Annotated in this window: 44 protein-coding genes; 15 read left to right on the top strand and 29 right to left on the bottom strand. The window is 68.5% G+C overall.

Annotation, left to right across the window (positions count from 1 at the left end; genetic code table 11):
* The 5 genes from AC07ZS_RS10655 to AC07ZS_RS10635 form a co-directional block, all read right to left on the bottom strand.
* A partial coding sequence (locus tag AC07ZS_RS10655) for a cupin domain-containing protein (RefSeq protein ID WP_494798572.1) occupies positions 1-463 on the bottom strand: 463 nt, incomplete at its 3' end.
* A gap of 122 nt (positions 464-585) precedes the next feature.
* A complete protein-coding gene (locus AC07ZS_RS10650; protein ID WP_494798570.1) occupies positions 586-1,338 on the bottom strand; it encodes an SDR family oxidoreductase in 753 nt (250 codons plus the stop codon).
* Positions 1,339-1,346: 8 nt separating this feature from the next.
* Positions 1,347-2,132: an ABC transporter permease gene (locus AC07ZS_RS10645; RefSeq protein ID WP_494798569.1), complete on the bottom strand. Its 786-nt coding sequence runs from the start codon at positions 2,130-2,132 to the stop codon at positions 1,347-1,349.
* A gap of 37 nt (positions 2,133-2,169) precedes the next feature.
* On the bottom strand, positions 2,170-3,171 hold the full coding sequence (locus tag AC07ZS_RS10640) for an ABC transporter substrate-binding protein (protein WP_494798568.1): 1,002 nt from the start codon (positions 3,169-3,171) through the stop codon (positions 2,170-2,172).
* A 46-nt stretch (positions 3,172-3,217) separates the two neighbouring features.
* Positions 3,218-4,054 (bottom strand): ABC transporter ATP-binding protein, encoded by an 837-nt coding sequence (locus AC07ZS_RS10635; protein ID WP_494798567.1) that lies wholly within the window; start codon positions 4,052-4,054, stop codon positions 3,218-3,220.
* Positions 4,055-4,280: 226 nt separating this feature from the next.
* Here AC07ZS_RS10635 and AC07ZS_RS10630 point away from each other — a divergent pair, with 226 nt between their 5' ends.
* The 5 genes from AC07ZS_RS10630 (at position 4,281) to AC07ZS_RS10610 (ending at position 9,567) form a co-directional block, all read left to right on the top strand.
* Positions 4,281-4,451 (top strand): hypothetical protein, encoded by a 171-nt coding sequence (locus AC07ZS_RS10630; RefSeq protein WP_171020127.1) that lies wholly within the window; start codon positions 4,281-4,283, stop codon positions 4,449-4,451.
* A 149-nt stretch (positions 4,452-4,600) separates the two neighbouring features.
* Positions 4,601-5,083 carry a MarR family winged helix-turn-helix transcriptional regulator gene (locus tag AC07ZS_RS10625; RefSeq protein WP_494798566.1) on the top strand — a complete coding sequence of 161 codons (483 nt, stop codon included), beginning with the start codon at positions 4,601-4,603 and terminating at the stop codon, positions 5,081-5,083.
* 98 nt (positions 5,084-5,181) lie between these two features.
* Positions 5,182-6,594 (top strand): efflux transporter outer membrane subunit, encoded by a 1,413-nt coding sequence (locus AC07ZS_RS10620; protein ID WP_494798565.1) that lies wholly within the window; start codon positions 5,182-5,184, stop codon positions 6,592-6,594.
* A gap of 43 nt (positions 6,595-6,637) precedes the next feature.
* Entirely contained in the window at positions 6,638-7,933 is a 1,296-nt protein-coding gene (locus AC07ZS_RS10615) for an HlyD family secretion protein (RefSeq protein WP_494798564.1), read from the top strand.
* Positions 7,934-7,950: 17 nt separating this feature from the next.
* Positions 7,951-9,567 (top strand): DHA2 family efflux MFS transporter permease subunit, encoded by a 1,617-nt coding sequence (locus AC07ZS_RS10610; protein ID WP_494798563.1) that lies wholly within the window; start codon positions 7,951-7,953, stop codon positions 9,565-9,567.
* Positions 9,568-9,580: 13 nt separating this feature from the next.
* Here AC07ZS_RS10610 and AC07ZS_RS10605 read toward each other — a convergent pair whose 3' ends face one another.
* Complete coding sequence (locus AC07ZS_RS10605; protein WP_494798562.1) at positions 9,581-10,243, bottom strand: class I SAM-dependent methyltransferase; 663 nt, start codon at positions 10,241-10,243, stop codon at positions 9,581-9,583.
* A 78-nt stretch (positions 10,244-10,321) separates the two neighbouring features.
* Between AC07ZS_RS10605 and AC07ZS_RS10600 the strand changes: the two genes are divergently transcribed.
* Entirely contained in the window at positions 10,322-10,666 is a 345-nt protein-coding gene (locus AC07ZS_RS10600) for a heavy metal-binding domain-containing protein (RefSeq protein WP_494798561.1), read from the top strand.
* On the opposite strand, the gene AC07ZS_RS10595 is transcribed toward AC07ZS_RS10600, so the two are convergent.
* On the bottom strand, positions 10,663-11,268 hold the full coding sequence (locus AC07ZS_RS10595; RefSeq protein ID WP_494798560.1) for a glutathione S-transferase family protein: 606 nt from the start codon (positions 11,266-11,268) through the stop codon (positions 10,663-10,665). The genes AC07ZS_RS10600 and AC07ZS_RS10595 overlap by 4 nt on opposite strands.
* 116 nt (positions 11,269-11,384) lie before the next feature.
* Between AC07ZS_RS10595 and AC07ZS_RS10590 the strand changes: the two genes are divergently transcribed.
* Positions 11,385-12,359, top strand: a complete 975-nt coding sequence (locus tag AC07ZS_RS10590) for a helix-turn-helix transcriptional regulator (RefSeq protein ID WP_494798559.1) — start codon at positions 11,385-11,387, stop codon at positions 12,357-12,359.
* A 2-nt stretch (positions 12,360-12,361) separates the two neighbouring features.
* Here the strand turns inward: AC07ZS_RS10590 and AC07ZS_RS10585 are convergent, their stop codons facing one another.
* From AC07ZS_RS10585 to AC07ZS_RS10570, 4 genes are all read right to left on the bottom strand, one after another.
* Positions 12,362-13,588, bottom strand: a complete 1,227-nt coding sequence (locus tag AC07ZS_RS10585) for a lytic murein transglycosylase (protein WP_494798558.1) — start codon at positions 13,586-13,588, stop codon at positions 12,362-12,364.
* A gap of 72 nt (positions 13,589-13,660) precedes the next feature.
* Positions 13,661-14,335: a hypothetical protein gene (locus AC07ZS_RS10580; protein ID WP_494798557.1), complete on the bottom strand. Its 675-nt coding sequence runs from the start codon at positions 14,333-14,335 to the stop codon at positions 13,661-13,663.
* Between the two features lie 28 nt (positions 14,336-14,363).
* A complete protein-coding gene (locus AC07ZS_RS10575; protein ID WP_494798556.1) occupies positions 14,364-18,947 on the bottom strand; it encodes an nSTAND1 domain-containing NTPase in 4,584 nt (1,527 codons plus the stop codon).
* A gap of 148 nt (positions 18,948-19,095) precedes the next feature.
* A complete protein-coding gene (locus tag AC07ZS_RS10570) occupies positions 19,096-20,088 on the bottom strand; it encodes a ZIP family metal transporter (protein ID WP_494798555.1) in 993 nt (330 codons plus the stop codon).
* Between the two features lie 126 nt (positions 20,089-20,214).
* On the opposite strand from AC07ZS_RS10570, the gene AC07ZS_RS10565 reads away from it, so the two are divergent.
* Genes AC07ZS_RS10565 through AC07ZS_RS10555 form a run of 3 tightly spaced genes read left to right on the top strand, consistent with a single transcriptional unit; the run spans position 20,215 to position 21,550 of the window.
* Entirely contained in the window at positions 20,215-20,607 is a 393-nt protein-coding gene (locus AC07ZS_RS10565; protein ID WP_494798554.1) for a YfeK family protein, read from the top strand.
* Positions 20,608-20,627: 20 nt separating this feature from the next.
* Positions 20,628-21,152: an ASCH domain-containing protein gene (locus tag AC07ZS_RS10560; RefSeq protein WP_494798553.1), complete on the top strand. Its 525-nt coding sequence runs from the start codon at positions 20,628-20,630 to the stop codon at positions 21,150-21,152.
* Between the two features lie 23 nt (positions 21,153-21,175).
* Entirely contained in the window at positions 21,176-21,550 is a 375-nt protein-coding gene (locus AC07ZS_RS10555; protein ID WP_494798552.1) for a DUF805 domain-containing protein, read from the top strand.
* 85 nt (positions 21,551-21,635) lie between these two features.
* Here the strand turns inward: AC07ZS_RS10555 and dnaJ are convergent, their stop codons facing one another.
* The 16 genes from dnaJ to AC07ZS_RS10475 all read right to left on the bottom strand — a co-directional run bounded on the left by dnaJ (position 21,636) and on the right by AC07ZS_RS10475 (position 40,221).
* Positions 21,636-22,772 (bottom strand): molecular chaperone DnaJ, encoded by a 1,137-nt coding sequence (gene dnaJ, locus AC07ZS_RS10550; protein WP_494798551.1) that lies wholly within the window; start codon positions 22,770-22,772, stop codon positions 21,636-21,638.
* A gap of 81 nt (positions 22,773-22,853) precedes the next feature.
* Complete coding sequence (dnaK, locus tag AC07ZS_RS10545; RefSeq protein ID WP_494798550.1) at positions 22,854-24,791, bottom strand: molecular chaperone DnaK; 1,938 nt, start codon at positions 24,789-24,791, stop codon at positions 22,854-22,856.
* 92 nt (positions 24,792-24,883) lie between these two features.
* Complete coding sequence (grpE, locus tag AC07ZS_RS10540) at positions 24,884-25,444, bottom strand: nucleotide exchange factor GrpE (RefSeq protein ID WP_494798549.1); 561 nt, start codon at positions 25,442-25,444, stop codon at positions 24,884-24,886.
* A gap of 145 nt (positions 25,445-25,589) precedes the next feature.
* Positions 25,590-25,919, bottom strand: coding sequence for a winged helix-turn-helix transcriptional regulator (locus AC07ZS_RS10535; protein ID WP_494798548.1), 330 nt, complete (start codon positions 25,917-25,919; stop codon positions 25,590-25,592).
* Between the two features lie 111 nt (positions 25,920-26,030).
* Positions 26,031-26,597, bottom strand: coding sequence for a MarR family winged helix-turn-helix transcriptional regulator (locus AC07ZS_RS10530; RefSeq protein ID WP_494798547.1), 567 nt, complete (start codon positions 26,595-26,597; stop codon positions 26,031-26,033).
* Positions 26,598-26,611: 14 nt separating this feature from the next.
* Positions 26,612-28,303: an acyl-CoA dehydrogenase family protein gene (locus tag AC07ZS_RS10525; protein ID WP_494798546.1), complete on the bottom strand. Its 1,692-nt coding sequence runs from the start codon at positions 28,301-28,303 to the stop codon at positions 26,612-26,614.
* A gap of 18 nt (positions 28,304-28,321) precedes the next feature.
* On the bottom strand, positions 28,322-30,052 hold the full coding sequence (locus AC07ZS_RS10520) for a tannase/feruloyl esterase family alpha/beta hydrolase (RefSeq protein WP_494798545.1): 1,731 nt from the start codon (positions 30,050-30,052) through the stop codon (positions 28,322-28,324).
* Between the two features lie 23 nt (positions 30,053-30,075).
* Positions 30,076-30,813 carry an ABC transporter ATP-binding protein gene (locus tag AC07ZS_RS10515; protein ID WP_494798544.1) on the bottom strand — a complete coding sequence of 246 codons (738 nt, stop codon included), beginning with the start codon at positions 30,811-30,813 and terminating at the stop codon, positions 30,076-30,078.
* Position 30,814: 1 nt separating this feature from the next.
* Positions 30,815-32,584, bottom strand: a complete 1,770-nt coding sequence (locus tag AC07ZS_RS10510) for a branched-chain amino acid ABC transporter ATP-binding protein/permease (RefSeq protein WP_494798543.1) — start codon at positions 32,582-32,584, stop codon at positions 30,815-30,817.
* 3 nt (positions 32,585-32,587) lie between these two features.
* Positions 32,588-33,628 carry a branched-chain amino acid ABC transporter permease gene (locus tag AC07ZS_RS10505; protein ID WP_494798542.1) on the bottom strand — a complete coding sequence of 347 codons (1,041 nt, stop codon included), beginning with the start codon at positions 33,626-33,628 and terminating at the stop codon, positions 32,588-32,590.
* 141 nt (positions 33,629-33,769) lie between these two features.
* Positions 33,770-34,903: an ABC transporter substrate-binding protein gene (locus tag AC07ZS_RS10500; protein WP_494798541.1), complete on the bottom strand. Its 1,134-nt coding sequence runs from the start codon at positions 34,901-34,903 to the stop codon at positions 33,770-33,772.
* 53 nt (positions 34,904-34,956) lie between these two features.
* Positions 34,957-35,376: an acyl-CoA thioesterase gene (locus AC07ZS_RS10495; RefSeq protein WP_382156689.1), complete on the bottom strand. Its 420-nt coding sequence runs from the start codon at positions 35,374-35,376 to the stop codon at positions 34,957-34,959.
* A 5-nt stretch (positions 35,377-35,381) separates the two neighbouring features.
* On the bottom strand, positions 35,382-36,146 hold the full coding sequence (locus tag AC07ZS_RS10490; protein ID WP_291116944.1) for an SDR family NAD(P)-dependent oxidoreductase: 765 nt from the start codon (positions 36,144-36,146) through the stop codon (positions 35,382-35,384).
* A gap of 23 nt (positions 36,147-36,169) precedes the next feature.
* Positions 36,170-37,417, bottom strand: coding sequence for a thiolase family protein (locus AC07ZS_RS10485; protein WP_494798540.1), 1,248 nt, complete (start codon positions 37,415-37,417; stop codon positions 36,170-36,172).
* Between the two features lie 12 nt (positions 37,418-37,429).
* Positions 37,430-39,298, bottom strand: coding sequence for a feruloyl-CoA synthase (locus AC07ZS_RS10480; protein WP_494798539.1), 1,869 nt, complete (start codon positions 39,296-39,298; stop codon positions 37,430-37,432).
* Between the two features lie 134 nt (positions 39,299-39,432).
* Positions 39,433-40,221 carry a crotonase/enoyl-CoA hydratase family protein gene (locus AC07ZS_RS10475; protein WP_494798538.1) on the bottom strand — a complete coding sequence of 263 codons (789 nt, stop codon included), beginning with the start codon at positions 40,219-40,221 and terminating at the stop codon, positions 39,433-39,435.
* A gap of 381 nt (positions 40,222-40,602) precedes the next feature.
* Between AC07ZS_RS10475 and AC07ZS_RS10470 the strand changes: the two genes are divergently transcribed.
* Both AC07ZS_RS10470 and AC07ZS_RS10465 read left to right on the top strand, forming a co-directional pair.
* Positions 40,603-41,469: an amidohydrolase family protein gene (locus tag AC07ZS_RS10470; protein WP_444686910.1), complete on the top strand. Its 867-nt coding sequence runs from the start codon at positions 40,603-40,605 to the stop codon at positions 41,467-41,469.
* Positions 41,470-41,479: 10 nt separating this feature from the next.
* Positions 41,480-43,318 carry an AMP-binding protein gene (locus AC07ZS_RS10465; protein WP_494798537.1) on the top strand — a complete coding sequence of 613 codons (1,839 nt, stop codon included), beginning with the start codon at positions 41,480-41,482 and terminating at the stop codon, positions 43,316-43,318.
* Between the two features lie 3 nt (positions 43,319-43,321).
* On the opposite strand, the gene AC07ZS_RS10460 is transcribed toward AC07ZS_RS10465, so the two are convergent.
* On the bottom strand, positions 43,322-43,951 hold the full coding sequence (locus AC07ZS_RS10460) for a 2-hydroxychromene-2-carboxylate isomerase (RefSeq protein ID WP_494798536.1): 630 nt from the start codon (positions 43,949-43,951) through the stop codon (positions 43,322-43,324).
* 170 nt (positions 43,952-44,121) lie between these two features.
* Between AC07ZS_RS10460 and AC07ZS_RS10455 the strand changes: the two genes are divergently transcribed.
* A complete protein-coding gene (locus AC07ZS_RS10455) occupies positions 44,122-45,162 on the top strand; it encodes a TRAP transporter substrate-binding protein (protein WP_494798535.1) in 1,041 nt (346 codons plus the stop codon).
* 447 nt (positions 45,163-45,609) lie between these two features.
* Here the strand turns inward: AC07ZS_RS10455 and AC07ZS_RS10450 are convergent, their stop codons facing one another.
* Positions 45,610-46,740 carry a 5-methyltetrahydropteroyltriglutamate--homocysteine S-methyltransferase gene (locus AC07ZS_RS10450; protein WP_494798534.1) on the bottom strand — a complete coding sequence of 377 codons (1,131 nt, stop codon included), beginning with the start codon at positions 46,738-46,740 and terminating at the stop codon, positions 45,610-45,612.
* A 148-nt stretch (positions 46,741-46,888) separates the two neighbouring features.
* Here AC07ZS_RS10450 and AC07ZS_RS10445 point away from each other — a divergent pair, with 148 nt between their 5' ends.
* A complete protein-coding gene (locus tag AC07ZS_RS10445; RefSeq protein ID WP_494798533.1) occupies positions 46,889-47,662 on the top strand; it encodes a GntR family transcriptional regulator in 774 nt (257 codons plus the stop codon).
* A gap of 177 nt (positions 47,663-47,839) precedes the next feature.
* Positions 47,840-48,877, top strand: coding sequence for a TRAP transporter substrate-binding protein (locus tag AC07ZS_RS10440; protein WP_494798532.1), 1,038 nt, complete (start codon positions 47,840-47,842; stop codon positions 48,875-48,877).
* Positions 48,878-48,907: the final 30 nt, after the last annotated feature.

The raw sequence follows: 48,907 nt of genomic DNA, 5'->3' as shown, positions 1-48,907 counted from the left end.
GGTAGGTGGGGGTGATGGGCTTGGGCGAACCCAGCATCACGCACATCAGCGCGTCTTCGTCACCCACGTTGTGCTCTTCGCGGTACACGCCGGGCGGCACCGAGATCAGGTCGCGCTCGCCGACGATGGTTTCCCAGCGCTCGCCGTCCTTCTCGCAGACCACCTTCATGGCGCCGCGCATGACGAAGAAGATTTCTTCCACGTCGTAGTGGATGTGCGAGGGGCCGATGTTGCCGGCCGGGATCACCATGGTGGAGAAGGTGAAGTGGGCGGCGGGCACGGTGTTGGTGTCCTTGTTCACGCCGGTGCCGCCGGTGCCCACGTAGCGCATCTGCGCGCGGCGGTACTTGGGGTCGAAGTCGGCCTGGAACTTCAGCGCGTCCCAGTCGTAGCTGCGCGTGCTCTTGCGCGCCACGCGGCTGTCCATCCACTGCGCGAAGGTCTGGCCTTCCTGGCGCATCATCACGCGCTGCGTGTCGGCTTCGGGCGGAATGTTCGCGTCCATCAGGCCGCGTTCGTTGAACACGGGCGCGTTGGCCGCTGCGGGTTTGGTGATGGTGGCTGTGCTCATCGGTTTTCTCCTTTTCAGTTCATCGTGAAGCCGCCGTTGACGGGCAGCAGCTGACCGGTAATGAAGCCGCTGGCCTGTGTCAGCAGGAACAGGGCGGCGGCGTTGACGTCTTCGGGGATCTGCGGCCGCTGGATCGCGCGGCCCTTGAGGTAGTGCTCGTGCCGCTCCTGCGGCACGTAGGCGGTGGCTTCGACCAGGGTGAGGCCGGGGGCAATGGCGTTGACGGTGGTGCCGTCCTCGCCCATCTCGCGCGCCAGCGACTTGGTCATGGCGATCACCGCGCCCTTGCTCGCCACGTAGGCCAGCAGGCGGGGCGCGCCCCACAGCGCGGTGTCGGAGGCGATGTTGACCACGCGGCCACCACCGGCGGCGGCCAGGTGGGGGCGCGCGGCGGCGGTGACGAGCCAGGTGCCGCGCACGTTCACGTCCATCACCAGGTCCCAGGTCTCGGGGCTGAGCTCGCCCATGCCCTTGCCGCCGGAGTTGGTGATGGCCGCGTTGTTGATCAGGCCGTCGAGGCCGCCCAGCCATTGCGCGGCGGCGTCCACACCGGCGCGCACGCCGGCCGCGTCGAGCAGGTCCAGCGGCACGTAGTGGGCGTTGGGCCCGAGGTCCTTGGCGAGCTGCTGCCCGGCGTCGTGCAGCACGTCGCTGATGACGACGCGCGCGCCGGCCTGCACCAGGGATTGCGCGAAGCTCGCGCCCAGGCCGCGGGCGGCGCCGGTGACGAGGACGCGGCGGCCGGTGAGCTGGATTTCTTGTGCCATGGTTTTCCTCAGGCCACGCGCCGCTCGGCGCTGGGCAGGTAGTGGAGCACGCGCTTCTCGGCGATCACCACGGCGTAGTAGGCAATGATGCCGATCACGGTGAGGGCGGCGATGACCACGAACACACCGGCGGTGTTGCCCTGGCCCTCGAAGAACACCAGCATGTAGCCCAGGCCCATGTTGCCGCCCACGAGTTCGCCGACGACCACGCCGATCACCGCCAGCGTGCTGGCGATGCGCAGGCCCGAGAACAGGGGTGGCAGCGTGGTCGGGAACTCGACCATGCGGAACACCTGCAGCCGGGTGGCGGAGAAGGAGCGCGCGAGGTTGATCAGGTCGTGGTCCATGGTGCGCATGGCCGAGAGCACGTTGATGAGCACCGGGAAGAACACGATCAGCACGGCCACCAGGATCTTGGGGTACATGGTGTAGCCCAGCCACATCACGAACAGGGGCGCGAACGCCACCTTGGGGGCGATCTGCAGCGCCAGCAGGTAGGGCGAGAGCACGGCTTCGACCTTGGGCGAGAGGCCCAGGGCGTAGCCGATCAGCGCGCCCAGCAGCGAGCCCAGGATGAAACCGATGACGACCTCCGCGCCGGTGATGCCGGCGTGCCAGAGCAGGCGCTCGCTGCCCCAGATGCGCACGGCTTCTTCCCACACGCGCGAGAACGGCGGCAGCACGAATTCGGGCACGCCCAGGACACCGGGCAGGTATTCCCAGGTTCCCATGAACAGCACCAGAACCAGCAGGCTCCAGAGCGCTGTGCTGTAGCGCTGCAGTAGGTCTTTCATCTCGCGACTCTCAATGGCGGTAAGAAGGGCGCGCGGCTTACTTGGCCGTCACGAACTGGTTGGTGTAGAGCTCTTTGACCGGCGTCTCCTTGGGCACCACGCCGTTGGTGACGTAGAACTTCTGCAGCTCGGCCAGGCGGGCTTCGTCCATCGTGCCGGGCACCTTCTGGGCGGCGTAGACGTACTTGTTGAACAGCTCGAAGGCCTTCTGGATGCTGGCTTCCTTGCCCTTGTGCACCGGCACGTGCGCCACGTAGGCGGTGGTGGCGGCCTTGGGGTCGGCCATGATGTCCTTCATGCCCTTGAGCGTGGCGCGCACCAGCTTCTGGATCAGCTGCGGGTTCTTGGCGATGGTCTCGTCGGAGGCCAGGATGGCCTGGGCCATGCTCTTGAAGTAGATGTCGGCCGGCAGGATGTCGACCTGCGCGCCGGCTTCCATCGCGCTCACCGTCCAGTCGGGCACGCCGGCCATGGCCGAAGCCTTCTTGGCGGCGAACTGTTGCCACACACCGGCGGGGCCGGCGGCCTGGATGTTGACGTCGTTCTTGGTCAGGCCGACCTTGCTGAGCATGCCGAGCAGGGCGTAGTAGGTGGTGTCGGTGTAGGCCAGGACGGTGACGGTCTTGCCCTTGAGCTCGCGCGGGCTTTCGATCTTCTCGTCCTTGTGGCTCACGAGCTGGGTGAGCGAGCCGGCGCCGAGCACGGCCACGGCCTTGACGGGGATGCCCTGGGCGCGGGCGATGATGGGGGTGTCACCGATGGCGCCGCCGATGACGGCGTTGCCGGCACCGATCTGCTTGGCCACGTCCACGCCGCCGCGGGCGGTGACGAAGTTGACCTTGAGGCCTTCCTGCTCGTAGTAGCCCTTGGCCTGGGCCAGCATCCAGGGACCGAAGGCCGGCAGCGTGCCCGGGGCGGGCAGCAGGTAGGTGATTTCCTGCAACTGGGCATGGGCCGCCAGGGGCGACGCCAGCGCCGCAGCGGCGAGCAGGCTCAGGCAGGCACGGCGGGTTCCGTTGAAAGCGCGGGTCATCTTCATGGCAACTCCAGGGGCAGGTGGGTGAATGGAAAAGGGGAGGCGGGATTCAGTGCACGTCGGTCTGCGCGTCGAGCTTGAGCAGGTCCATCAGGCGCGAGACGTAGTCGCCCACGGCGGGGTGCTTGCGGCGCGCCATCGGGTTGTCGCGGCCGGGGATGTCGACCACGATCTCTTCGACGATGGTGCCGGGGCGCTCGCTCATCACCAGGATGCGGTCGGACAGCGCGACGGCTTCGGCCAGGTCGTGGGTGATGAAGAGCACGGTCTTCTTGTGCTCGGCCACGGTGCGCGCCAGGTCCTGCTGCAGGATCATCTTGGTCTGCGCGTCGAGGGCGGAGAAGGGCTCGTCCATCAGCAGCACGATGGGGTCGACCGCGAGCGTGCGGGCCATGGCGGCGCGCTGGCGCATGCCGCCGGAGAGCTGGTGCGGGTAGCTGTTGCCGAAGCCCTTGAGGTGGCACTGGGCCAGCAGCTTCTCGGAGATGGCGGCGCGGTCGGCGGCGCGCACGCCGCGCAGCTCCAGGCCGAACTCGACGTTCTGCGAAATCGTGCGCCAGGGCATGAGCAGGTCTTTCTGCAGCATGAAGGCGACGTGCTTGTTGGGGCCGGTGACCACTTCACCGTTGACCTTGACGGTGCCGGCCGAGGCCTTGGCCAGGCCCGAGCCCATGTTGAGCAGGGTGCTCTTGCCGCAGCCCGAGGGGCCGATCAGCGACACCACTTCGCCCGGCTGGATGGACAGCGTCACGTTGCGCGCGGCGATCACTTCGGGGTTCTTGCCCCGTGCGGGGAATCGCTTGTCCACCCCGATGAATTCGATCGCGGGATGCAAGCTGCCGGTGGTCGGGTGGCTTGCGCGGGTGCCGTGAAGTGCGTCGTTCATGGGAGCCTGCGGGTGGATGTTGGCGTTTTGTATATGAAACGTTGATTCATTACAGAATCAATGCTAGGGCTGTTGCGGGGCTTTGTCTGGAAAAACCGACTAAGGCCGCGGGGTATTGGCAGAGGGCGCCGGGCCCCGCCGTTCTGCGGGGCGGGCGGGCGGTTGGGAGAGGGGCCCTCGTCTATGGCCTAATAGCGGCTTTTGCAATCTCTCTCAGGAACCAGCCATGGGCAACAAAATCGTCACCGAAGCCGACCGCAAAGCCACTCCCCGTCCGAAGCCCGTCGCTGGCGTCACCCTGACCACGCCCGGCCGCGGCCAGCGCGTGAGCCTGGAGCGTGGCGTGGCCACGCGCAGCAAGAAGAACCCGGGCAAGCGCTCGAAGAAGGGCGGCTGATCGCCCCCTGGCCCTCCCGGCCAGGACCCCGCAAGAAGGCCCGCATCGCGGGCCTTTTGTTTTTTCGGGCCGGCTTTTCTTGGCCCTGTCGTGCTCGCGGGTTTTTTTGAAGCCAAGACAAATATTGCCTAGGCATGTATATTCGCGGCATGCCTCGCACCACCCCACCAGTCGCGTTCTACGACGGTCACAACTTCACGCCCAACCAGAGCGTGGGTTACCTCATGAAGCGCGTGATGATGTCCATCGTCTACCAGGCCGACAAGCGCCTGTGCCTGCACGACCTCACCACCGCGCAGTGGGGGCCGCTGATGAAGCTGCGCATGCAGGGCACGGCCACCGTGGCCGAGCTCGCACGCTGGTCGCAGATCGACGCCGGCGCCATGACGCGCCTGCTCGACCGACTTGAAAAGAAGGGCCTTTGCACGCGCGTGCGCTCCACCGAAGACCGCCGCGTGGTGGTGGTGGAACTCACGCCCGAAGGCAAGGCCGCCATGGAGCACGTGCCCGAGGTGCTCGCCGACGTGATGAACCAGCACCTGGCCGGCTTCAGCAAGACGGAGTGGCAGGCGCTGATCGGTTACCTGAACCGCATGGTCGAGACGGGCGAGGCGCTGAAGGACTCGGGCTGACGGCCCGCCAGTGAACACCTGCCTTGCCGCCTTGTTGAATCCATTACTTGCCTAAGCAAATGAAGCCTTATCAAATATCTCCCGCCCGCCGCACCGCCGTGGCCCTGACCGCGGTGGCGATGGCCGCCGTGCTCGCCGGTTGCGCCAGCAGCGCCGGCATCCAGTCGCAATCCACCGCGCTGGCGGCGCAGGCCGTGGGCCTGGCGCAGCCCGCGACCGGTGCGGCCCCGCTGGCGGTGCCGGCCGACTGGTGGCGCGCCTGGGGCGATGAGTCCCTGGTCCGCGTGATCGACCAGGCCTTGCAGGCCCAGCCGTCCCTCAAGGTGACCGAGGCTCGTCTGCGGCGCGCCCAGGCCGCCACGGCGGGCGAAGAGGCCAACGACGGCCTGAAGATCAACGGCAGCGCCGACGCGACGCGCCAGCACTTCAGCGCCAACAGCATTTATCCCGCGCCGCTGGGCGGTTCCACCCGCACGCTGGCGAACGCGCAGATCGCGGGCAGCTGGGAGTTCGACTTCTTCGGCCTGCACCGTTCGGCGATCGAAGCGGCCGTGGGCAGCGAGCGCGCCGCCGCGGCCGACCTGCAGGCCGCGCGCAACGTGCTGGCCAGCAACGTGGCGCAGACCTATGTGCAGCTGGGCCGCCTGCTCGCGCAGCGCGAGGTGGCGCAGCAGGCCCTGACCCAGCGCGAGCAGATGCTGGGCCTGATCCGCCAGCGCGTGGACGCCGGGCTGGACACGCGCGTGGAACTCAAGCAGGGCGAGGGCGCGCTGCCCGATGCGCGCGTGCAGATCGAACAGATCGACGAGCAGATTGCCGCCGCGCGCCACGCGCTGGCCGCGCTGGCCGCCTTGCCGCCGCAGAGCTTCGACCAGCTCAAGCCCGACCTGCAGGCCCTGCGCACCCTGGCGCTGCCCGAGGTGCTGCCGGCCGACCTGCTGGGCCGCCGCCCCGACATCACCGCCGCGCGCTGGCGCATGGAAGCCGCCACCAAGGGCGTGGACGTGTCCAAGGCGCAGTTCTATCCCAACGTGAGCCTCACCGCCTTCGTGGGCCTCTCCAGCATCGGGCTGGACCGCCTGGTCGATTCGGGCAGCCAGCACTACGGCATCGGCCCCGCGATCCACCTGCCGATCTTTGACGCCGGCCGCCTGCGCGCGCAACTGCGCACCCGCACGGCCGACCTCGACGCCGCGGTGGAAAGCTACAACGGCGCGGTGCTCGAAGCGGTGCGAGAAACCGCCGACCAGCTCAATGCCCGCCAGTCGCTGGAGCGCCAGCGCGAGCAGCAGGCGCAGGCGCGCAGTGCGGCCGAGGCGGCCTACGACATCGCCACCCAGCGCTACCGCGCGGGCCTGAGCGGCTACCTCACCGTGCTCAGCGCCGAGACCTCGCTGTTCAGTCAGCGGCGCCAGACCGTGGACCTGCAGGCGCGGGCCCTGTCCACCCAGGTGGCGCTGGTGCGCGCCCTGGGCGGCGGCTTCGAGACCGACGCCCCGGCCTCGCACTGATTCCTTTTCTTCTTATCTTGCTCACCGACAACCGGAGCCTCTCATGACCACCCCTTCCGACAACACCGCACCGCAAGGCAACCCCGCCCGCAAGAAAGCCCTGACCGCCGTGAGCGCGGTCGTGCTTGCTGCCGGCCTGGGCTACGCCGCCTACTGGGCGCTGGTGCTCAACCATTTCGAGACCACCGACAACGCCTACGTGCAGGGCAACCTGGTGCAGATCACGCCGCAGGTGGCGGGCACGGTGGTGGCGATCAACGCCAACGACAACGACCACGTGCAGGCCGGCCAGTGGCTGGTGCGCCTGGACCCGACGGACGCGAAGATCGCGCTCGAACAGGCCGAGGCCCAGCTGGCGCAGACTGTGCGCGAGGTGCGCACGCTGTACGCGAACAACCGCACCCAGGGCGCGCAGATCGCGCTGCGCGAAGCGGACCTGGCGCGCGCGCAGGCGGACCTGCAGCGCCTGCAGGACGACGTGGCGCGGCGCCAGCCGCTGGTGGCCTCCGGTGCCGTCGGCCAGGAAGAGTTCAAGCACGCCACGGCCCAGTTGGCCGCCGCGCGCAGCAGCGCCGAGGCCGCGCGCGCGGCCGTGCTCGCCGCGAAGGAACAGCTGGCCTCGAACCAGACGCTGACCGAGGGCATCGCGGTCGACCAGCACCCCAGCGTGCTGCGCGCTTCGGCCCGCGTGCGCGAGGCTTACGTGGCGCTCAAGCGCGTCGAGCTGCAGGCGCCGGTGGCTGGCTACGTGGCCCGCCGCAACGTGCAGCTGGGCCAGCGCGTGCCGGCCGGCTCGCCGCTGCTGTCGGTGATCGCGCTCGACCAGGTCTGGGTGGACGCCAACTTCAAGGAAAGCCAGCTCAAGAACCTGCGGCTGGGCCAGCCGGTGGAACTCAGCGCCGACGTGTACGGCAAGAACGTGACGTACCACGGCACCATCGAGGGCCTGGGCGCGGGCACGGGCGCGGCCTTCGCGCTGCTGCCGGCGCAGAACGCCACCGGCAACTGGATCAAGGTGGTGCAGCGCGTGCCGGTGCGCGTGCGCCTGGACGCCAAGGAACTGGTGGACCACCCGCTGCGCCTGGGCCTGTCGATGGAAGCGCGCGTGGACGTGAGCAAGACCGACGGCCGCATGCTGGCCGATGCGGCCGCCGCCTCGCAGGAAGTGCAGACCGCCGTGTTCGAGCAGGACAACCGCGAGGCCGACACGCGCGTGCAGCAGATCATCGGCCAGCACGGCGGCGGCACCGCGCGCGCCACGGCGGCGGTGCGCAAGCCCGCCGCGCCCGCGGCACCGGCGATCCCGGTGGTGTCGGACTCGCTGGCCCTGGTCCGTTGAAGCGGCGCTGATCGACCATGGCCGACAGCCACGCTCTCCCCGCCTCGGGGGCCTTGCCCACCGAGGCCCCGACACCGGCCCCGGCGCCGAGTGCCTCGCCGCCGGTGTTCGAGCCCCTCAAGGGCGCTCAGCTGGTGCTGGGCACGCTGGCCTTGTCGCTGGCCACGTTCATGAACGTGCTCGACACCTCGATCGCCAACGTGTCCATTCCCGCGATCGCGGGCGACATGGGCGTGAGCCCGGCGCAGGGCACCTGGGTGATCACCTCGTTCGCGGTGGCCAACGCCATCTCGGTGCCGCTCACCGGTTGGCTCACGCAACGCTTCGGGCAGGTGCGCCTGTTCACCATGAGCGTGCTGCTGTTCGTGGTCGCCTCGTGGCTGTGCGGCCTGGCGCCCAACATCGGCCTGCTGATCGCGTTCCGCGTGCTGCAGGGCCTGGTGGCCGGCCCGATGATCCCGCTGTCGCAGACGCTGCTGCTGGCGAGCTACCCGCGCGCGAAGGCGGGCACCGCCATGGCCATGTGGGCCATGACCGTGCTGGTGGCGCCGGTGGCCGGGCCGCTGCTGGGCGGCTGGATCACCGACAACATCTCGTGGCCGTGGATCTTCTACATCAACATCCCGGTGGGCCTGGTGGCCGCCGCGCTCACCTGGTCCATCTACCGCAGCCGCGACCCGGGTCCGCGCCGCGTGCCGCTGGACGTGATCGGCCTGGTGCTGCTGGTGCTGTTCGTCGGTGCGATGCAGATCATGATCGACATGGGCAAGGAGCTGGACTGGTTCGCGTCGGGCGAGATCATCGCGCTGGCGGTGGTGGCGGTGGTGAGCTTCCTGTTCTTCCTGGCCTGGGAGCTGACCGACAAGCACCCCATCGTGGAGATCCGCCTCTTCGCGCGGCGCAACTTCGTCACCGGCACGCTCGCGCTGTCCGTGGCCTACGGCCTGTTCTTCGGCAACGTGGTGCTGCTGCCGCTGTGGCTGCAGCAGCACATGGGCTACACGGCGACCTGGGCCGGGCTGGCCACCGCGCCGGTGGGCCTGCTGGCCATCGTGCTCTCGCCCTGGGTGGGCAAGAACGTGAGCCGCATCGACCCGCGCAAGCTCGCCACGGTGGCTTTCATCGGCTTCGGCCTGGTGCTGTGGATGCGCTCGCACTTCAACACCCAGGCCGATTTCATGACCATCCTGATCCCCACGCTGTTGCAGGGGGCGGCCATGGCGTTCTTCTTCATTCCCTTGCAGGCCATCGTGTTCTCGGGCCTGCAGCCGCAGCAGACGCCGTCGGCCGCCGGTTTGTCCAACTTCGTGCGCATCACGGCCGGTGCGGTGGGCACCTCGCTGTTCACCACGCTGTGGGACAGCCGGGCCTCGCTGCACCACGCGCAGCTGGTGGAGTCCATCCACACCGGCAACGCCACCGCCATGGCCACGCTGGACCAGCTCATGGGCAGCGGCCTGAGCCGCGAGCAGGCGCTGGCCAACATCGACCGCATGATCAACCAGCAGGCCTACACGCTGGCGGTGACCGACCTGTTCTACCTCTCGGCGGCGCTGTTCTTCGTGCTGGTGGCGGTGATCTGGTTCTCCAAGCCGGTGCTTGGCGCGGCGGTAGACGCCGGCGGCGCGCACTGAGCGCCGCCGCAGTTCAGCGCGTGAAGCTCAGGAAGCGGCCTTTGTAGGTCTCGCCGTCTTCCAGCTGCCGGTCGGCGGCCTGCATGCTCAGCGTGAAGCCCAGCGCGGCCATGTCGCGGCCGAAGGCCGCGCGGTTGCCGCGGTCCGGGTCGACGATGATCACCACCGCCGTGGGCGAGGCGTGGCGGAAGATGAAGGCCGCGAGCTGCGCGGGCTGCTGGCGTTCGTAGAGCAGGTCGCTGCCCACGATGAGGTCGAAGCGGCCCAGGGCCGGGTTGTCGGTGGCGGCGGTGCTTTCCCAGTTGCCGGCCTGGTAGGGCATCGGGCCCAGACCGTTGAGCGCGAGGTTGTGCCGCAGGAATTCTTCGGTCAGCGGGTGCCAGTCGCTCACCGTGACGTCGCCGCCGCGCCGGTGCATCACCAGGCTGGCCAGTGCCAGGCCGGCACCGATCTCCAGCACCCGCAGGCCCGCGATGGGGTGGGTGAGCATGGCCAGTGCCAGCACGCGCGAGGAGGGCCACACCTGACCGAAATGCGACCAGCCCGCCGGTGGCAGGCCGATGTCGGCTGCGTGGTGCTGGGTGTCGGTGTATTGCTGGTCGTCGAGGAGACGACGGATGTGCCAGTCTTCGCCGCCGAGACTCAGGGTCTCGGTCCGGACCTGGTAGCCTGGCATGGGAGCTTTCGTTGGAGGGGTGGCCCACGGTACCATGCCCGGGCACCCGCCGGGCGGTGCGTTGGCGGGAGTTTTCACATGGGCTGGTTTTCCAAAAGCAAGGACGGCTTCTTTCTCAGCACCACCACGCCCGAGGGCGTGGAGCGGTCGCAGTACCTGGGCATCGTGCACGGCGAGGCCATCATCGGCGCCAACATCTTCCGCGACCTGTTCTCGTCGGTGCGCGACGTGGTGGGCGGCCGCGCCGGCGGTTACGAGCGGGCCCTCTCGGGCGCGCGCGACGCCGCCATGGAAGACCTCATCGAATCGGCGCGCGAGATGGGCGCCACCGGCGTGATCGGCATCGACTTCGACTACGAGGTGCTGGGCGAGACCAACGGGATGATGATGGTCGCCGTGAGTGGGACGGCGGTGAAGCTTTAGGCGTCGATCTGCATCGCCGGCCGCGCCTGCACCTTGCCGAGCCAGGCCGCGACGTGCGGGTGCGAGCCCACTGGTGCGCCGATGTAGGCGCTGTAGCCGATCACCGAGCCCACGATCAGGTCCACCAGCGAATAGGCGGGGCCCAGCATCCAGGGCTGCGCCGCCAGGCGCGCGTCCAGCAGTGCGAGCAACTGATCCAGCCCTTTGTGTGCCGATCTGCCGTGCGCGTCGTCGGGCGTGCCCAGGTCGCGCGCGGCCTGCAGGCGCACCAGCTGGGCGCCATAGGTCACGTAGGACCAGGTGCTCCAGGCCATGGCCTGCAGGCGCTCGGGCGTGCCCGAGGCCGGCCACAGGCCCTTCTGCACGCCGTAGGTTTCGCCCAGCCACATCTCGATCGCCAGCGCCTCGAACATGGGTGCGCCGTCCACCGTCAGCGTGGGCACCTTGCCGTTGGGGTTGAGGGCCAGGTAGTCGGGCCGGCGTTGCTCGCCTTGCGTGATGTCGATCTTCACGCGCTCGTGCTTCACGCCGAGTTCGGCGAGGGCGCAGGCGACCGGGGTGGCGCTGGACATGGGGTGCCAGTAGAGAACGATCTGGGACATGGTGGGCTCCTGAAAAAGGGGTTGTGACTTCGGCTCGACACCGCGTCGGGCACGTGCCTGCAATGTCGCGCCCATTGCGGACAGATTCGGCCCTCGATCCGAGGTAGAGTGGCGCCATGCTTTCATCGTCTTCACGGCTGCTGCGCGTGTTGTCCCTGCTGCAGACCCGCAGCCACTGGGCGGGCACCGAGCTGGCCGATCGGCTGGAGGTCCACCCCCGCACCCTGCGGCGCGACATCGACCGCCTGCGCCAGCTCGGTTACCCGATCCACGCCAGCAGCGGCGTGGCCGGCGGCTACGCGTTCCGTGCGGGCCAGTCGCTGCCGCCGCTGCTGCTGGACGACGAGGAGGCCCTGGCCGTGGCCATCGCGCTGCAGGTCGCCGCGTCGGGCACCGTGAGCGGGGTGGAAGAGAGCTCGCTGCGCGCGCTCGTCAAGCTGGAGCAGGTGATGCCCACGCGGCTGCGCCGCCGCACGGGCGCGCTGCGCGCGGCCATCGTGCCCTTGCAACGCGGTGGGCCGACCATCGACGCGGGGGTGCTGGCCCTGTTGGCCGTCGCCTGCCGCGACCAGCTGCAGGTGGGCTTCCGCTACCGCGACATGCGCGGCCAGAGCAGCGTGCGCACGGTGGAGCCGCAGGGTCTGGTGCACACCGGCAGCCGCTGGTACCTGGTGGCCTGGGACCCGGCGCGCGACGACTGGCGCACCTTCCGCATCGACCGCGTGGAAGGCGCGCCGAGCACCGGGGCGCACTTTGCACCGCGGGCCGCGCCGGCAGGCGACCTGCGCGCCTATGTGTCGGGCACGCTCGCGGGGGTGCAGCACGGCGATGAGGCGCGGGTGGTGCTGCACCGGCCCCGCGAGGCGATGGCGCGCATCATCCCGGCTTCGGCCGCCACGCTCGAAGCCATCGACGACACGCGCTGCCTCATGCGCTGCGGTGCCGGCCAGCTGGAGTCGCTGGATTCCCTGGCCTACTGGCTCATGGCGATGGACGTGGACTTCGACGTGCTGGAGCCGCCCGCGCTGCATGAGCGCCTGCGCGCGGCGGGCGAGCGCCTGGCGCGCAACCTGGCCCGCGCGGGCCGCTGACTTCAGCCGCCGCGCAGCGCCTTCAACAGCTTCTGGCCGGCGCGCCCGTTGCTCTCCTGGCCCAGCCGTGTCTGCTCGGCTCGGATCGCCACGCGGCTCTTTTCTCCCAGCATGCCGTCGACCTCGCCGATGTCGTGGCCGCGGGCGATCAGCAGGGTCTGCACCTCGCGGCGCTCGGCGCGCGAGAGGCCGGGGTCGTCGGTCGGCCAGGGGGTGACGAAGGGGCCGTCGCCGCGCAGCCGGTCCGACAGGTGCGCGATCGCCAGGCCGTAGCTCTCGGCCGCGTTGTAGCTGTAGATCGCATCGAAGTTGCGCAGCACCAGGAAGGCCGGCCCCAGCGGCCCGGCGGGCGTGAGCAGGCCGGCGCTGCCGCCGGCCGGCAGGGGCGAGCCGTCCACGCGCCGCACGCCGCGCGCCGACCAGTCGTCCATGGTGCGCTTGGTGCGTCGGCCTTCGCCGCTGGTGTTGAGGTTGGGCGGCAGCTTCACCTCGAAGCCCCAGGGCTGGCCGTTCTGCCAGCCGGCCTTGGCAAGGAAGTTGGCGGTCGAGGCGAGGGCGTCGGGCGTGCTGTCCATCAGGTCGGCGCGGCCGTCGCCGTCGAAGTCCACCGCCAGACGCTCGAAGGTGCTGGGCATGAACTGCGTGTGGCCGAACGCGCCCGCCCAGGAGCCCACCAGCCGCTCGGGCGTGATGTGCCCGGCCTGCAGGATGCGCAGTGTGGCGTAGAACTCGGTGCGGAAGTAGGCCTGCCGCCGGCCGAAGCACGACAGCGTGCCCAGCGACTGCACCAGCGGCGACTTGCCGAAGGTCTGGCCGAAGTTGCTCTCCACGCCCCACACGGCGACCACCGTGGCCGGGTCCACGCCGAAGCGTTCCTGGACGCGCTGCAGCGTGCCCGCGTGCTGGGTGAGCAGGGCCTTGCCTTCGGCCACGCGCTGCTCGTCCACCAGGCCAGCGAGGTAGTCCCAGATCGCGGTGCGGAACTCGGGCTGGAAGTTCAGTTTGTCGATCACGCTCATGTCGGGCTGCAGGCCCTGCGTGTAGCGGGTGAAGCTGGCTTCATTCACGCCCACCGCGCGCGCCGGCGCGCGCAGGCCGTTCAGGCAGTTCTCGAATTCGCCAGGGGCCGGCAATGGTGTCGGCGTCGGGGTCTGGGCCCAGCCGGGTGCGGCGATCAGGGTGGCGGTGAGGGCGGCGAGCAGGGTCCGGGCGTGGCTTCTTGCGTTCATCCGCCCGATCTTATCGGCGCGTGTCCCGCTTCCCTGTGGCATCCGGTAACAGCATGCACGCCAGGTCTGTGCTCAGGGCTGGAACTCCCGGGCCAGCGTGAGGGGGGCGTCGACCCGGCACGGCAGGTCGCCGAGCAGCGGGGTGTCGTTCTGCATCTCGACCATGCCGCCGGGGTGGACCAGCAGGTCCGCGACGAAGATCGCGTTGGAATAGAAGACGCAGGCCGAGTACCGGAACTTGCCGTCGGCATCGGTGCCGTGGTAGCGCGGGCTCTGGTGGCGCAGCGCCAGCAGCCGGCGTTCCCTGGATTCCGTTTCATCGGCATCTCCCGCCTGTTTCATCGCGGGGGGCAGGTACGGGTCGTCGAGCGTTTCGATGATGGCGAAAGGCCCTTCCTCGCCGCGCACGAAGAAGCAGAAGAAGCCCATGTAGGCCAGGGCGGCGTCCTCGGTGATGCGCTGGTTGGACTTGGCGTTCGCTTCGTGGATCGGCGGCGAGACACCGTTGAGCCGGTAGATGTCGTCGGCGCCCACCAGCCAGTACAGCGCGGTGGACTCGGGCTTCCAGTGCGGGCAGGTGGCCATGATCAGGCGCCGGCCCGGGTAGTAGGGCAGGGTCATGCTGTGCAGGACCACGTCCGGGTCGTGCTCCGGGCGCCAGCCGCCTTCCTGAAGGCGGGCTTTCATGGCCTGGCTGCCGCTGACCCGTTCCCAGGCCGGGTTGGAGGGGTGGAAGGTGCTGCTCATGTCGTGGCCTTGCTTGAGTTGGCGGGGGTCAGGACAACAGCCGGCGGCGGTTCAGCAGCGCCTCGCGCACGGCGTCGCTGGCCAGGTCTTCGATTTGCCGACCCCAGGCGTCGGGCAGCGCCGGTTCGAGGCCGTGCTTTTCGAGCAGGAGGAACATGCCCAGGCGCCCGAGCTGGACGGCGCTGATCATGGTGTGGGAGAGCGAGCGGGTGTCGCCGGTCAGGTCGGTGCGCGCGAGCAGTTGCTGCGCCAGCGCGCCGTCGGTTTCCCGGGCGGTGTCGCGGGCGATGAGGTCGGTGAGGATGCGCGCCGTCGTGGCGGGCTGCAGGCGCTCGGGGATGGCGGCCAGGATCCACTGGAAAAGGTCTTGCGTGGCCGGGGTGTCGGCGGCGAGCAGCAGGCCGGGGTAGCCGTTGCCGGCCTTCCAGGGATCGACCTCGCCGGCCTCCAGCAAGGGCTGGACGAGATCGGCCATGCCGGCCTGGAGCAGCAGGAGCGCCAGCGAGGTGCCGTCCTCGGCGACGTGGTCGAGGTGGGTGCGGCTCTTGACCTGCTCGAACAGCGCCGTGACCTTCGCCCGGTCGCCCGATTTCGCGGCCCGCATCAGCTCGGTCCAGCCCTCGTCCGTCGGCCGCAGCGGGTCGAAGCTGGGGTGGGCCAGGATGGCCGCCTGCAGCGCGGGCAGGCCGGTGGCCATCTCGTGCGCGCTCTTGCCCTTGGCCCGGATCAGCACGTCGGTCTTCGGCGAGGACAGCAGCGCCTCGACGGTGAGCGCGGTCTGGTTGCGCAGCCGTTGCGACGCGCTCTCACGGTCCTTGTCGTACTCGTGCAGCGCCAGGTGGAGCGCGGTGTAGCCCTCGTAGGCGCCGGACGGGTCGAAGGTGGTGTTGGGGTCGCAGATGGGCACCAGCATCTCCACCGTCTTGTAGCGCTTGCAGTCGGCCGCCAGGCCCAGCGTGGTCCACCCGGTGCTGCGCTTGCCGGCCAGGATCCGGCCGGTCGCCTCGTGGGCGAAGCTCGCCTGGATCAGCTTCCAGTGGCCGTTGGCCGCTGCCACGTCGATGGGGGTGAGCCCATGCTCGTTCTCGGCTTCCAGGTCGCCGCGGGACAGAAAGTGGCGGTAGGCGTCGAGGTTGTCGTTGGTGGCGGCGCAATGCAGGGCGGTCCACTTCTGCGGGTTCATCGCGGTGTGGTCGTAGCCGGCGGCCTCCAGCTTGCGCACGATGGCGAGGTTGCCCACCTGGGCCGCGGCCAGCAGGGGTTGGCCGGGCAGGGCGGCGTCTGTGCGGGGTGTCGGCAGGGCCGCCAGCAGCAGGTCCAGGATGTCCTCCCGCTGCACCCAGGTCGCGATGTCCAGCGCGGTCCCACCGCCTTTCTGTTCCTGGTGGAGGTCGGCGTTCTGCGTCAGCAGGTAGGCGGTGGTCTCGGCCTGCGAGAACGCGCTGCAATGCAGGGGCGATCGGTGTTCCTGCGTGTTCGCGTGCAGGGACGCGGGGTCCCGCAGGGCGTAGCGGCGCATCAGGTCCGTGCAGCCGTAGGAGGCCGCGAGATGCACGTACAGGCCGCCGCGCGTGGAGGTGGGCACGGGTTGGAGCGGCGTGTCGGACAGATCGAAGATCGCCAGCGCGTGGTCGCACAGATGGCGCTCGGCGTCCGGCAGGCTCACCGGCAGGTCCGTGGCCCAGTTGCGGATCTGGGCCTGCAGCACCAGCACGGCGGCTTCCATCTGGTCCGCCGTGGCCTCGGTGCAGGGCGGCCGGCCCTGCGCGTGCCACGCTTCGGCGTCCTTTCTCAGGGCGGCCTCCCGGGCCAGCTCGTCCTTGGTGTCGGCGAACCACTGGGCCGAGCGCCTCCAGCGGTGGATCACGCTTTCGTGCACCAGGCGCCAGCCGCTGGCCGCCGGCACCAGCAGCCGCAGCCGCGTGAATGCCTTGTCGACCTTGCGCTCGGTGGAGAACTCGCGCGCCTTGACAGTGCCCAGCACGATGTTGGTCCGGGCGCCTTCGGCGTCGCTCTTGGACACGCGCACCAGCGGCCGCAGGAAGTGGGCCAGGTCGTTGTCTTCCGCGCCCGAGCGGCGCCAGGCCTCTTCGGCCAGGGCTTCGATTTCCTCCGCGATGGACAGGGACACGCCGCCCAGCGTGTGGGCGTTGATTTTCTCGGGCGCATCGACATTGCCGTCCAGCCCGCGCGCCCGGATCTCGCGGAACAGGTTGTGCATCTTCAGCGAGAGCAGCGGCAAGGGCGAGCCGATGTCGCCGTTGCTCTGGTCCAGTTCGATGGCCTCGTTCACCAGGCGGGTGACGATGGCCTCGTCGAGCTCGAAACCGGCCTCGCGCAGCGGCGCCTGCACGATGGTGCGCAGGAAGTCGGGGTGGCCGTCGTCCAGCCGCAGCCAGTCCGGGTCGCCGACCACGCTGGCGCCGGCCACCGAGGCCAGCTTGTCGAAGCGGCTGTCTTCCAGCGTGAAGACGATCGCCATGTGCGGCAGCGCCGCGAGGTGGTCGATGATGCCCAGCAACGAGGTCCATTCGGGCACGGACTTGCCATCGGCAAGGTCGTCGACGATTTCCTCGAACTGGTCCATGCAGATGACCATGCGCGGCTCGCCCGCCTTCTTGAGCAGCTTGGCGAGGTGGTGGCAGCAGCTGGGCACCACGAAGGCGGGTTGTCCCTGGTACAGGGTGGCGAGCTCCTCGGTCTCGGGCTGACCGAGTGCGAAGCGCATCTTTTCCGTCAGCAGCCGGGCGGCCTCCACCGTCTCGCCGTCGGCGCCGAGGAAGTCGGTGCGCCGCAGCGTGAGCGCCTTGTGGCCTTTCTTGGCCAGGGCCGCGACCAGCCGCGCCTGGACGAAGGACGACTTGCCGCAGCCGCTGGGCCCGCGCACGCCGAGCACGGCGGGCCGGCCGTCCCGCCGCCGCCGGGCCAGCAGGGCGAGCGCCGCGTCCCGCTCGGCTTCCCGGCCGTGGTAGCGGCCGGCGTCTTCGAGCGTGTAGTGCTCCAGGCGCGGGTAGGGGTTCTCGATGTAGCTGGGTGTGATGCCCAGCAGCGTCTGCAGGTAGCGCAGCACCCAGGTCTTGTCCTTGTGCAGGGCATCGGCCGCCTCCACCGTCACGCCCAGCCTTTCCATGAACGTGAGGAAACACGCCGCCGGCCTGGACACGTCGGCCGGTTTCGCGCGCAGCAGGATGCGCAGGTTCCTGCCGCTCATCACGGTGGACAGGGCGAGGTGGGTTTCCACGGTCAGGGGAAACACGCCGCGCCGGGCCGCCTTGCTGCGCTTGCCGAGGTCGTTGGGCAGGTCGATGTCGACGCCGGGCTCACCGTCCTCCTGCCATTGCAGGGCGTCGAGGCGGTCCGCGAACCCGGGCTCGCAGGCCACGCTGGCACCCAGGTGAGGCCCCATCTCCAGCACCGTGGCGCAATGCTGTTCGCCGCACAGCGAGGCGAGGGCGTTCTGGAAATAGCGCGGCGCCTGCTGCTCGCGGTACTCGATCGACGGCACATGCCAGGGCAGCAGGTCGAGCGCGTCGTTGATCCGCATGTTCTCCAGAACGCGGTGGAACGTGGCCCGGATCTGATGGAAGCGGGCCGGTTCCTCGAACAGGCAGTAGTGGATGAGGCGCGTGTGGTCCGGTGCCCCCGCCTGCATCAGGGGGTCGTGCCAGTCGGCCACGCTGGGGGCCTCGTGCAGCACGGCGCGGATGCCGGCTTCCCCGAAGCTGGTCTTGAGCGCGCGGGTGACCCGCTCGTCGATGAGATTCGGGAGCGTGTCGATCTTGTCGCCGAGCTGCTGCACCTTGTCGTCCACACCGGACATCTGCCCCGAGAGGTCGTCCAGGCGCTCGAACAGCTCGCCCTTGAGCCAGGCCAGCGGGTCTTGCGCCAGCCGCTGGTCGATCCGCTCGTCGAGGCCCGACACCAGCTTGATGAGGCGCTGGCTGATGACGAGGTTCTCCCGGCTCAGTTCCTTCAGCACGTCGTGCTGGACCTGCAGGAAGCTCGCGTTCGCGGCGGGGTAGGCCGCCGGGTCCTGCAGCACGCGCGCGAAATCGTCGAACATCAGGGTGCCGAAGGTTCGGGGCTGGTCAGAACCGCTGGTGACGCCCAACCCGGCCCGGGACACCAGCGCCTGCGGCAGCGCTTCGGGCGCACAGGTGATGTCACGCAGGTCGCTCAGGAAGCGGTCGGTGACGTACTGCTTGCCGGCATGCCCGGCGTTGAAGGCCAGGTGGGCCGGCATGCTCTCCACGAAGTGGTAGACGAAATCGTCGATCAGGGAATCGGGCAGGTCCTGTTTGCTGGACAGATTGCAGGCCGCCTCGCGCACCTGGTTCATCGCGCCCGTGAACACGGGCAGGTAGCGCTGGAAGTCGTCCCGCAATTCCTTGTCGGGACACAGCTTCATGTCGTCTTCGCAGGCATTGACGATCGCCTGTGCCGCCGAGATCCAGGACAGCCGCAGGGCCCGCTTGAGGTGGTGGTTCTTGCGGATGTCGTGGAACAGCGCCTGGCAACTGAGCCGGCCCTGCAGTTCCTTGAACTTGCCAGGCATCAGCGCGTTTTCTGCCACCGGGAGCAGCTTCAGGATCAAGCTGGGCCATTCGATCACGCTCTGTCCTCCCGCCGAAGCGCAAGAAAACCCGACGACCTGCCATCGCCGTGGCGGCGGTCGTGGGTTCGGCAACCATTGGAAATACGTCTGGTTACAGCATAAGGCAGCGTGTGCGCCCGCTCAAGGCCGCCCGGCGGGATCTTCCTCAGGCCAGCACGGCGTCGAGCATCAGCATGAACACGAAGCCCGCCAGCAAGGTGCCGGTGGCCAGGGTCTCGAAGCCGCTGCGGTGCGTTTCGGGAATGATTTCATGGCTCACCACGAACAGCATGGCGCCCGCCGCCAGCGCCAGGCCCAGGGGGTAGAACACCGGCAGGCTGCCCAGCACCCACAGGCCCACGATGGCGCCCAGCGGCTCGGCCAGCCCGGTGAGCGCGGCCACGCCCCAGGCCTGCGCCGCGCTGCGGCCCAGCGTGCGCAGGGCCATGGCCACGATCAGGCCTTCGGGCATGTTCTGCAGGCCGATCGCCAGCGCCACCGAGGCACCGGCCTGTGCACCCGCCGCGTCCTGCGGGCCGGCGTAGGCCGCGCCCACCGCCAGGCCTTCGGGCACGTTGTGGATCAGGATCGCCAGCACCATCAGCCGGGCACCCTGCGCGGCGGTGGCGCTGTGGGCCATGGCGTGACCGGGCGCGGCCGGGGGCAGCACGGCGTGTTCGTGGGGCGTGAAGCGGTCCACGGCCAGCATCAGGCCCATGCCCAGCGCCAGGCCCACGCCGGTCAGCGCGGCGGCGCTGGCGCGGCCCTCGAACAGCGCCTGCCCCGCGTCCAGCGACGGCAGCAACAAGGCGAAGATCGCTGCGGCCAGCATCACCCCGGCCGAGAACGAGAGCAGGGCGGCTTCCTGCAGCTTGCTCACGCGCTGTACCAGGAACACCGGCAGCGCGCCCACGGCGGTGGCCACCGCCGCCAGCAGCGAGGCCTGCACGCCGGCCGCCATGGCGCTGCCATGCTCGGCCGCGTCCCACCAGGCGCGCGTGGGCGCCCAGAAGGTGCTGAGCGAGGCCAGGCCCGCCATCAGCAGCAGGCCGGTGCCCAGTGCGAGCAGGGCGTTGCGCAGGGCATGGGGCGGCAACGGCAACTCCCTCTGGGTCAGCTGGGCCCAGGCGGGTCGGACTTGGCGGATCAGTTCGGCCATGGGGGCTCCTGAGTGGAAGGGGAATCAGTCTCTAGTTTGTCAAAAACTATCGACCTTAGTCAATCGATGCTTCCAATGAAGGGGATAGTTCCAAGCGCTACAGTGGTTCTTCTGGAGGCGAACCTGATGCAACGCTGCAGACTTCACGCCCTGTGCTTCATCGTGCTGACTTGCGTGGGGGGTCTGGTGCTTGCCGACCCCACCCCCGCACCCGTGCGCGCGGAGATCGACGCCCTGCTGAACCGACTCGAAACGTCGCACTGCCAGTTCCTGCGCAACGGCAGCTGGCACGATGGTGCGCGGGCCAAGTCGCACTTGCTGGACAAGCTGGCCTACATCGAGAAGCGGGGCACGGTGCAGAGCGCGGAGCAGTTCATCGAGCTGGCCGCGTCGCGCAGCAGCCTGTCGGGCCGGCCGTACCAGGTCCGGTGTGGTGAGCGGGCGCCGGTCGAGAGCGGTCGCTGGCTCGGTGAGCAGCTCACCGTCCTTCGCGGGGCTTCCGGTGGCGCCAAGCCCTGATGCCATGTGCTTCCCTCACAATGCCGGCCATGTCACCAATGCCTCCCCCCATCGCCGAGTTCTGGCAGGCCTTTGTCGCGTCGAGCGCCGGCGTGGACGAATCGCGGTTCTACGAAGCGTTTTACTTCGCCGACAGCGAGGCCCTGGCGGATTCACTGGCCGCTCTTGTGCTGTCCGGCACGAAGCGCGCGACGGCTTCGGCCTTCTGGACCTTCGAGGCCCAGGGCAAGCGCGCGCCGGAGCCGGGCGACCTCAGCGTCGTGACCAACTGGGCCGGTGTGCCGCAATGTGTCATCGAAACCATGGCTGTGGACCTCATCCCCTTCAACCAGGTCAGCGCCGAGTTCGCGGCCACGGAGGGCGAGGGCGATGGTTCGCTGGGGTATTGGCGCGAAGCTCACGAGCAGTTCTTCCAGCGCGAGTGCGCCTTGCATGGGCGCGCCTTCACCGAAGACATGCCGTTGGCCTGCGAGCGCTTCAAGGTGGTGTACCGGCCCGGAATTTGGCTACAGTGCCAAGGTGGCGTCGAATTGAATCAAATCTAATTGTTTTTATGGAGGGAGTGAGTATGAATTGGATCACCATTGTTTTGAAGAAGTACGCGACGTTCAGCGGGCGCGCGCAACGGGCGGAGTACTGGTATTTCGTCCTCTTTTATCTGGTGGGGTATTTCGCATTGACCATGCTTGATCACGCCCTTGGCCTGTGGTCGAAAGAGGCGGAGGCCGGTGTTCTGGGCAGCATTTTCGCGTTGGGCGTTCTCTTGCCTTTCATTGCGGTTGCGACCCGTCGTCTGCACGACATCGGCAAATCCGGCTGGTGGCAGCTGATCGGTTTTATCCCCTTGCTCGGCGGCATCGTGTTGATCGTTTTCTTCGCGCGAAAAGGCGACGCCGGTTCCAATGAATACGGGCCTTCTCCTTTGTCACCTGACAACGCCTGAGCCGTCGACGTCCTGAATTGACCGCCACAAACAGAAAAGCGACGCATCAGCGTCGCTTTTCTGTTTTCAGGCCCTTGCGTTCAGATCAGCTGAAGAACGACTTCGCCTTCTCGAACCAGCCCTTGTCGTTCGGGCTGTGCTTGTGGCCGCCTTTCTTGAACGACTCGTCGAGCTCCTTGAGCAGCTTGCGCTGGTGCTCGGTGAGCTTGATCGGCGTTTCCACCGCCACGTGGCAGTACAGGTCGCCGGGGTAGCTGCTGCGCACGCCCTTGACGCCCTTGCCGCGCAGGCGGAAGGTCTTGCCGCTCTGCGTGCCCTCGGGCAGGTCGATGGTGGCCTTGCCCGCGAGCGTGGGCACGTCGATCTCGCCGCCCAGGGCGGCCACCGTCATGCTCACCGGCACCTGGCAGTGCAGGTCGTCGCCCTCGCGCTCGAAGATGTCGTGCTTGCGCAGGCGCACCTCGATGTAGAGGTCGCCCGAGGGGCCGCCGTTCTGGCCCGGTTCGCCGTTGCCGGTGCTGCGGATGCGCTGGCCGTCGTCGATGCCGGCGGGGATCTTGATCTCCAGCGTCTTCTGACGCTTGATCTTGCCCTGGCCATGGCAGACGGTGCAGGGCTCGGGAATGATCTTGCCCTGGCCGTGGCAGGTGGGGCAGGTCTGCTGCACGCTGAAGAAGCCCTGGCGCATCTGCACCGAGCCCTGCCCGTGGCAGGTGGTGCAGGTCTTCACGCTGGTGCCGGGCTTGGCGCCGGTGCCGCTGCAGGTTTCGCAGTTGTCCCACGACGGGATGCGGATCTGCGTTTCCTTGCCGGCGGCGGCTTCTTCCAGCGAGATTTCCATCGCGTAGGACAGGTCGGCGCCCCGGTACACCTGACGCCCGCCGCGCTGGCCGCCGCGCGCACCACCGAAGATGTCGCCGAAGATGTCGCCGAACGCATCGCCGAAACCCCCGAAGCCCTCGGCTCCGCCCGGGCCGCCGCGCATGTTGGGGTCCACGCCCGCGTGGCCGTACTGGTCGTAGGCCGCCTTCTTCTGCGGGTCCGACAGCATCTCGTAGGCCTCCTTGGCCTCCTTGAACTTCTCTTCGGCCGCCTTGGCCGCATCACCCTGGTTGCGGTCGGGGTGGTGCTTCATCGCGAGCTTGCGATACGCCTTCTTGATCTCGTCGTCGCCGGCGTTCTTGGGCACGCCCAGCACTTCGTAAAAATCGCGTTTAGCCATGGTCTCTAACTGCTTGGGTGGAACACAAACGCCGCGTCAGGTTGCCCGGACGCGGCGAATGGGGTGGGAAGCGGGCCCCGATCAGCCCTTCTTGACTTCCTTGACTTCGGCATCGACCACGTCGTCGTCGGCCGGCTTGCTGCTGGCCTGCTGCTCGGCGCCTTCAGCGGCACCACCGGCGGCGGCGGCTTCGGCTTGCGACGCGGCGTAGACCTTCTCGCCCAGCTTCTGGCTGGCGGCCATCAGGGCTTCGGTCTTGGCCTCGATGGCTTCCTTGTCCTCGCCCTTGGCGGCTTCTTCCACGTCCTTCAGCGCGGCTTCGATGGCTTCCTTCTCGGCGCCTTCGAGCTTGTCGCCGTGCTCGCCCAGCGACTTCTTCACGCTGTGCACCATGGCTTCGGCCTGGTTGCGGGCCTGCACCAGCTCGACCTTCTTCTTGTCGTCGGCGGCGTTGAGCTCGGCGTCCTTCACCATCTGCTGGATCTCTTCTTCCGACAGACCCGAGTTGGCCTTGATGGTGATCTTGTTTTCCTTGCCGGTGCCCTTGTCCTTGGCGCCCACGTGCAGGATGCCGTTGGCGTCGATGTCGAACGACACCTCGATCTGCGGCATGCCGCGCGGTGCGCTCGGGATGCCTTCGAGGTTGAACTCACCCAGCAGCTTGTTGCCCGAGGCGATCTCGCGTTCGCCCTGGAACACCTTGATGGTCACGGCCGGCTGGTTGTCCTCGGCGGTCGAGAAGGTCTGCGCGAACTTGGTCGGGATCGTGGTGTTCTTCGTGATCATCTTGGTCATCACGCCACCCATGGTCTCGATGCCCAGGCTCAGCGGGGTCACGTCGAGCAGCAGCACGTCCTTGCGGTCACCGGAGAGCACCTGGCCCTGGATGGCGGCGCCCACGGCCACGGCTTCGTCGGGGTTCACGTCCTTGCGCGGTTCCTTGCCGAAGAATTCCTTCACCTTTTCCTGCACCTTGGGCATGCGGGTCATGCCGCCGACCAGGATCACGTCGTGGATGTCGGAGACGCTGATGCCGGCGTCCTTGATGGCCGTGCGGCAGGGCGCGATGGTGCGCTCGATCAGCTCTTCCACCAGGGCTTCGAGCTTGGCGCGCGTGAGCTTGATGTTCAGGTGCTTGGGACCCGAGGCGTCGGCGGTGATGTAGGGCAGGTTCAGGTCGGTCGCGGCCGAGCTGGAGAGCTCGATCTTGGCCTTCTCGGCGGCTTCCTTCAGGCGCTGCAGGGCGAGCACGTCCTTGCTCAGGTCGACGCCTTGTTCCTTTTTGAACTCGCCGATGATGTAGTCGATGATGCGCTGGTCGAAGTCTTCACCGCCCAGGAAGGTGTCGCCGTTGGTGGAGAGCACCTCGAACTGCTTCTCGCCGTCGACGTCGGCGATCTCGATGATGGACACGTCGAACGTGCCGCCACCCAGGTCGTACACGGCGATCTTGCGGTCGCCCTTTTCCTGCTTGTCCAGGCCGAAGGCCAGGGCCGCGGCGGTGGGCTCGTTGATGATGCGCTTGACGTCCAGGCCGGCGATGCGGCCGGCGTCCTTGGTGGCCTGGCGCTGGGCGTCGTTGAAGTAGGCCGGCACCGTGATCACGGCTTCGGTGACGGGCTCGCCCAGGTAGTCCTCGGCGGTCTTCTTCATCTTGCGCAGGATGTCGGCGCTGACCTGCTGGGCCGAGATCTGCTTGCCGCGCACTTCCACCCAGGCGTCGCCGTTGTCGGCGGCCACGATGGAGTAGGGCATGAGGTTGATGTCCTTCTGGACTTCCTTCTCGGTGAACTTGCGACCGATCAGGCGCTTGATCGCGTACAGCGTGTTCTTGGGGTTGGTGACGGCCTGGCGCTTGGCGGAGGCGCCGACCAGCACTTCCCCGTCTTCCTGGTAGGCCACGATCGAAGGCGTGGTGCGAGCGCCTTCGGCGTTCTCGATCACCTTGGTGTTGTTGCCTTCCATGATGGACACGCACGAGTTGGTGGTGCCCAGGTCAATGCCGATGATTCGTCCCATGTGGTTGCTCCGATGCGAAAAGTGAAGATGTTGTGAAAAACGATGTGGGGAAGGTGTGGATAACCGGTGGGTATTTCAAGCCCGGCGGGTCATCATTTGGGGGCTGCCACGGTCACCAGGGCCGGGCGCAGCACGCGGTCGGCGATGAGGTAACCCTTCTGCAGCACGCTCACCACGGTGTTGGCTTCCTGGTCGGCGGGCACCATGCTGATGGCCTGGTGCTGGTGGGGGTCGAACTTCGCGGCCCCGGTCGGGTTGATCTCCAGCACCTTGTGGCGCTCCAGGGCGCTCTTGAGCTGCTTGAGCGTGGCCTCGGTGCCTTCGCGCAGCTGCTCGCGCGTGGCTTCCTGGATGGCCAGGCCGGCTTCCAGGCTGTCGGCCACGGCCAGCAGGCTCTCGGCGAAGCTTTCCACGGCGAACTTGCGGGCCTTGCTGACCTCTTCCTCGGCGCGGCGGCGGGCGTTTTCAGCCTCGGCCTTGGCGCGCAGGAACTGGTCGGCCAGGTCGGCGTTCTGGGCCTTGAGGGTGGTGATTTCCTGGGTCAGGGCGGTGACGGCATCGGCCTGGTTGGCGGCCTCGGCGGCCAGGGCCTCTTCGGGGCTCATGGGCGCGTTCAGGTCGGGCTGGTCGGTGTTGTTGGGCGTCTGGCTCATGGGTCTTGGATGTGCGTGAAATCAATGGCCAGGACGGCCATGCAGGGCAATTGGGGCCGAACGCCCCGGATTCAAGGGTGGGGGGTGGCCCTTTTGCCACCGGGGGACGCTGCCAGCGCTGAGCGGCCTGTCCAGGGGCGTGATTCTATGTCCCGGCCGGTGCCGGGTGGGCGGCGCGCGCCTGCTGGTGTGACCATTTGCCCGCGAATTGCTGCACTTCCACCAGGCGGCGCGCCAGGTCGGCGCCCTGGCTGGTGAGCCGGTAGCCGTTGCCGCCGTGGTCCACGAGGCGGGCGGCGCGCAGTTCCTTCAGGCGGGTGTTGAGCGTGTTCGGGGTGACGCCGCCCACGCTGTCCTGCAGGAGCCGGAAGGTTTGCGGGTGCCCGTCGCTCAGGGCCCAGATCACGCGCAGGGCATAGCGCGATTCCAGCAAGTCGAAGAGTTGCATCACGGCAGCGTTGTCCTTGGCACTCATGCGAGGTCTCCTGCGACGGGCCCGTCTGGTTCTCGCAATATACGACCCGCGCTACCGGTTTGCTAGCTGCGGGTTCCGCCACCCTGTGGCGCAAAGGCAAAGCCTACGGATTTACCCCGATTGCGCCGGCGCGGCCGGGCGGCGGTACACCTTGCGCAGCAGCCCGATGAGGGTCTGGAGCTCCGCCGGCGAGAGGCTCTCGGCCACGTCGCGCTCCAGCGCGGTGGCGGTGGCCTGGGCTTCGCGGTACATGCGCTGGCCGGCGGCGGACAGGTGCAGGCCCTGCGCGCGCCGGTCGGTGGGGTGGGGCTTGCGCAGGATCAGGCCGCGCTTGTGCAGGCTTTTGATCATGCCGACCAGGTTGGGCGGCAGGATGTCCAGGGCGGCGCAGATCTGGCGCGAGGTCACGCCCGGGTTGTGCGCGATCACCGAGACCACCGAGAAGTCCACCGGCCGCATGCCGTAGGGCTCCATGCGGCGCAGGAACACGGTGATCACGGCCAGCGCGGTGCGGCGCGCGTTGTAGCCCAGCAGGGTTTCGAGGTAGCTGGTGTCGATCTCGGGCCCTGCGCTGTCCGGGGTGGTGTCCGGCGTCGACTCGGCCGCTGTGGGTTTGCGCGGGCCGCGCGGGCGCCGCAGGGCGTTGGCCGTGGAAACGGTGGAGGAGGTCGCGGACATGGTGGTCGCGGAGCTTAGCTGACCAGCGTGGCGTCCATCATGGACAGGCGCATCTCGAACTCGGGCCAGACCCAGCGCCAGAAGGCGGCGCGGGCCTCGGCGCCGTGGCCGTCGGTGGCGGCCAGGCGTTGCCAGGCCCAGGCCATGAGCAGCAGGGCGGTGGCGCGCAGGAAGTCGTCGGCCAGCCAGAACGGGCGGTCGGCCGCGGTGCCCGCCAGGGGCACGACGCGTTCGCGCACGAAGTCACCGAAGCGCGCCAGGGCGTCGCGGGTGGCGCCGGCCTCGGGCAGGGCAGCCAGGTCGTCGGCGAGATCGGTCAGCAGGGCCTGCAGCGCGGCGGCGCCGTCGGGCAGGGTCTTGCGCACCAGCAGGTCGATCGCCTGGATCTCGTTCGTGCCCTCGTAGATCATGGCCACGCGGGCGTCGCGCACGTGCTGCTCGACGCCCCATTCGCGCACGTAGCCGTGGCCGCCGAACACCTGCAGGCAGGCGCTGGCACCGCTGAAGGCCTGCTCGGTCCAGGCGGACTTGAGCACCGGCGTGACCAGGCTGCACCAGCGCGCGGCGGCCTCGCGCCGGGCGGCCTCGGGGTGGTGTTTCTGGATGTCGAGTTCGAGCGCGGTGCGGTAGGCGATCACGCGCCCGGCGTCGATCCAGGCGCGCTGCGTGCCCAGGATGCGCTGCATCGCGGGGTGCAGGGCGATCAGATCGGCTTCGCCGGCCTTGCTGGCCGTGCCCGGGGCGCGCATCTGGCGGCGTTCCTGCGCGTAGGCGCTGGCTTTCTGCCAGGCCGCGTCGAGCAGGCCCACGCCCTGCAGGCCCACCAGCAGGCGCGCGGCGTTCATCATGACGAACATGGCGTTGAGACCCTTGCCGGGTTCGCCGACCAGGGAAGCGGCGGCTTCGTCGAAGCGCATCACGCAGGTGGGGCTGCCGTGCAGGCCCATTTTTTCCTCGATGCGCTCGCAGTGCACCGCGCTGCGGCGGCCATCGGCCTCGAACTTGGGCACCAGAAAGAGCGAGAGGCCCTTGGGGCCGGGCGGCGCGTCGGGCAGGCGCGCGAGCACCAGGTGCACGATGTTGTCGGACAGGTCGTGTTCGCCGCCGGAGATGAAGATCTTGGTGCCGCTGAGGGCGTAGCGCCCGTCGGCCAGCGGCACGGCCTTGGTGCGCACCAGGCCCAGGTCGCTGCCGGCGTGGGGCTCGGTCAGGCACATGGTGGCGAGCCATTCGCCCGAGGCCAGCTTCTCCAGGTAGCGCGCCTTGAGCGCGTCGCTGGCGTGGTGGCGCAGGCATTCGTAGGCGCCGTGCAGCAGGCCGGGCGCCATGGTCCAGCCGTGGTTGGCGGCGTTGAGCATCTCGTGCAGCACGGCTTCCACCACCGTGGGCAGGCCCTGGCCGCCGTCTTCGGGGGCGCTGGCCAGCGAGGGCCAGCCGGCCTGCCAGAAAGCCTGGTAGGCGTCGCGGAAACCGGGCGGCATGGTGACCGTGCCGGCGTTCCATTGCGCACCCACCTCGTCGCCTTCGCGGTTGAGCGGGGCGATCACCTCGCCGACGAACTTGCCCGCTTCCTCGATCACCTGCGTGAGCAGCCCGGTGTCGGCGTGCTCGGCGAGCGCGGGCAGTTCGGCCAGCTGTTCGTGTGCGCGCAGCACGTCGAACAGCACGAAGCTGTGTTCGGAGGCAGGGGGCTGGTAGGCGTTCATGTCGAGGGAAGAGGTCGATCAGCGGCAGGTGAAGCTGGAGGCGGCTTCGGCCGGGCCGGTGCCGTTGTAGCGCGCCACCGCGGGGTAGGCGCAGAGCGGGCGGGTGCGGGTGGCCGACCAGTCGGCCGGCAGTTCGGCGTTGGCGCCGCCGGGGTTGCCCACGCCGCGCGCGCTGGCGGTGACGGCCTGAGGCGCCACGCCTTGTTCCACCCACTTCACGAGCGGGCCCAGCAGGTCGAACTGGTCGGTGGCCGGGCCGCCGCTGCAGTGGTTCATGCCGGGCACCGGGAAGTAGCGCGCGAAGTCGGCGGCCTGACCGTTCTGCGAGCGGTTCAGGCGCTCGACCCACTGGCGGGTGTCTTCGGCGGAGAAGATCGCGTCGCTCACGCCGTGGTAGAGCACCATCTTCGCACCGCGTGCGCGCAGCGGTCGCAGGTTGTCGGGCTGCTCGTGGCCGGGCGGGCTCATCAGCGAGAGGCCCGATTCGCGGTAGGTGTCGCTGGTGGCGGCAATGGCGGGCAGCAGGGCGTCGATGTCGGCGCTGGCGAAGTTCACCGGCGCGGCCGGCGGTGCGGTGAACACCGTGCCCACCGAGAGCGGGTCCAGCGCCACGGCGTTGACGAATTTCCAGGTCGCCCAGTTGGCGCCGGCGATGCCGGTGTCGTGCGGGAAGGCGCTGTAGATGGGCCGGCCGTTGGCGGCCTTGCCGCCGGCCTGGACCTGGGCCAGCGTGGTCTTCTGAGCCGGGGTGAGGCAGCTGCCGTCGCGCGCGCCGCTGCAGCTGGGCACGTCGCGCACCACGTCGAAGGCGGCCTGGCAGGCCTGCGTGGCCTGCACCTGGCCATCGCTCAGGCCGTCGAGGGCGTCGCATCGGTTGAGGATGGCGCGCGCCACGGTCTGGCGTTCGGCCGCGCTCAGGGCGCTGCCCAGGTCGGGGATGGTGGCGTTCGGGTTGAGCGGGTGCTTCACCGTGGCGCCGGGCGTGGCCAGCGGCGTCCAGCGCTGGGCGCCCCACAGCTGGGCCAGGGCGGCGTTGGGCAGGCGGTAGCCGGGCGCGCCGATCAGGTAGCCGTCGTACTGGTCGCCCAGGCGCGAGGCCGCCACCATGGCGTGGCGCCCGCCGTTGGAGCAGCCGCCGATGTAGGAGCGGTCCGGGCCCTTGCCGTAGGCCGCGGCGATCAGGGCCTTGGCCATGGGGGTGAGCTTGGCCACGGCCTGGTAGCCGTAGTCCAGCCGGGCCTGCGGCTCCAGGCCGAAGACGGCGGTCTGCGCGCCGGTGTGGCCGGCGTCGGAGCTGATCACGGCGAAGCCCCGCACCAGGGCGCCGGTCAGCGGGCCGCCGCCCAGCGCACCCTCGGCCGGGCGCACGGCGCCGTCGAGCCCGCCGTTGCCCTGGTGGTAGAAGCGGCCGTTCCAGGCCTGGGGCAGGCGCATCTCGAAGCCGATGGCGTAGTCGCGGCCGTCGCTGCCCTTGCGCGGGTGCATCTGGCCCTTGACCAGGCAGTGCGCGGCCACCGGCTGGCCGCCCAGCGCGAGGCCGCCGGCCGCCACCGGTGCGGCGGAGTCGATGCGGGTCTGGTCGAAGCGGAACTGGCCGGCCAACGCCTCGCACTGGCGCAGGCTGGCGCCCACGGCGGGCGCGAGCGGCGCGGGCGCGGGGCCCGGGGGGGTGGTGCCGCAGGCGGCGATGAACAGGCCCAGGCCGAGCGGCAGGGTCAGGCGGTGCAGGCGACGCTGGGCGTTCTTCATCGTGGTCTCCTCGGGGGGGTGGATCAGGCGCTCTTTCTTGCGGTGCCGAGGTAGGTCTCGATCACGCGCGGATCGCTGGCGAGTTCGCTGGCCGGGCCCTGGGCGCTGAGTTCGCCCATTTCGAGCACGTAGCCGTGGTCGGCCACCTGCAGCGCGGCGCGCGCGTTCTGCTCCACCAGCACGATGGTCACGCCGGTCTGGCGCAGCCGGTCGATGATGGCGAAGATCTCTTTCACGATCAGCGGCGCCAGGCCCAGGCTGGGCTCGTCGAGCATCAGCAGGTCGGGCGCGGACATGAGCGCGCGGCCCACCGCGAGCATCTGCCGTTCGCCGCCCGAGAGCGTGCCGGCGAGCTGGGCGCGGCGTTCCTGCAGGCGCGGGAAGATGCTGTAGACGTCGTCCAGGCGGCTGCGCCACTTCGCATTGCCCAGCCGCATCTGGCGGAAGCCGCCGAGCAGCAGGTTGTCTTCGACGGGCATGGTGCCGAACAGCTCGCGCTTCTCGGGCACCAGGGCCATGCCGTTCATCACACGCTCTTCGAGCGTGAGGGTGCTGATGTCCTGGCCGCGGAACTCGATCGTGCCCTGGCCGGGCAGGATGCCCATGAGCGTGTTGAGCAGGGTGGACTTGCCCGCGCCGTTGGGGCCGATGACGGTGATCACACCACCGGCTTGCGCCTGCAGGTCGATGCCGTGCAGCACCTCGGCGCGGCCGTAGCCGGCGCGCAGGCCCTTGACTTGAAGAATGGGGGTTGTGCTCATGTCAATGCTCCGTGCCGAGGTAGGCGGCGCGGACTTTGGGGTCCTGCTGCACGTGTTCCGGGTCGCCTTGCGTGAGCAGGGTGCCGAATTCCATCACCACCAGGTGGTCGCAGATCTGCATCACCAGGTCCATGTCGTGTTCCACCAGCAGGATGCTCATGCCTTCGGCCTTGAGCTGGCGCAGCACGCCGGCCAGGGCCTGCTTCTCCTTGTGGCGCAGGCCGGCGGCGGGCTCGTCGAGCAGCAGCAGGGTCGGGTCGGCGCACAGGGCGCGCGCGATTTCCATCAGGCGCTGCGGGCCCATGGCCAGGTTGCCGGCCTGCTCGTGCAGGTACTCGCCCATGCCGATGCGCTCGAGCTGGCGCTGCGCCTCGCGGAACAGCAGGCGTTCCTCGGCGCGGTTGGCGCGCAGCATGGCGGGCAGCACGCCCTTGCGGCCGCGCGTGTGCGCGCCCAGGGCGACGTTTTCCAGCACCGTCATGTCCGGGATCATCTTCACGTGCTGGAAGGTGCGCGCTATGCCCAGCTGCGCGATGGCGCGCGAGGGCTTGCCGATCACGTTGCCGCCCTGGAAGCGCACCTCGCCGCCGGTGGCGGGCAGCACGCCGGTGATCAGGTTGAAGGTGGTGGACTTGCCGGCGCCGTTGGGCCCGATCAGGCCGACGATCTGGCCGGCATGGATCTGGAAGCTGATGTCGTTCACCGCCACCAGGCCGCCGAACTGCATGCGCGCCTTCTGCACGTCGAGCACCAGCTCGCCGGTGGCGGGCTTGGCGCGCTCGGGCAGGGCGGCGGCGTTCTGCCAGTCCACCGTGCGCGGCTTGGGCGCCTTGCCCTTGCCGACCACGGACCACAGGCCGTCGGGCAGGTACTTGAGCACCACCACGAGTGCGATGCCGAAGACGATCACCTCGTAGCTGCCGCTGGTGCCGATCAGGCGGGGCAGCAGGACCTGCAGCTGGTCTTCCAGCACGCGGATCAGGCCGGCGCCGACGATGGCGCCCCACACGTGGCCCACGCCGCCGATGACGGCCATGAACAGGTACTCGATGCCCATCTTCAGGCCGAAGGCCGAGGGGTTCACCGTGCGCTGGAAGTGCGCGAGCAGCCAGCCCGCCACCGAGGCGGACAGCGCGGCCAGCACGAAGATCGTGACCTTGTAGCGGAAGGTGCTGATGCCCATGGCCTCGGCCATCTGCGAGCCGCTCTTGAGCGAGCGGATGGCGCGGCCCGCGCGCGAGTCCAGCAGGAACATCAGCGCGGCCACGAAGGCCAGCAGGATGAACCAGGTCAGCACGAAGAAGGCGCGGCCCTGGCCGATGTCGAAGCCGCCGACGGACAGGCTCTTGATGCCCAGCAGGCCGTCGTACTTGCCCAGCGCGTCCAGGTTGCCCATGAGGTAGTACAGCGACAGGCCCCAGGCGATGGTGGCCAGCGGCAGGTAGTGGCCCGACATGCGCAGCGTGATCAGGCCCACGATGAGCGCGCTGCCGGCGGTCAGGGCCATGCCGATGAACAGCGTGATCCAGGGCGACATGCCCAGGTTGAGCGTGAGCCAGGCCGTGGTGTAGGCGCCGATGCCGACGAAGGCCGCCTGGCCGAACGAGGTGAGGCCGCCCACGCCGGTGAGCAGGATCAGGCCCAGCACCGTCATGCTGTACATGCCGATGTAGTTGAGCTGGGTGATCCAGAAGTCGGGCAGGGGCAGCACCGCGACCAGCGGGATCGCGAGGGCCAGGATCAGCAGGCCGAGGTTTTGGCTTTTGGGCATTTTTCAGTGGTCCTCGTCGGAATGCTTGCTGCTCAGGGACCTGAGCAGCAGGACGGGGAGGATCAGGGTGAAGACGATCACTTCCTTGAAGGCGCTGGCCCAGAAGGAGCCGAAGGCCTCGATCACGCCGACGCCCAGGGCCGCGACCAGCGCACCGGGGTAGCTGGCGAGGCCGGCGGCCACGGCGGCCACGAAGCCCTTGAGGCCGATCAGGAAGCCCGAGTCGTAGAACACGGTGGTGGTGGGGCCGATCAGCAGGCCCGAGAGCGCGCCGATGAAGGCCGCCATGGTCATGGTGAGCTGGCCCGATGCCTGCGAGGAGATGCCCATCAGGCGCGCGCCGGTGCGGTTGACCGCGATGGCGCGCAGCGCCTTGCCGCGCAGCGAGCGCTCGAAGTAGAGCCAGAGCATGACGATGAGGGCGATGGCGGCGGCGAAGGTGATGATGGCCTGGCCCGAGAGCATGACCGGGCCGATGGTGTAACGCGCGTCCCAGAACGCCGGGTTGCGGAAGCCCTCGGCGCCGAAGAACAGCAGGCCCAGGCCCGTCATGGCGAAGTGCACGCCGACCGAGACGATCAGCAGCACCAGCGGCGTGGCGCTTTCCAGCGACTGGTAGGCCACGCGGTAGACCAGCGGGCCGTACACGGTGACCACGGCCACGCTGAGCGCGGCCTGCACCCACAGCGGGAACTGCTGCGGCGCGGCCCAGATGGCGACGATCGAGACGATCACGGGCAGGGCCAGCGTGCGGCCGGCGGCCTTGAAGGCGATCAGCGCGTTGCGGTGGTGCCGCCAGCGGCCGAACAGCTCCATGAGCGCGGCCACGCCGGCCAGCAGCAACAGCAGCCACACGGTGCCGGGCACCTTGCCGGTCTGGAAGATGGCCAGGGTGAGCGCGCCGTACGCGACGAACTCGCCCTGGGGAATGAAGATGATCCGGGTGACGGTGAACACCAGGACGATGGCCAGGCCCAGCAGCGCGTACACCGCGCCGTTGGTGAGGCCGTCCAGCATCAGAATGCTGGCAATAGAGAAATCCATAAAACCCTCAACGATGGAAAGAGACGCCTTCTGATCCAGGGACACCGAGGGTCCGGCTCCGCCGGCCCCAGGTGTCGCCCCCCTCCCGCCGAAGGCGAGAGAGGGGGGAGGCGCCGAAGGCGACGCGGGGGGTGATTTCTATTACTCGACCTTGAATTTGCCGTCGACGACTTTCAGCATCACGCCGGTTTCGTTCGTGAAACCCCAGTGGTCGGCGGGCGTCCAGTTCATCACGCCGTGCGAGAAGATGGTGCGGCCCATGGTTTCCATGCCGTCGCGCAGCGCGGCGCGGAACTCGGGCGTGCCGGGCTTGGCCTTCTTCAGCGCGCCGGGGACGATCTTTTCCAGCACGATCTGCGCGTCGTAGGCGTGGCCCGCGAACTGGTTGCGCGAGTTGGCGCCGTAGGCCTTCTCGTACTTGGTCACGAAGTCGATGGCGACCTTCTTGGAGGGGTGGCTGTCGGGCAGCTGTTCGGCGATCACGGCCGGGCCGGAGACCACGAAGGCGCCTTCGACGGCCTTGCCGCCGACGCGCATCAGATCCTGTGTGGCCGCGGCGTGGGTCTGGTAGATCTTGCCCTTGAAGCCACGGTCGACCATGGCCATGTGCGGCATGGCCGCGCCGCTGCCGGAGGCGACGATCAGCACCGCGTCGGGGTTGGCCGAGGTGATCTTGAGGGCCTGCGGGGTGGCGCTGGTGTCGGTGCGCGCGAAGCGCTCGGTGGCGATGATCTTGATGCCGGCCTGGTCCAGCAGCGGCGTCACTTCCTTGAGCCACTGCTCGCCGTAGGCGTCGGTGTAGCCGAGGAAGCCGATGGTCTTGATGCCCTGCTTCTTCATGTGCTCGACCACGGCGTGGCCCATCACGGTGTTGGACTGCGGCAGGCGGAACACCCACTTGTCCTTGCCGGGCGGCAGGCCCACGGGCGAACCGGTCAGCTGCACGGTGCCGGCTTCGGTGGCGATGTCGCTCATGGCGGCGGCCACGGCGGTGATGCTCGAACCGATGATCATGTCGACCTTGTCTTCGGTCACGAAGCGGCGCGCGTTGGCCGCGCCCTTGCCCGGGTCGGTGGCGTCGTCGAGGATGATCAGGTTGACCTTCTCACCGGCGATCGTCTGGGGAAACAGCTTGAACTGGTTCTGCATCGGGATGCCCAGGCCGGAACCCGGGCCGGTCAGCGAGATGCTCACGCCGACGTTGATGTCCGCCAGCGCAGCGGTGCTGGCCAGGGCCGTGACGGCCACGGCGATGAGGGTTTTGACGGCTTTCATTCGAGTCTCCTTCTGGGGGTGGTGAAAAGGGAAAGGGCAGGGAAAACAGCGGCTCAAGAGCAGAGGGCCTTGATGTCCTCGGGCACGGGAATCGCCTTGATGCGCTCGGGCGCCTCCGGCGGGTGGATCACGAAGGCGCGTGTCTCGGTGCCTTCGCAGAGCACGTCGTCGCCGCGCTTGACCACGTGCCGGTGCATGAACACCTTCTCGCGCCACTCGGTCACGCTGGTGTGGATCTGCAGGCGCTCGCCGTAGGTGGCGGGGCGGCTGAACTTGGTGTGGATCTCCAGCAGGGGCGTGCCCACGATGCCGCGCGTCTTGACCAGCTCGCGCCAGGGCGGCACGCCGCACTTGACGAAGAAGTTCAGCGAGGACGCGTCCATCCACTTCGAGAAATTCGGAAAGAAGACGATGCCGGCGGGGTCGCAGTCGCCGAACATCACTTCCACTTCGTAAACAACGGTCTTGGTCATGGGATTTAACGAGGGGCCATTCTCAAAGCACCGTCGAGGCGGATCACTTCGCCGTTGAGGTGCGTGTTGGTGACGATGTGCGCGGCAAGCTGGGCGAACTCTTCGGGCTTGCCCAGGCGCGGTGGGAAGGGGATGCTGGCGGCCAGCGACTGTTGCACCGGCTCGGGCAGCTGCTTCATCAGCGGCGTGCTGAACAGGCCGGGCGCGATGGTGCAGACGCGGATGCCGTGTTGCGCGAGGTCGCGCGCCATCGGCAGCGTCATGCCCACCAGGCCGCCCTTGGAGGCGCTGTAGGCCTGCTGGCCGATCTGGCCGTCGAACGCGGCCACGCTGGCGGTGAACACCATCACGCCGCGCTCGCCGTCTTCCAGCGCATCCAGTTTGGCGCAGGCGGCGGCGAACAGGCGGCTGGCGTTGTAGGTGCCGATCAGGTTGACGTTGATGACCTTGGCAAAGTCTTCCAGCGGTGCGGGGCTGCCGTCCTTGGCGACCACGCGCTTGGCCGAGCCGATGCCGGCGATGTTCATCAGGATGCGCGCCGGGCCGTGGGCCGCGGCGGCCTGGTCGATCGCGGCCTGCAGGCTCTCGGTGTTGGTGATGTCGCACAGCAGCGCCACGCCGCCGATGTCGGCCGCGACGCGCTTGGCGTTGTCCAGGTTCACATCGAGCACGGCGACCTTGGCGCCCAGGCGCGCGAGTTCGCGCGCGGTGGCCTCGCCCAGGCCCGAGCCACCACCGGTGACGAGGGCTGCGTGTCCTTGAATGTTCATAGAGGTCTCCTTCTTCTCTGGTTTCAGGCGTTCGGATTCTCGATCAGCAGCGCCATGCCCTGGCCACCTCCCACGCAGGCGCTGGAGATGCCGTAGCGCTGGCCGCTGCGCTGCAGTTCGCGCGCCAGCGTGAGCGTCAGGCGCACACCGGTGGCGGCGAGCGGGTGGCCCAGCGCGATCGCGCCGCCGTTGACGTTGAGCTTGTCCAGGTCCATGCCGAGCTCGCGCGCCACCGCCAGGGTCTGCGCGCCCTGGGCTTCGTTCACCTCGAAGCGCGCGATGTCGCTCAGCTTGAGGCCGGTGCGCTCCAGCAGCAGGCGGATGGCGGGTGCGGGGCCGATGCCCATGATCTCGGGCGGCACGCCCACGGCGGCGGCGGCCACCACGCGGGCCAGCGACCGCTTGCCGTTCGCTTTCGCATAGGCGCCGGAGGCGACCACGCAGGCCGCGGCGGCGTCCACCAGCGCGGAGCTGTTGCCGCCGGTCTGCACACCGCCCTCGAACACGGGCTTGAGCTTGGCCAGCACCTCCACCGGCGAGAGGCGCGGGTGGGTGTCGGTGGCGACTTCGGTGAGCTTGCCCTGCAGGCGGATGCCGCGCGCCTTGTAGCCCGCGAGCTCGAACTTCTCGGTCACCACCGGCACGATCTCACCGGCGAGAAAACCGCTTTCCTGCGCGGCCACGGCCTTGGCAAACGAGGCCGAAGCGAAGGCGTCCACGTCCTCGCGCGCGATGCTGTACTTCTTCGCCAGGTTCTCGGCGGTCTGGATCATGTTGATGCCGGCCGCCGGATCCTTCAGCGCTTCCCACATGTAGTCCTTGAAGCCCACCGGCGCGCCCAGCTTGAAGCCGGTGCGGTGGTCGAAGGCGGCGATGGGGTTGCGCGTCATGCTCTCGGTGCCCACCACCAGCGCGGCGTCGCAGGCGCCGCCCTGGATGTGTTCGCCGGCCTGGCGGAACAGCTCGAAGCCGGTGCCGCAGATGCGCTGCGCCATGATGGCCGGCACCTCCACCGGCACGCCGGCGTACAGGCCGATGTGGCGCGGCAGGAAGAACTGGTCGAAGTCGCCGGGCGCCATGTTGCCGGTGACCACCGAGCCGATGTGCTCGCCCGGCACGCCCGCGCGCGCCAGCGCTTCGCGCGCGGCCTTGATGCCCAGGTCGGTCGGCGAGATGTGGCCCAGCGCGCCGCAGTAGTCCACCAGGGGGGTGCGCACGCCGTCGAGCAGCCAGACGTCGTCGAACGCGTTGAAGAAGCCTCGGGAAGCCATGTCGTCTTTCGGTTATTCGGGTTTCAGGATGGCGTGCAGCGTGTCGGCGTGCAGGCGTTCCACGGTCTCGGCCCGGTGGGCCAGCACCGCGCGCTGGTTGATCGAGCCCTTGTCGGTGATCTCGCCGCGGTCGATCGTGGGCGGGTCGGCCAACAGGCACAGGCGCGCGATGCGGCTGGCGCTGCCGGTGGACGTCTTGGCGAGTTCGGTCACCACGCGCTGGAAGTGCGCGAGCACGGGCGCGCTGTTGAGCACGTCGTGCAGCGAGGCCTCGGCACCCAAGCCGCTGAGCGCGCGCACCGCGCCGGTGGGGAACACCATGGCACCGACTTCCTTCATGTTCAGGCCGGTGAGCACCACGTCCTGGATGTAGGGCGCGCCGGCCGCGATGATCTTCGCGCGCAGCGGGCCCACGCTCACGAAGGTGCCGGTGGCGAGCTTGAAGTCTTCGGCGATGCGGCCGTCGAACTTCAGGCCCTGGTGGATGTCGGTCTCGTCGATCCACTTCACCGCGTCGCCGGTCTTGAAGAAGCCTTCCTCGTCGAAGGCGTCGGCGGTTTCCGCCGGCATGCGCCAGTAGCCGGGCGTGATGTTCGGACCCCGGTAGCGCACCTCGGTCTTGCCGTCGGTGTCCACCAGTTTGAGCTCCAGGCCCGGCGTGGGCAGGCCCAGGTCGCCCGCCTTCACGTTGGCGCTGGTCACGTACAGGCCGAACGGGCCCGACTCGGTCATGCCCAGGCCGGTGCCCATGACGATGCGTTCGCCGATTTCCTGTTCCTGCACCGCGTGCAGCGCGTCCCACACCGGCTGCGCCAGCGCGGCGCCGGCGTAGAAGAACATGCGCACGCGCGAGAGCAGGGTCTTGCGCAGGGCGTCGTCGGTCTTCATCGCGTTGGCGATCGCCTCGAAACCCGTGGGCACGTTGAAGTACACCGTGGGCGCGATCTCGCGCAGGTTGCGCAGCGTCTCGGCCATCAGCGCGGGCGTGGGTTTGCCGTCGTCGATGTAGAGCGTGCCGCCGTGGTACAGCACCATGCCGACGTTGTGGTTGCCGCCGAAGGTGTGGTTCCAGGGCAGCCAGTCCACCAGCACCAGCGGGTTCTCGGCCAGCACCGGCATGGACTCGGTCATCTGCTGCTGGTTGGCGCACCACATGCGCTGCGTGTTGATCACGGCCTTGGGCATCTTGGTCGAGCCCGAGGTGAAGAGGAACTTGGTGATGGTGTCCGGGCCGGTGGCGGCCATGGCGGCGTCTACCGCCGGCGTGGTCTCGGTGGCCAGCAGCGAGGCGAATGAGGTGGTGGCGCGGCCGGGCACGCTGCCTGTGGTGGTGACGAGTTCGACGCCTTCACCCAGCGTGGCCAGCATGGCGCGGCCGTAGCGCTGCGCGTCGGCGGCGAACACCAGGCCGGGCGTGAGCGTCTTCACCACGTGGTGCAGCTTGTCGAAGTCCTGGCTCACCAGCGAGTAGGCGGGCGAGGTCGGGCAGTAGGCGATGCCGGCGTAGACACAGCCCAGCGCGAGCAGCGCGTGTTCCAGGTCGTTTTCGCTCAGGATCAGCACCGGCTTGTCGGCGGACAGGCCCCGGTTCAGCAGGCCCTGGCCGATGCGGCGCGCCGCGTCGAGCGCCTGTGCGAAGCTGATGTGCTGCCAGTCGCCCGTGCTGCCGTCGGCGTTTTTCGAGCGGCGCGCGAACAGGGTCTGGTCGGGGCGCGTCTGCGCCCAGTGCACCAGGCGGTCGGTGATGCGTGCGGGGAAGGCGGACAGGTCCTGCTGCGCGCTCAGGTAGTGCACGCCGGTGTCGCCGTCGCGCAGCGTGGCGCGGGTGACGCCGAAGGTCAGGGGCCGGTAACGGGCGGCCGTGGCGGGGTTCTGGCTCATGTCTCTCTCGGGCGGTTTGTCGTTGTCGATCAATCGTGTCGGCGCACGCGCCTCTTCCAGGGATGCCGCGGAACCGGCTTTGCCGGGCCCAGGCATCGCCCCCTGGGGGGTGACGCCGAAGGCGGCGCGGGGGGTTAATCCTTGCTGACTTTGTTCGCGCGGCCTTCGAGGAAGGCGCGCACACGCTCTTTCGCCTCGGGGGCGTTCTGCACGATGGCGGCCATCAGCGCTTCGGTGAAGAAACCCTGGTCGGCCGGTTGTTCGGCGATGCGCGGCAGGGCGTGCATCAGCGCGTAGTTGGTCAGCGGCGCGTTGCCGGCGATGCGCGTGGCCAGCTCCATGGCCTTCTCCAGCGCCGTGCCTTCGGGCACCAGGTACTGCGCCAGGCCGATGCGCTCGCCGTCCTCGGCCTTGTAGACGCGGCCGGTGAACATCATGTCGGCCATGCGCGCGGTGCCGATCAGGCGCGGGATGCGCACCGAGCCGCCGCCACCCACGAAGATGCCGCGCGAGCCTTCGGGCAGCGCGAAGAAGGACGAGGCGTCGGCCACGCGAATGTGGCAGGCGCTGGCCAGCTCCAGGCCGCCGCCGACCACCGCGCCATGCAGCGCCGCGACCACCGGCACCGGGCCGTGCTGCACGCATTCGAGCGCGGCGTGCCACATGCGCGAGTGGTGCACGCCCTGGCCGGCGTCGCGTTCCTGCAGTTCGGAGAGGTCCAGGCCGGCGCAGAAGTGGTCGCCCGCGCCGTGGATCACGGCGGCGCGCACGCCTTGCGGCATGCCCTGGAAGATGTCGCGCAGCGCGAGAATGAGGCCGTCGTTGAGCGCGTTGCGCTTGGCCGGGCGGTTCAGCGTGATGACCGCGATCTCGGACGATTCGCCTTGCAGGCTCAGGCTGATGTCGGTGGAATGAATGGGCATGAGGCAGGGATGGCGTGCTTGAAGTGAGGCTGCATTATTGTTATAAACAATAACCAAAACAAGCGCGCCGGTCGAAAAACGACCCCCGTGTTTACCCTAGGGCCTGTTCACACTGTTTTTCCAAGATGCGTTGCGAATCAAAAAGTCCATGCGCAAGGCGCGAAACGCCGACGGGCCGGTGGCCCGGCAAGGCTTCGCAACGCGGCGCATGGGCTTTTTGGTCGCAACCCGAAGGGCAGGCGTTTAGAACAGCGCCACTCGTCGTTGCACGCCTAGGCCAGACACCCGGTCTGGCCGTCGTCATGCGCCTAGATTGGCGCTGTTCTAAACACCTGCGCACTTGGAAAAACAGTGTGAACAGGCCCTAACCCCGGAGACAAGATGGACCACAAGAACCTCCTCGCGATCGACATCCACACCCACGCGGAAGTGAGCTGTCGCAACCCCTTCGACAACTACGGCGAGGAGTACGACCGCGCGGCGGACAAGTACTTCGGCAGCAACCGCCGACCCACCATCGCCGAGACCATCGCCTACTACCGCGAGAAGAAGATCGGCCTGGTGATGTTCACGGTGGACAGCGAGTCCAAGCTGGGTCGCCGGCGCATTCCGAACGAAGAGATCGCGCAGGCCGCGCGCGAGAACAGCGACATGATGATTGCCTTCGCCAGCATCGATCCGCACAAGGGCAAGATGGGCGCGCGCGAGGCCGAACGGCTGATCGCGGAGGAGGGCGTCAAGGGCTTCAAGTTCCACCCCACGGTGCAGGGCTACCACCCCTACGACAAGATGGCCTGGCCGATCTACGAGGTGATCAACGCGCACAAGCTGCCCGCGATCTTCCACACTGGGCACAGCGGCATTGGCTCGGGCATGCGCTGCGGCGGCGGCCTGCGGCTGGAGTACAGCAACCCCATGCACCTGGACGACGTGGCGATCGACTTCCCCGACATGCAGATCGTCATGGCCCACCCCAGTTTTCCGTGGCAGGACGAGGCGCTCAGCGTGGCCACGCACAAGCCCAATGTGTGGATCGACCTCTCGGGCTGGAGCCCGAAGTACTTTCCGAAGCAGCTGGTGCAGTACGCGAACACGCTGCTGAAGGACCGCGTGCTGTTCGGCAGCGACTACCCGTTGATCACGCCCGAGCGCTGGATGAAGGACTTCGAGGTGGCCGGCTTCAAGCCCGAGGTGATGCCCGGCATCCTGAAGGGCAACGCGGTGCGCCTGCTGGGCCTGGACGCCTGAGGCCGCGCCCATGCAGGCTTTCACCACGCTGGCCGACATTCAGCGGCTGGAGCAGATCCCGCGTGAGCAGACCGCGCCGCACCGCAGCCCGTATGCGCTGATCCGCGCCACGGCCGAACGTTTTCCCGAGCGCGAGGCGTTCACCTTCCTGCCCGATGCCGGGCTGGAGACGCCGCCGCGGCGCGTCAGCTACCGCGCGCTGCTGGCCGACATCCACCGCGCGGCCAACCTGTTCCGCTCGCTTGGCGTGGGGCCGGGCGACGCGGTGGCGCTGCTCGCGCCCAACCTGCCCGAGGCGCACGCGGTGCTCTGGGGCGCGCAGCTCGCGGGCCGCGTGTGCCCCATCAACTACCTGCTGCAGCCCGATCACATCGCGGCCTTGCTGAAGGCCTCGAACGCCAAGCTGCTGGTCGCGCTCGGGCCCAACAGCGAGCTGGCGGTGTGGCCGGTGGCCGGGCAGGTGGTGCAGCACCACGCGCTGCCCTTGCTGCAGATCCGTGTGGGTGAACAAGTCGCGCCCGGCGTGCCGGTGCTGCAGGACCTGCTCGCCGGGCAACCCGAGGCGCTGGGCTTCGAGCCCGACCTGGACCCTGACCGCGTGGTGGCGCTGTTCCACACCGGCGGTACCACGGGCGCGCCCAAGCTCGCGCAGCACACGCAGGGCAATGAGGCGCACACGGCCTGGTTCGCTCATGCCTTCTACGATGTGGACGAGCACGCGGTGGAGATCAACGGCTTTCCGCTGTTCCACGTCGCCGGCGCCTTCGTCTACGGCCTGGCCCTGCTGGCGGTGGGTGCGCGCCAGGTGTTGCCCACGCTCAGCGGCATGCGCAATACCGGCTTTGTGCGGCGCTACTGGGCGTTCTGCGAGCGCGAGCGCGTGACGCACCTGGCCTGTGTGCCCACGGTGCTCGCGGCGCTGATGGGTGTGCCGGTGGATGCGGACATCACCACCGTGCGCGCGGCCTACACCGGCGGCTCGCCGCTGCCATCGGAACTCGCGCAACGCTTTGAAGCCGCCACCGGCATTCCGGTGCGCAACATCCTGGGCATGACCGAGTGCGCGGGGCTGGTGAGCATCGAGCCGCTGCTCGGCCCGCGCACGCCCGGCTCGGCCGGCCTGCGCCTGCCCTACACCGAGGTGCACGCCGTGCCCTGGCGCGACGGCGAGGCGAAGCTGAGCGAGCGCTGCGCGGCGGGCGAGACCGGCGTGCTGGTGCTGCGCGGCCCGCATGTGAGCCCGGGCTACACCGATGCCGCGCGCAACGCCGGGATGTTCGAGCAGGGCTGGATCGTCACCGGCGACCTGGGGCACCTCGACGAGGCCGGTCGCATCCACATCACCGGCCGCGCGAAGGACGTGATCATCCGTGGCTCGCACAACATCGACCCCGGCCTGGTGGAAGACGCGTTCCTCGCGCACCCCGCCGTGGCCCTGTGCGCCGTGGTGGCCGAGCCCGATGCCTACGCGGGCGAGGTGCCGGTGGCCTTCGTGACGCTCAAGCCGGGCGCCACCCTGCTTGCCGATGAGTTGCTGGCCGCCGTGGCGCCGCAGGTCTATGAACGGCCGGCCTGCCCGAAGCGCGTGGTGCTGTTGGAGGCCTTGCCGATGACCGCGATCGGCAAGGTGTTCAAGCCCGAGCTGCGTTTGCGCGCGATCGAGATCAAGCTGGCCGAAGCGCTGGGCGAGTGGGCGCCCGGTGTGCCGGCGCGCGTGCAGGCGCTGGAGCGGGGCGGGCGGCAGTGCGCGGTGATCACCGTGCCTGGCCCGCGCGACGAGGCGCTGCGCGAGCGCCTGATGCAAGGCCTGGCGGCGATGGCCGTGGAGACCGAGCTGCGGTTTGAGTAGGCGCTACCAGCCGCCTCGGGCCAGCCAGCGCTCGACCTGATCGAGCTTGTCCACGCCCCAGAACGGCTCGCCGTCCACCACCACGGTGGGCGAGCCGAACACGCCTGCTTTCAGTGACGCGTCGACCATGGCACGCAACAGCGACGCGGCTTCTTCGCCCGCGGCCGCCTCGGCCACCGCGTCGGCCGACAGACCCTCGGGGAGGGCGAGGCCGCGCAGCGCGTCGGGGTGAGACAGGTCCTGGCCTTCGCCCCAGTAGGCCGCGTAGATTGCGTGCGCCAACGCGGCCGCGTGGCCGGGGTGGTGCTGTTTCACCCAGGCGAAGGCGCGCGCGCAGGGCAGGGGGTTCATCACCGGGTCGCTGGGCTGGCGCTTCATCGGGATGCCGTGCTCGCGCGCATGGCGCAGCACGTCGCGCGCGGTGTAGGGGCCCTTCAAAGGCGTGTCCATCAGCGGCTTGAGGCCCATCACCTTCATCACCGACACACCCAGCAGCATGGCGCGCCAGTCCACCTTGCGGCCGTGGCGCGCAGCCAGCGCTTCGATGCGCAGCGAGGCGAAGTAGCCGTAGGGCGAGATGAAGTCGAAGTGGAACTGGACAGGCTCGATCGAAATATTGCTAGCAGGTTTCATAACAATATGGAATAGCTGTTTGTACCTAAACGGGCTGGCTCGGTGGGTACGATGGCCGCACAGTGTGCCTGTTGTGTCTGACGTGGCACATGCCTTGTCCTGGCCCACCCTGCGGGGTGCGCCGCACGGACCTTTCTTTCTCCCTTTCTTTTTCTCTCAGGAGTTTCTCCATGACCTTCCTTCGACGCCGCAAAGCCATCGTGGCGATGGCCGCCCTGGGCGCAGCCACCCTGGCGGGCAGCGCCCTGGCGCAGCAGACCGTGACGCTGCGCCTGCACCAGTTCCTGCCGCCGACGGCGCCGATTCCGGCGCTGGCCATCGTGCCGTGGGCCAAGAAGGTCGAGGCGGAGTCGGGTGGTCGCATCAAGGTGCAGCTGTTCCACTCGATGTCGATGGGTGGTTCGCCGCCGCAGCTGTTCGACCAGGCGCGCGACGGCGTGGTGGACATTTCCTGGACGGTGCTGGGCTACACGCCGGGCCGTTTCAACAAGGCCGAGGTGTTCGAGCTGCCGTTCATGAGCGGTGCGGCCGAGCCGGCGTCGCGCGCGTTCCACGAGTTCGTGGAGAAGCACGCGGCCGACGAGTTCAAGGACGTGAAGCTGCTGGCGGCGCACACGCACGGCCCCGGCCTGTTCCACACGAAGGACCCGCTGACGAAGCTGGAAGACCTGAAGGGCAAGAAGGTGCGCGGCGGTTCGCGTGTGATCAGCAACATGCTGCTGAAGCTGGGTGCCACGCCGGTGGGCATGCCGGTGCCGGCGGTGACGGAGTCGCTGACCAAGGGCGTGATCCAGGGCACGACGATTCCGTGGGAGGTGGTGCCTTCGCTGAAGATCGCCGAGATCGTGAAGAACCACACCACGTTCGCGGGTGAGCAGGGTCTGTTCACGCAGACGTTTGCGATGACGATGAACCGCCGCAGCTACGAGAAGCTGCCGGCGGACCTGAAGAAGGTGATCGACGCCAATTCGGGCGTCGAGACGGCCGCGCTGTTCGGCCGGGCGATGGACGAGGGCGATCGCCTGGGTCTTGCATCGGCCAAGAAGCTGGGCAACAACATCGTGGCGCTGGACGCTGCCGAGACCGCGCGCTGGAAGGCCGCTGCCGTGGCGGTGGAGGCCGACTGGATCAAGGAAGTGCAGGGCAAGAACATCGACGGCACCAAGCTGGTGGCCGAGGCGCGTGCGCTGATTGCCAAGCACAGCAAGTAATTCAACTTTCGGTTGAATTTCGCCGGGCCGCTCGTTTTCGGGCGGCCCTTTTTTTCGCGCCTGCCGGGTGGGCAGGGTCGGGTGGTCCGGTCATGCTGGCGCCGGCTGCTCGCGGGCGTCTGCTTCTGGTCCGCGGCTACCCCTGCGTCAACACCGGGCTGGCGAGCTCACTTTTGTGGCAACCGCGAATGGGCCGGCGCCCTCATGCCCAAACCGCCCGCCCCCAATGCGATGGTGGGGCACCCAGGGTGGTGTGCCTGCGTTGTTTCGCAGGACGGTGGCGGTGTCCGAATGCGCAGGCCCCCATTCGCGGTTGCCACAGAGGCAGCGCGCCAGGATGACGTTGACGAAGGGGTGACAGCGCACCGAAGCAGCCGCCCGCGAGCAGGGCCGGAGCAGTCGGGCGCCGCCACCGGCCTGACGCGAGGTCAACGCCAGAAAGGCAACTCAGCCCCAAACCTCCCGAGCCGTCTCCACCACAAGGGCGAGCTTCCGACGCTGATCCTCCACAGCGATGTTGTTCCCGTGCACGGTCGAAGAGAACCCGCATTGAGGAGAAAGGCACATCTGCTCCAGAGGCGCGTACTTGGACGCCTCGTCGATGCGCCGCTTCAGATCGTCCTTGCTCTCCAGCTGGCCGAACTTCGTCGTCACCAGCCCCAGCACCACCACCTTGTCCTTGCTCAGGTAGCGCAAAGGCCGGAAATCCCCGGACCGGTCGTCGTCGTACTCCAGGAAAAACGCGTCCAGCTTCATCTCTGACAACAAAGCCTCCGCCACCGGCTCGTAATTGCCCGCCGCCGCGTGCGTGCTCTTGAAATTGCCCCGGCACAGGTGCATCGCCAAAGTCATGCCCGCCGGCTTGTGCGCCACCACCTTGTTGATGAAACCCGCGTACCGGTGCGGCAACTCGTTCGGATCGTCCCCGCGCTGGCGCGCCGCCTCGCGCATGCGCTCATCGCACAGATACGCCATGTTCGTGTCGTCCATCTGCACGTAAGTGCAACCGGCGTCCGCCAGACTCTGCAACTCCTCGCCATACGCCTTCGCTACATCGTCGTAGAACACCGGGTCCAGCTCCGGATACGCCTCCTTGCTGATCCCCGCGCGCCCACCCCGGAAATGCAGCATCGTCGGCGACGGAATCGTCACCTTCGGCGTGACCGGAGCCGGCAACCCCAGGGCCGCCACCTGTGCCTTCAGGTACTGGAAATCCGCCAGCTGGATGTTCTTCGCATGCCGCACCTTGTCGATCACGCGGATCACCGGCGGCGCCAGCTCCTCCGTGCCGTCCGGCTTGCGGATCGTCACCGGAATGTCTGTCTTCACGCCACCCAGCTGCTCCAGGAAATCGATGTGGAAATACGTGCGGCGGAACTCGCCGTCCGTGATCGACTGCAGACCCACGTCGGCCTGGAACTTCACGATCTCGGTGATCGCGCGGTCCTCCACCTCGCGCAGCTGCGCCGCGCTGATCTCGCCCTTGGCCTTCTTCTCGCGGGCGTCGAGCAGGTAGGCCGGTCGCAGAAAACTGCCGACGTGGTCGGCGCGGAACGGGGCACGGGTGCGCAGGCTCATGATGGAAAACGTCCTCGGGTGTTGGTTCTGAAAACGGGGGTGAAGGCGCACTTTGCCAGCCTTGAATGAATACAGAAACCTATGGAAAACCCCGATTCGATGGCAAATCGCTTGAAAATCAGCGGTTTCTGTATACATTCCGTATCCCATGACCCTGGAAGCCCTGTCCCCCACCGAGCCCGTGGGCGCCACCGAAAGCGCCCAGGTGCGCGCCCTGCTGCAGTTGCGCGAGCTGATCCTCTCGGGTGAGCTGGCCGGCGGCTCGCGCATCGCCGAGCTGGCCATCGTGGAGCGGCTGGGCGTCTCGCGCACCCCCATCCGCGCCGCGCTGATGCGGCTGGAGCAGGAAGGCTTGCTCGAAGCCCTGCCCAACGGCGGCTACGTGGTGCAGACCTTTTCCGAGCGCGACATCGCCGACGCGATCGAGCTGCGCGGCACGCTCGAAGGCCTGCTGGCCCGGCTGGCGGCCGAGCGCGGCGCGCCTGGCGCGGTGCTGCTCGAAGCCCGGCAATGCCTCAACCGCCTGGACACCGTGCTCGCCGTGCCCGCGCTCGACGACAAGGGCTTCTCCGACTACGTCGCCCTCAACAGCCAGTTCCACGCCCTGGTCTGGGAAATGGCCGACAGCCCCACCATCGCGCGCCAGCTGGAGAAAGTGCTCTCCCTGCCGTTCGCCTCGCCCTCGGGCTTCGTGGTGATGCAGGCGCATTCCCAGCGCGCGCGCGACATGCTGGTGGTGGCGCAGGACCAGCACCGCCAGGTGCTCGACGCCATCGAACAACGCGAAGGCACGCGGGCCGAAGCCATCATGCGCGAGCACTCCCGCCTGGCCCAGCGCAACCTGCGCGAGGTGCTGGCCGGCCACGCCACGGTGCACGCGCCGGCCTCCATGCCGGCCATCAAGCTCATCCGCCGCCGTTGAGGCGCCCGAAATGCAGAAGGTTTCATAGAAAAACGGCATAACTGAAAGTCGGTTATCTGGCTGGCGGAGATCCCGGCGGCCATGCACAGTGTGGGCAAGACGTTCTTCAAGCCTGCCGGAAGTCGGAGTGCGCCCACACGCTCGCGACCCGGCGAACACAAGGAACTGGAGACAAGCATGAGATTCATCCAACGCCGAACCGCCTTGCTGGCCGTGGGTGCCCTGGCTGGCGCCCTGATGGCGGGCAACGCCCTGGCCCAGCAGGTCACGCTGCGGCTGCACCAGATGCTGCCCCAGCAGGCCACCATCCCGGCTCGCGCGCTGATCCCCTGGGCGCAGAAGGTGGAAGCCGAGTCGGGCGGCAAGATCAAGGTGCAGCTGTTCCATGCCATGGCGCTGGGCGGCGCGCCACCGCAGCTGTTCGACCAGGCCCGCGACGGCGTGGTGGACCTGACCTGGACGGTGCTGGGTTACACCCCGGGCCGTTTCAACAAGTCCGAGGTGTTCGAGCTGCCCTTCATGAGCGGCTCGGCGGAAGAGTCCTCGCGCGCCTTCCAGGAGTACGTCGAGAAGTACGCCGCCGACGAATTCCGCGAGGTCAAGCTGATCGCGGTGCACACCCACGGCCCCGGCCTGTTCCACACCAAGACCCCGGTGACCGGGCTGGAGAGCCTGCGCGGCATGAAGGTGCGCGGCGGCTCGCGCATCATCAACAACATGCTCACCAAGCTCGGCGCCACGCCCGTGGGCATGCCGGTGCCGGCCGTGACCGATGCCCTGTCCAAGGGCACCATCGACGGCACCACCATTCCCTGGGAAGTCACGCCTTCGCTCAAGGTGACGGAGCTGGTGAAGAACCACACCACCTTTGCCGGCAAGCAGGGCCTGTACACCCAGACCTTCGCGTTCTCCATGAACCGCGCCAGCTACGAGAAGCTGCCGGCGGACCTCAAGAAGGTGATCGATGCCAACTCCGGCATCGAGACGGCCGCCATGTTCGGCAAGGCCATGGACGACGGCGACAAGGCCGGCCGCGAGATCGCCGAGAAGGCCAAGAACAACATCGTCGCGCTGGACCTGGCCGAGACGCAGCGCTGGCGCCGCACGGCGGCCACCGTCGAGACCGACTGGGTCAACGAAATGAAGGGCAAGAACATCGACGGAGCCAAGCTCCTGTCGGAAGCGCGTGCGTTGATCGCGAAGTACCAGCGATAATCCCGCACCCCCATCGGGGCGGCCTTCCTG

The sequence above is a fragment of the Hydrogenophaga sp. GW456-12-10-14-TSB4 genome (assembly GCF_059424305.1).
This window is presented reverse-complemented; position numbering and strand designations above follow the sequence as displayed.

Bases quoted from the DNA above. Each gene is read 5' to 3' on its own strand.
- AC07ZS_RS10650 (WP_494798570.1), bottom strand. From the start codon at position 1,338: ATGGCACAAGAAATCCAGCTCACCGGCCGCCGCGTCCTCGTCACCGGC.
- AC07ZS_RS10645 (WP_494798569.1), bottom strand. From the start codon at position 2,132: ATGAAAGACCTACTGCAGCGCTACAGCACAGCGCTCTGGAGCCTGCTG.
- AC07ZS_RS10640 (WP_494798568.1), bottom strand. From the start codon at position 3,171: ATGAAGATGACCCGCGCTTTCAACGGAACCCGCCGTGCCTGCCTGAGC.
- AC07ZS_RS10635 (WP_494798567.1), bottom strand. From the start codon at position 4,054: ATGAACGACGCACTTCACGGCACCCGCGCAAGCCACCCGACCACCGGC.
- AC07ZS_RS10630 (WP_171020127.1), top strand. From the start codon at position 4,281: ATGGGCAACAAAATCGTCACCGAAGCCGACCGCAAAGCCACTCCCCGT.
- AC07ZS_RS10625 (WP_494798566.1), top strand. From the start codon at position 4,601: ATGCCTCGCACCACCCCACCAGTCGCGTTCTACGACGGTCACAACTTC.
- AC07ZS_RS10615 (WP_494798564.1), top strand. From the start codon at position 6,638: ATGACCACCCCTTCCGACAACACCGCACCGCAAGGCAACCCCGCCCGC.
- AC07ZS_RS10610 (WP_494798563.1), top strand. From the start codon at position 7,951: ATGGCCGACAGCCACGCTCTCCCCGCCTCGGGGGCCTTGCCCACCGAG.
- AC07ZS_RS10605 (WP_494798562.1), bottom strand. From the start codon at position 10,243: ATGCCAGGCTACCAGGTCCGGACCGAGACCCTGAGTCTCGGCGGCGAA.
- AC07ZS_RS10600 (WP_494798561.1), top strand. From the start codon at position 10,322: ATGGGCTGGTTTTCCAAAAGCAAGGACGGCTTCTTTCTCAGCACCACC.
- AC07ZS_RS10595 (WP_494798560.1), bottom strand. From the start codon at position 11,268: ATGTCCCAGATCGTTCTCTACTGGCACCCCATGTCCAGCGCCACCCCG.
- AC07ZS_RS10590 (WP_494798559.1), top strand. From the start codon at position 11,385: ATGCTTTCATCGTCTTCACGGCTGCTGCGCGTGTTGTCCCTGCTGCAG.
- AC07ZS_RS10585 (WP_494798558.1), bottom strand. From the start codon at position 13,588: ATGAACGCAAGAAGCCACGCCCGGACCCTGCTCGCCGCCCTCACCGCC.
- AC07ZS_RS10580 (WP_494798557.1), bottom strand. From the start codon at position 14,335: ATGAGCAGCACCTTCCACCCCTCCAACCCGGCCTGGGAACGGGTCAGC.
- AC07ZS_RS10570 (WP_494798555.1), bottom strand. From the start codon at position 20,088: ATGGCCGAACTGATCCGCCAAGTCCGACCCGCCTGGGCCCAGCTGACC.
- AC07ZS_RS10565 (WP_494798554.1), top strand. From the start codon at position 20,215: ATGCAACGCTGCAGACTTCACGCCCTGTGCTTCATCGTGCTGACTTGC.
- AC07ZS_RS10560 (WP_494798553.1), top strand. From the start codon at position 20,628: ATGCCGGCCATGTCACCAATGCCTCCCCCCATCGCCGAGTTCTGGCAG.
- AC07ZS_RS10555 (WP_494798552.1), top strand. From the start codon at position 21,176: ATGAATTGGATCACCATTGTTTTGAAGAAGTACGCGACGTTCAGCGGG.
- dnaJ (WP_494798551.1), bottom strand. From the start codon at position 22,772: ATGGCTAAACGCGATTTTTACGAAGTGCTGGGCGTGCCCAAGAACGCC.
- dnaK (WP_494798550.1), bottom strand. From the start codon at position 24,791: ATGGGACGAATCATCGGCATTGACCTGGGCACCACCAACTCGTGCGTG.
- grpE (WP_494798549.1), bottom strand. From the start codon at position 25,444: ATGAGCCAGACGCCCAACAACACCGACCAGCCCGACCTGAACGCGCCC.
- AC07ZS_RS10535 (WP_494798548.1), bottom strand. From the start codon at position 25,919: ATGAGTGCCAAGGACAACGCTGCCGTGATGCAACTCTTCGACTTGCTG.
- AC07ZS_RS10530 (WP_494798547.1), bottom strand. From the start codon at position 26,597: ATGTCCGCGACCTCCTCCACCGTTTCCACGGCCAACGCCCTGCGGCGC.
- AC07ZS_RS10525 (WP_494798546.1), bottom strand. From the start codon at position 28,303: ATGAACGCCTACCAGCCCCCTGCCTCCGAACACAGCTTCGTGCTGTTC.
- AC07ZS_RS10520 (WP_494798545.1), bottom strand. From the start codon at position 30,052: ATGAAGAACGCCCAGCGTCGCCTGCACCGCCTGACCCTGCCGCTCGGC.
- AC07ZS_RS10515 (WP_494798544.1), bottom strand. From the start codon at position 30,813: ATGAGCACAACCCCCATTCTTCAAGTCAAGGGCCTGCGCGCCGGCTAC.
- AC07ZS_RS10510 (WP_494798543.1), bottom strand. From the start codon at position 32,584: ATGCCCAAAAGCCAAAACCTCGGCCTGCTGATCCTGGCCCTCGCGATC.
- AC07ZS_RS10505 (WP_494798542.1), bottom strand. From the start codon at position 33,628: ATGGATTTCTCTATTGCCAGCATTCTGATGCTGGACGGCCTCACCAAC.
- AC07ZS_RS10500 (WP_494798541.1), bottom strand. From the start codon at position 34,903: ATGAAAGCCGTCAAAACCCTCATCGCCGTGGCCGTCACGGCCCTGGCC.
- AC07ZS_RS10495 (WP_382156689.1), bottom strand. From the start codon at position 35,376: ATGACCAAGACCGTTGTTTACGAAGTGGAAGTGATGTTCGGCGACTGC.
- AC07ZS_RS10490 (WP_291116944.1), bottom strand. From the start codon at position 36,146: ATGAACATTCAAGGACACGCAGCCCTCGTCACCGGTGGTGGCTCGGGC.
- AC07ZS_RS10485 (WP_494798540.1), bottom strand. From the start codon at position 37,417: ATGGCTTCCCGAGGCTTCTTCAACGCGTTCGACGACGTCTGGCTGCTC.
- AC07ZS_RS10480 (WP_494798539.1), bottom strand. From the start codon at position 39,298: ATGAGCCAGAACCCCGCCACGGCCGCCCGTTACCGGCCCCTGACCTTC.
- AC07ZS_RS10475 (WP_494798538.1), bottom strand. From the start codon at position 40,221: ATGCCCATTCATTCCACCGACATCAGCCTGAGCCTGCAAGGCGAATCG.
- AC07ZS_RS10470 (WP_444686910.1), top strand. From the start codon at position 40,603: ATGGACCACAAGAACCTCCTCGCGATCGACATCCACACCCACGCGGAA.
- AC07ZS_RS10465 (WP_494798537.1), top strand. From the start codon at position 41,480: ATGCAGGCTTTCACCACGCTGGCCGACATTCAGCGGCTGGAGCAGATC.
- AC07ZS_RS10460 (WP_494798536.1), bottom strand. From the start codon at position 43,951: ATGAAACCTGCTAGCAATATTTCGATCGAGCCTGTCCAGTTCCACTTC.
- AC07ZS_RS10455 (WP_494798535.1), top strand. From the start codon at position 44,122: ATGACCTTCCTTCGACGCCGCAAAGCCATCGTGGCGATGGCCGCCCTG.
- AC07ZS_RS10450 (WP_494798534.1), bottom strand. From the start codon at position 46,740: ATGAGCCTGCGCACCCGTGCCCCGTTCCGCGCCGACCACGTCGGCAGT.
- AC07ZS_RS10445 (WP_494798533.1), top strand. From the start codon at position 46,889: ATGACCCTGGAAGCCCTGTCCCCCACCGAGCCCGTGGGCGCCACCGAA.
- AC07ZS_RS10440 (WP_494798532.1), top strand. From the start codon at position 47,840: ATGAGATTCATCCAACGCCGAACCGCCTTGCTGGCCGTGGGTGCCCTG.